The 46,393-nt window shown below is 61.1% G+C and carries 36 protein-coding genes, 1 rRNA gene and 1 pseudogene (1 of these 38 running past the window's edge); 28 read left to right on the top strand and 10 right to left on the bottom strand.

All coding sequences use genetic code 11. From position 1 onward, the window contains the following. The 7 genes from rrf to yfiB all read left to right on the top strand — a co-directional run. Window positions 1-98, top strand: a 5S ribosomal RNA gene (gene rrf / locus ACU680_RS10630); the annotation flags it as partial. 154 nt (window positions 99-252) lie between these two features. After that, entirely contained in the window at window positions 253-3,705 is a 3,453-nt protein-coding gene (recC, locus tag ACU680_RS10625; RefSeq protein ID WP_448179419.1) for an exodeoxyribonuclease V subunit gamma, read from the top strand. Further along, window positions 3,702-7,391 carry an exodeoxyribonuclease V subunit beta gene (gene recB, locus ACU680_RS10620; protein WP_448179413.1) on the top strand — a complete coding sequence of 1,230 codons (3,690 nt, stop codon included), beginning with the start codon at window positions 3,702-3,704 and terminating at the stop codon, window positions 7,389-7,391. The genes recC and recB overlap by 4 nt, the downstream gene beginning before the upstream one ends. Continuing rightward, the gene (gene recD, locus ACU680_RS10615) at window positions 7,388-9,496 is read left to right on the top strand and encodes an exodeoxyribonuclease V subunit alpha (protein WP_448179412.1); all 2,109 of its coding nucleotides are present in this window, start codon (window positions 7,388-7,390) and stop codon (window positions 9,494-9,496) included. Before recB ends, recD begins: the two co-directional genes overlap by 4 nt. A gap of 119 nt (window positions 9,497-9,615) precedes the next feature. Further along, a complete protein-coding gene (gene yfiR, locus ACU680_RS10610) occupies window positions 9,616-10,191 on the top strand; it encodes a regulatory sequestration protein YfiR (protein WP_367082974.1) in 576 nt (191 codons plus the stop codon). Then, window positions 10,188-11,456 carry a diguanylate cyclase DgcN/YfiN gene (gene dgcN / locus ACU680_RS10605; RefSeq protein WP_448179411.1) on the top strand — a complete coding sequence of 423 codons (1,269 nt, stop codon included), beginning with the start codon at window positions 10,188-10,190 and terminating at the stop codon, window positions 11,454-11,456. The genes yfiR and dgcN overlap by 4 nt, the downstream gene beginning before the upstream one ends. A gap of 4 nt (window positions 11,457-11,460) precedes the next feature. Continuing rightward, complete coding sequence (gene yfiB / locus ACU680_RS10600) at window positions 11,461-11,955, top strand: outer membrane lipoprotein YfiB (RefSeq protein ID WP_007962103.1); 495 nt, start codon at window positions 11,461-11,463, stop codon at window positions 11,953-11,955. On the opposite strand, the gene ACU680_RS10595 is transcribed toward yfiB, so the two are convergent. Then, window positions 11,952-12,899: a LysR family transcriptional regulator gene (locus ACU680_RS10595; protein WP_448179410.1), complete on the bottom strand. Its 948-nt coding sequence runs from the start codon at window positions 12,897-12,899 to the stop codon at window positions 11,952-11,954. The genes yfiB and ACU680_RS10595 overlap by 4 nt on opposite strands. A 150-nt stretch (window positions 12,900-13,049) precedes the next feature. On the opposite strand from ACU680_RS10595, the gene ACU680_RS10590 reads away from it, so the two are divergent. Then, entirely contained in the window at window positions 13,050-14,576 is a 1,527-nt protein-coding gene (locus ACU680_RS10590; RefSeq protein WP_448179409.1) for a CoA-acylating methylmalonate-semialdehyde dehydrogenase, read from the top strand. Between the two features lie 9 nt (window positions 14,577-14,585). Further along, window positions 14,586-15,473: a 3-hydroxyisobutyrate dehydrogenase gene (mmsB, locus tag ACU680_RS10585; RefSeq protein WP_448179408.1), complete on the top strand. Its 888-nt coding sequence runs from the start codon at window positions 14,586-14,588 to the stop codon at window positions 15,471-15,473. 254 nt (window positions 15,474-15,727) lie between these two features. On the opposite strand, the gene ACU680_RS10580 is transcribed toward mmsB, so the two are convergent. Both ACU680_RS10580 and ACU680_RS10575 read right to left on the bottom strand, forming a co-directional pair. Next, window positions 15,728-16,078 (bottom strand): cupin domain-containing protein, encoded by a 351-nt coding sequence (locus tag ACU680_RS10580; protein WP_016770579.1) that lies wholly within the window; start codon window positions 16,076-16,078, stop codon window positions 15,728-15,730. 34 nt (window positions 16,079-16,112) lie between these two features. Further along, window positions 16,113-17,051: a LysR family transcriptional regulator gene (locus tag ACU680_RS10575; protein WP_448179407.1), complete on the bottom strand. Its 939-nt coding sequence runs from the start codon at window positions 17,049-17,051 to the stop codon at window positions 16,113-16,115. Between the two features lie 233 nt (window positions 17,052-17,284). On the opposite strand from ACU680_RS10575, the gene ACU680_RS10570 reads away from it, so the two are divergent. Continuing rightward, entirely contained in the window at window positions 17,285-18,049 is a 765-nt protein-coding gene (locus tag ACU680_RS10570) for a sulfite exporter TauE/SafE family protein (protein WP_448179406.1), read from the top strand. Here the strand turns inward: ACU680_RS10570 and ACU680_RS10565 are convergent. Then, a complete protein-coding gene (locus ACU680_RS10565) occupies window positions 18,039-18,353 on the bottom strand; it encodes a putative quinol monooxygenase (protein WP_448179405.1) in 315 nt (104 codons plus the stop codon). The genes ACU680_RS10570 and ACU680_RS10565 overlap by 11 nt on opposite strands. Before the next feature lie 182 nt (window positions 18,354-18,535). On the opposite strand from ACU680_RS10565, the gene mdaB reads away from it, so the two are divergent. The 9 genes from mdaB to ACU680_RS10520 all read left to right on the top strand — a co-directional run bounded on the left by mdaB (window position 18,536) and on the right by ACU680_RS10520 (window position 28,124). Next, window positions 18,536-19,126 carry an NADPH:quinone oxidoreductase MdaB gene (gene mdaB / locus ACU680_RS10560; RefSeq protein ID WP_367082982.1) on the top strand — a complete coding sequence of 197 codons (591 nt, stop codon included), beginning with the start codon at window positions 18,536-18,538 and terminating at the stop codon, window positions 19,124-19,126. 173 nt (window positions 19,127-19,299) lie between these two features. Continuing rightward, window positions 19,300-20,211: a LysR family transcriptional regulator gene (locus ACU680_RS10555; protein WP_096795294.1), complete on the top strand. Its 912-nt coding sequence runs from the start codon at window positions 19,300-19,302 to the stop codon at window positions 20,209-20,211. A gap of 103 nt (window positions 20,212-20,314) precedes the next feature. After that, window positions 20,315-21,208, top strand: coding sequence for an NAD-dependent epimerase/dehydratase family protein (locus ACU680_RS10550; RefSeq protein ID WP_448179404.1), 894 nt, complete (start codon window positions 20,315-20,317; stop codon window positions 21,206-21,208). A 640-nt stretch (window positions 21,209-21,848) separates the two neighbouring features. Beyond that, window positions 21,849-23,570, top strand: a complete 1,722-nt coding sequence (locus ACU680_RS10545; protein WP_448179403.1) for a carbamoyltransferase family protein — start codon at window positions 21,849-21,851, stop codon at window positions 23,568-23,570. A 64-nt stretch (window positions 23,571-23,634) separates the two neighbouring features. Beyond that, window positions 23,635-24,810: an MFS transporter gene (locus tag ACU680_RS10540; protein WP_448179402.1), complete on the top strand. Its 1,176-nt coding sequence runs from the start codon at window positions 23,635-23,637 to the stop codon at window positions 24,808-24,810. Continuing rightward, window positions 24,776-25,486 (top strand): HAD family hydrolase, encoded by a 711-nt coding sequence (locus ACU680_RS10535; RefSeq protein ID WP_448179401.1) that lies wholly within the window; start codon window positions 24,776-24,778, stop codon window positions 25,484-25,486. The genes ACU680_RS10540 and ACU680_RS10535 overlap by 35 nt, the downstream gene beginning before the upstream one ends. Then, window positions 25,483-26,121: a YdcF family protein gene (locus ACU680_RS10530; protein ID WP_448179400.1), complete on the top strand. Its 639-nt coding sequence runs from the start codon at window positions 25,483-25,485 to the stop codon at window positions 26,119-26,121. The genes ACU680_RS10535 and ACU680_RS10530 overlap by 4 nt, the downstream gene beginning before the upstream one ends. 25 nt (window positions 26,122-26,146) lie before the next feature. Then, window positions 26,147-27,604, top strand: coding sequence for an N-acyl-D-amino-acid deacylase family protein (locus ACU680_RS10525; protein WP_448179399.1), 1,458 nt, complete (start codon window positions 26,147-26,149; stop codon window positions 27,602-27,604). A 151-nt stretch (window positions 27,605-27,755) separates the two neighbouring features. Continuing rightward, window positions 27,756-28,124, top strand: a complete 369-nt coding sequence (locus tag ACU680_RS10520) for a glyoxalase superfamily protein (RefSeq protein WP_367082995.1) — start codon at window positions 27,756-27,758, stop codon at window positions 28,122-28,124. Between the two features lie 256 nt (window positions 28,125-28,380). Here ACU680_RS10520 and ACU680_RS10515 read toward each other — a convergent pair whose 3' ends face one another. Continuing rightward, a complete protein-coding gene (locus ACU680_RS10515) occupies window positions 28,381-28,746 on the bottom strand; it encodes a DUF6124 family protein (protein WP_095139853.1) in 366 nt (121 codons plus the stop codon). Window positions 28,747-29,260: 514 nt separating this feature from the next. Continuing rightward, window positions 29,261-30,277 (bottom strand): AraC family transcriptional regulator GliR, encoded by a 1,017-nt coding sequence (gene gliR, locus ACU680_RS10510; protein ID WP_448179398.1) that lies wholly within the window; start codon window positions 30,275-30,277, stop codon window positions 29,261-29,263. 211 nt (window positions 30,278-30,488) lie between these two features. On the opposite strand from gliR, the gene ACU680_RS10505 reads away from it, so the two are divergent. The 8 genes from ACU680_RS10505 to ACU680_RS10470 all read left to right on the top strand — a co-directional run bounded on the left by ACU680_RS10505 (window position 30,489) and on the right by ACU680_RS10470 (window position 41,368). Continuing rightward, a complete protein-coding gene (locus ACU680_RS10505; protein ID WP_448179397.1) occupies window positions 30,489-32,084 on the top strand; it encodes an FAD-binding oxidoreductase in 1,596 nt (531 codons plus the stop codon). A 5-nt stretch (window positions 32,085-32,089) separates the two neighbouring features. Beyond that, window positions 32,090-33,685 (top strand): glycerol-3-phosphate dehydrogenase/oxidase, encoded by a 1,596-nt coding sequence (locus ACU680_RS10500; protein WP_448179396.1) that lies wholly within the window; start codon window positions 32,090-32,092, stop codon window positions 33,683-33,685. A gap of 20 nt (window positions 33,686-33,705) precedes the next feature. Further along, the gene (locus tag ACU680_RS10495) at window positions 33,706-35,274 is read left to right on the top strand and encodes an FGGY-family carbohydrate kinase (protein WP_448179395.1); all 1,569 of its coding nucleotides are present in this window, start codon (window positions 33,706-33,708) and stop codon (window positions 35,272-35,274) included. A 228-nt stretch (window positions 35,275-35,502) separates the two neighbouring features. Continuing rightward, complete coding sequence (locus tag ACU680_RS10490; RefSeq protein WP_448179394.1) at window positions 35,503-36,792, top strand: phospholipase C/P1 nuclease family protein; 1,290 nt, start codon at window positions 35,503-35,505, stop codon at window positions 36,790-36,792. A gap of 43 nt (window positions 36,793-36,835) precedes the next feature. Beyond that, a complete protein-coding gene (locus ACU680_RS10485; protein ID WP_448179393.1) occupies window positions 36,836-38,794 on the top strand; it encodes a DUF1302 domain-containing protein in 1,959 nt (652 codons plus the stop codon). A 148-nt stretch (window positions 38,795-38,942) separates the two neighbouring features. Then, on the top strand, window positions 38,943-40,316 hold the full coding sequence (locus tag ACU680_RS10480; protein ID WP_448179392.1) for a DUF1329 domain-containing protein: 1,374 nt from the start codon (window positions 38,943-38,945) through the stop codon (window positions 40,314-40,316). 390 nt (window positions 40,317-40,706) lie between these two features. Next, window positions 40,707-40,952, top strand: a complete 246-nt coding sequence (locus ACU680_RS10475; protein WP_027614126.1) for a FitA-like ribbon-helix-helix domain-containing protein — start codon at window positions 40,707-40,709, stop codon at window positions 40,950-40,952. Beyond that, entirely contained in the window at window positions 40,949-41,368 is a 420-nt protein-coding gene (locus tag ACU680_RS10470) for a type II toxin-antitoxin system VapC family toxin (protein ID WP_448179391.1), read from the top strand. The genes ACU680_RS10475 and ACU680_RS10470 overlap by 4 nt, the downstream gene beginning before the upstream one ends. A gap of 158 nt (window positions 41,369-41,526) precedes the next feature. Here ACU680_RS10470 and ACU680_RS10465 read toward each other — a convergent pair whose 3' ends face one another. Continuing rightward, window positions 41,527-42,231, bottom strand: coding sequence for a methyl-accepting chemotaxis protein (locus ACU680_RS10465; RefSeq protein WP_409347920.1), 705 nt, complete (start codon window positions 42,229-42,231; stop codon window positions 41,527-41,529). Window positions 42,232-42,432: 201 nt separating this feature from the next. Then, window positions 42,433-43,311 (bottom strand): annotated as a pseudogene (locus ACU680_RS10460) (methyl-accepting chemotaxis protein); the annotation flags it as partial. Between the two features lie 390 nt (window positions 43,312-43,701). Here ACU680_RS10460 and pmrG point away from each other — a divergent pair. Then, window positions 43,702-44,373: a lipopolysaccharide core heptose(II)-phosphate phosphatase PmrG gene (gene pmrG / locus ACU680_RS10455; protein WP_448179390.1), complete on the top strand. Its 672-nt coding sequence runs from the start codon at window positions 43,702-43,704 to the stop codon at window positions 44,371-44,373. A gap of 77 nt (window positions 44,374-44,450) precedes the next feature. On the opposite strand, the gene ACU680_RS10450 is transcribed toward pmrG, so the two are convergent. Both ACU680_RS10450 and rimJ read right to left on the bottom strand, forming a co-directional pair. Then, window positions 44,451-45,890, bottom strand: a complete 1,440-nt coding sequence (locus tag ACU680_RS10450; protein WP_448179389.1) for an ArnT family glycosyltransferase — start codon at window positions 45,888-45,890, stop codon at window positions 44,451-44,453. A gap of 69 nt (window positions 45,891-45,959) precedes the next feature. Beyond that, window positions 45,960-46,393, bottom strand: the 3' portion of a protein-coding gene (gene rimJ / locus ACU680_RS10445; protein WP_448179388.1) for a ribosomal protein S5-alanine N-acetyltransferase. The gene runs 154 nt beyond the window's last position; 434 of the gene's 588 nt are visible here — the last part of the coding sequence; its start codon lies off the right edge, out of view — the gene reads right to left on this strand; the stop codon is at window positions 45,960-45,962.

Here is a 46,393-nt window from a genome sequence, read left to right as displayed (position 1 = left end):
TTGGAACCACCTGATCCCATCCCGAACTCAGAAGTGAAACGATGCATCGCCGATGGTAGTGTGGGGTTTCCCCATGTGAGAGTAGGTCATCGTCAAGATTAAATTCCGAAACCCCAATTGCGAAAGCGGTTGGGGTTTTGTTTTGCCCGCAGGAAAGTTCCTACGACATGCAGGTGCCCCTTCCGGCTGTCACAGCCCGCCGACAGTGCTAAGGTTCTGCCCTGGCTTTTGTACTTTTCCAAGGAAGCTTTTATGCCGGACGCCTCGTCCCTCAATGCTGCATTCATGGTGGTCCAGAGCAATAGCCTGGACGAGCTGCGCAGCCTGGTGGTCAGCATTATGCGGCGCTATCCATTGGCGCCCTTGGAGAATGAAATCGCTCTCGTGCAGAGCAACGGTATTGCCCAATGGCTCAAGTTGGCATTGGCTGAGGATCCCCAGGACGATGATCTCGGTGGTTGCGGAATTGCTGCAGCCATCGACGTGCAATTACCCGGCAGCTTTATGTGGCAGCTCTACCGCATGGTCCTGGGCCGAGATGAAATCCCTGCCAAATCCCTGCTCGACAAGGCACCCTTGACCTGGCGATTGATGCGTCTGTTACCTCAGTTGATCGACCGTCCGCATTTCGAGCCGCTCCAGCGCTTCCTCACCCACGACACCGACTTGCGCAAGCGCTATCAATTGTCTGAACGCCTGGCGGATCTTTTCGACCAATATCAGGTGTATCGCGCGGATTGGCTTGAAGACTGGGCGCAAGGTTTCCACCAATTACGTAATGTCAGGGGCGAAATCAAACCCCTGCCGCCGACCAGTTGCTGGCAGGCCGAACTGTGGCGTGCGCTATTGCAGGATGTTGGCGAACAAGGCATGGCCCAGAGTCGTGCGGGTGTCCATCAGCGGTTTATCGAGAGAATAAACACCCTCGAAGTCGCCCCCGCAGGCCTGCCCTCGCGGGTGATCGTTTTTGGTATTTCTTCTCTGCCGGCTCAAGTGCTTGAGGCTCTGGCCGGACTTGCACGTTTCAGTCAGGTCCTACTTTGTGTGCACAACCCCTGCCGTCACCATTGGGCCGATATCGTTGCCGACAAAGATCTGCTGCGCCATCAGTACAAGCGCCAGAGCCGCAAGACCGGCATGCCGTTCGTACTTGATCCTGACACCTTGCATCAACATGCCCACCCGCTGCTCGCCGCGTGGGGCAAACAAGGTCGCGACTACATCAGCCTGCTCGACAGCTATGATGATCCAAATAGTTATCGCGCGGCATTTCGTGACGGGCGCATCGACCTGTTCAGCGAAACGCGGCCGCAGAACCTGCTCAATCAGCTCCAGGACGACATCCTGGAGTTGCGACCACTTGATGAAACGCGCGAGCATTGGCCCGCTGTCGATCTGATGCAGGATGAGTCGATCCGCTTTCACATCGCCCACAGCGCGCAGCGTGAGGTCGAGATTCTTCATGATCAGTTGTTGGCCCGCTTCAGCGCCAACCCTCAACTGCGTCCCCGCGATGTGATCGTCATGGTGCCGGACATCGACAGCTATGCCCCGCACATCCGCGCGGTGTTTGGCCAGCTCGAGCGACACGATCCGCGCTTCATCCCGTTTACTCTGGCCGATCAGGGGCAGCGCGGCCGCGATCCCTTGCTGATTGCCGTCGAGCACCTGCTCAAGTTGCCGGACAGTCGTTTTCCGGTCAGTGAAATCCTCGATTTGCTCGACGTTCCCGCATTGCGTGCCCGATTCGGTGTTGAGGAACGTGATTTGCCGACCCTGCATCGCTGGATTGAAGGCGCTGGTGTGCGCTGGGGCATGAATGCCGAGCAACGGGCCGGTCTCGGACTGCCATGTGAACTCGAACAAAACAGCTGGCATTTTGGCTTGCGCCGGATGTTGCTCGGTTACGCTGTCGGCAGTTCCAATGCCTGTGCGGGTATCGAGCCCTATGATGAAATCGGTGGGTTGGATGCCGCGCTGATCGGGCCTCTGGTCGCGTTGCTCGATGCGCTGGAACTGGCGCATCAGGAACTCACGCAACCGGCACAACCCCATGAGTGGGGCCTACGTCTCCAGGCGCTGATGCAATTGTTCTTCAAGGCCTGCAATGAACATGACGACTTCTTGCTGACCCAGTTGGAGGAGCTTCGCGAGACATGGCTGGAAACCTGCGAATCGGTAGGCCTGACAGATGAACTGCCGCTGACAGTGGTGCGTGAGGCCTGGCTTGCCGGTCTGGATCAGGGCCGCCTGTCCCAGCGCTTTCTCGCCGGTGCCGTGAATTTCTGCACTTTGATGCCGATGCGTGCGATTCCTTTCAAACTCGTCTGTTTGCTGGGAATGAATGATGGTGACTATCCACGCGCGCAGCCGCCCCTGGATTTCGACCTGATGGGCAGCGATTACCGTCCGGGAGATCGTTCCCGACGGGAGGACGACCGTTATCTATTGCTGGAAGCGTTGCTGTCTGCGCGCAATCAGCTCTATATCAGTTGGGTCGGCCGCAGTATTCGCGACAACAGCGAGCGCCCGGCGTCGGTGCTGATCGGGCAACTGCGAGACCATCTCGCCGGTGGCTGGCGATTGGCCGACGAGAGCAGGAATCTGCTGGATGCGTTAACCGAGGAGCACCCGTTGCAACCGTTCAGCGCGCGTTACTTCCATGAGGGCAATCAGCTATTCAGCTATGCCAGAGAATGGCAGGTCTTGCATCAACCCGTTCAGAGCCAAACTGCGGAGCAGTTGCTCGATCCCTATGTCCAGGAAGAACCTCTGACTCTGGTCCTGCTGCAGGACTTCCTGCGCAACCCGGTTCGCCACTTTTTCACCCAGCGACTCAAGGTGTATTTCGAGGCCGCCGAAGCTCCACTGGCGGACGAGGAGCCTTTCGTACTCGATGCATTGCAACGCTATACCCTCAGTGACAGCCTGCTCGACGCGGCACTCCGGCAACCGGACAATGTCGATCAGGCGCTCGAGGCGCAGGCCCGCCGCCTGCAAAACAGTGGTCTGCTGCCCATGGCCGGATTCGGTGAGTGCCTGCAGCGCGAGTTGATCGAACCGCTGCCGGATTTGCTTCAGCGCTTTCAGCAACTGCTCACTTTATGGCCAACACCGCTGACCAGCGCAGTTCCGATCAGTCTCCAATTGCACGGACTGCGCCTTGAAGGTTGGCTCGCCAGCCTGCATCAGCGTGCCGATGGTGGATTGCTGTCAGTCACGACCATTCCCAACAGCATCGGCTCGATCAAGAGTCGAAAATGGCACCGGTTGATCAAACCGTGGGTCAATCATCTTGTTGCCTGTGCCAGCGGACTATCGATGACCACTGCGTTGGTAGCCAGTGATGACACGCTGTTGCTCGAGCCCATGGAGCAGGATCGGGCGCTACGTTTCCTCGGTGATCTGCTGCTTGCCTGGCAGGCCGGAATGCGTCAGCCGTTGCCGATCGCAGTAAAAACCGCATTTGCCTGGTTGTCCCAATCCGATCCGCTCAAGGCGCAAGCTGCGGCCCGCAAAGCCTATGAAGGTGATGGCCAGACCAACGAAGGCGAGCGTCGTGAGAGCCCGGCGCTGTCCAGGCAATTCGCCGACTTTGATTCGCTACTCAGCGATGAGACATTTTCAGGGTGGTGCGACGCCTTGTATCGCCCTCTATTCGAAGCACCCTGGCGCTCACTCGCAAGCGAAGGGGGGCGCTCATGAGTTCGAAGATCCCGCTGGCACTGGCTTTCCCGCTGCACGGCAGCCAATTGATCGAAGCCAGTGCCGGTACCGGTAAAACCTTCACCATTTCCGCTCTGTATCTGCGGCTGATCCTCGGCCATGGCGGCGACCTGAATGGCTTCGGTCGTGAGTTGTTGCCTCCGCAAATCCTCGTGGTGACCTTTACCGATGCGGCAACCAAGGAGCTGCGCGAGCGGATTCGTACTCGATTGGCCGAGGCTGCCCGATTTTTCCGTGATGAGATACCGGCGCCTGATGCCCTGATTGCTGATCTGCGCGAGCAATATGCGCCGCAACAATGGTCCGGTTGCGCCAATCGGCTGGATATCGCCGCGCAATGGATGGACGAGGCCGCCGTTTCCACCATTCACAGTTGGTGTCAGCGCATGTTGCGTGAACACGCCTTTGATAGCGGCAGCCTGTTTACTCAATCCCTCGAGACCGATCACAGCGATTTGCTTGGCGAGGTGCTGCGCGACTACTGGCGTCTGTTCTGCTACCCGATGCAGGGCGATGTCCTCAATTGGGTGCGCAACAACTGGGGCGGACCCGCGGCGCTGCTGCCTCGAGTGCGTGGCCTGTTTGCCAGCGAGCGCGACAGCGACGAAGGCAAGCCCCCGGCAGAGCTGATCGACGAGTGTCTGCAGGAGCGTCGTGCTGCCTTGCTTGAACTGAAGATGCCCTGGCGCCAATGGGCCGATGAGCTGCTCGCCATTTGTCATGAAGGCGTTACGAACAAAGCTGTCGACGGTCGCAAGATGCAGGCCCGTTACTTTGAACCCTGGTTTGAAAAGCTCAAGGCTTGGGCTGAAGACGAGTCGCTGGAGCAATTGGACATCGGCACCGGCTTCACCCGGCTGACGCCCGACGGCATGGCCGAAGCCTGGAAAGGCCAGACGCCGAACCATCCGGGACTCGATGCAATGGCCGGTCTCAAGTCGAGTCTCGATGCATTGCCGACCCCTGATGCAGCAGTCCTGCAACACGCGGCCAAATGGGTAGGCGCGCGTTTTGAAGAGGAGAAACGTCGTCGTGCCGAGATGGGGTTCGATGACATGTTGCTGCGTCTTGACGCGGCACTGCAGTCCGATGGCGCGGAGCGGCTTGCCACACTGATCCGCGAGCAGTTTCCGGTCGCGCTGATCGACGAGTTTCAGGACACCGATCCGGTGCAGTACCGGATCTTCGAAAGTATCTATCGCATCGAAGACAACAGCCCGGACACTGGTCTGTTTCTGATCGGCGATCCCAAACAGGCGATCTACGCGTTCCGTGGCGCCGATATCTACACTTATCTGCGTGCACGTGAGGCTACCGCCGGCCGACTGCATACGCTGGGTACCAACTTCCGCTCCAGCCACGGCATGGTGAAAGCGGTCAACCATGTGTTTGAACGCGCCGAGTCCCGAGAGCTGGGGCGCGGCGCGTTTCTGTTTCGGCAGAAAACCGGCAAGAACCCGGTACCGTTTCAACCCGTCGAGTCTCAGGGTCGCAAAGAATGGCTACAGATTGCCGGACAGGACGTTGCGGCGCTGAACGTCTGGCACCTGCCTACCGACCAGCCGCTGTCGGGTGCCGTCTATCGCCAGCAACTGGCGGCGGCCTGTGCCAGTCAAATCACCGCGTTGCTCAACGGCGGGCAAGCCGGCAGCGCTGGATTTGTGCAGAGTGGCAAGGAATTCAGAGGCCTGCGTCCTTCGGACATAGCGATTCTGGTACGCGATGGCAAGGAGGCGCAGGCCGTTCGTGGCGAACTGGCTGCGCGTGGCGTGCGCAGCGTCTACCTTTCGGACAAGGACTCGGTTTTCGCCGCCCAGGAAGCCCATGACTTGCTGTCGTGGCTCAAGGCCTGCGCGGAGCCGGACGTCGAGCGCTCGCTGAAAGCCGCGCTGGCCTGCATCACTCTCAACCTGCCACTGGTCGAGCTGGAACGTCTGAACCAGGACGAGTTGGTCTGGGAAACCCGCGTCATGCAGTTCCGCGGTTATCGCGAATTGTGGCGCAAGCAAGGTGTGCTGCCGATGCTGCGTCGCCTGCTGCACGACTTCCAGTTGCCGCAGATCCTCATGGCACGCAGCGACGGCGAACGCGTGCTGACCAACCTGCTGCACTTGTCGGAATTGCTGCAGCAGGCTGCTGCTGAGCTCGACGGCGAGCAGGCGTTGATCCGGCATCTGGCCGAACACCTGGCATTGTCCGGCCAGGCCGGTGAAGAGCAGATTCTGCGTCTCGAAAGCGACGAACAACTGGTCAAGGTCGTGACCATCCACAAGTCGAAAGGCCTTGAGTATCCCCTGGTGTTTTTGCCGTTCATCTGCTCGGCAAAACCGGTGGACGGCAGCCGCTTGCCACTCAATTACCACGACGCGTCGGGCAAGGCGCAGGTAAGCCTGAAGCCGACTGCCGAATTGATTGCCTTGGCCGATGATGAGCGTCTCGCTGAAGACTTGCGACTGCTCTACGTGGCATTGACCCGCGCGCAGCATGCCTGCTGGCTGGGCGTGACCGATCTCAAGCGCGGTAATAACAACGGTTCAGTGCTGCATCTTTCTGCCCTTGGATACCTGCTGGGTGGTGGCGAGATGCTGGGCGAGTCCACCGGATTGAATCGCTGGCTGCAGGACCTGCAACAGGATTGCCCGGCCATCGCCATCGCTGACATGCCTCAACCCACGGACGAGCATTATCAGCCACCGCGCACTGCAGCGACGCTCAGCGCGACGCTGTTGCCCAAGCGCAAGGCCAGTGAAAACTGGTGGATTGCTTCCTACAGTGCCTTGCGCATCAGTGATGTATTGAGTGTCGGCAGTGATGAAGCGCCGGACAGTCCGCAAGCGCAAAAACTGTTTGATGATGAGCGCCTTGATCCCGAGGCACCGAGAGAAATCATCGCCGGTGGCGCCGATATCCATCGCTTTCCACGCGGGCCCAATCCAGGGACATTCCTCCACGGTTTGCTGGAATGGGCGGGTGACGAAGGTTTCGCCGTTCCGCGCGATGCGCTGGAGGACGCGATTGCCCGGCGCTGCAACCTGCGTGGCTGGAAAGGCTGGATCACCACATTGAGTGATTGGCTGGAGCATCTGCTGAAGACACCGTTGCCGGCAGGTACCGGGCGATCACCAGTGGTACTGGAGCAATTGACACAGTACCGGGTCGAGATGGAGTTCTGGTTCGCCAGCCATCAGGTCGACGTGCTCAAACTCGATGAGCTGGTGCGCCAGCACACCCACGGTGGCGTGGCGCGGGTGGCGGCCGAGCCGGTGCAGCTCAACGGGATGTTCAAGGGATTCATCGATCTGACCTTTGAACACGATGGCCGCTACTACGTGGCCGACTACAAATCCAACTGGTTGGGTGCTGACGACATGGCTTATACCGAGCAGGCCATGGAACGCTCGATTCTCGACAGCCGCTATGACCTGCAATACGTGCTGTATCTTTTGGCACTGCACCGCCAACTCAAGGCGCGGCTGCCTGACTACGATTACGACCGGCATGTGGGGGGCGCGCTGTATCTGTTCCTGCGCGGCACACGGTCGGACAGTCGCGGCGTGTATTTTGCCCGTCCGCCACGAGAGCTCATCGAAAGCCTGGACCGCTTGTTCCAGGGCAAGCCTGCACCCAAAGCCGAGCCTGCATGGGAACAGGGAGTCCTGTTATGAACCGTACCTTCGCCGATCTGCTGCCGACACCGTTGGCCGACGACAGTCTGTCGACCTTGTCACCGCTGACCCGTGCCGACGATCTGCTGCTGTTACTGACCCGCTGGGTCGAACGGGGCTGGCTGCGTTCACTGGACAAGGCGTTTGTCGCGTTCCTTCATGAGTTGTCGCCCGAGGCTGACCCGTTGGTGCTGCTCGCCGCCGCGTTGACCAGTCATCAGCTCGGTCACGGGCATGTGTGTCTGGATTTGTTCGAAACCCTCAAGGCGCCGGATTTCGCCTTGTCACTCCCTCCCGAAGGGGATGTGCAAGGGGGTGTTCTGCTACTGCCGTCGCAATTGCTCGAAACCCTCGACGGCGCTCATTGGTGCAAGGTGCTGGCGGGCAGTCCGCTGGTCGCGCTGGCGGCTGACACAAGTGCAGTGGCGCAGGAACGCCCCTTGGTGTTGTCCGGAAAGCGCCTGTATCTGCGCCGCTACTGGGCTTATGAACGACGGATCGACAGCGCCTTGCGTCTGCGTCTGGCGCAGAGCGAAATGCCGCCGGCGGACTTGCCGCAGCGCTTGAATGAGCTGTTCGGGGCGAGAAAACCAGGTGCAGTGGTCGACTGGCAGAAACTCGCTTGCGCCATTGCCACGCGCGGCGCATTCAGTATCGTCACCGGCGGTCCAGGCACCGGCAAGACCACCACGGTGGTGCGTCTGCTGGCGTTGCTCCAGGCACCCGCCGTGGAGGCCGGGCAGCCGCTGCGGATTCGTCTGGCGGCGCCCACCGGCAAAGCGGCTGCACGCTTGACCGAGTCCATCAGTCAGCAAGTGCAGTCGCTGAAAGTCGCCGACGCCGTGCGCGAGAAAATCCCCTGCGACGTGACCACCGTACACCGTCTGCTCGGCAGTCGGCCCGGTACCCGTCACTTCCGCCACCATGCGGGCAACCGCTTGCCGCTGGACGTGCTGGTGGTCGACGAAGCGTCGATGATCGACCTGGAAATGATGGCCAATCTGCTCGATGCCTTGCCGCCACATGCGCGTCTGGTGCTGCTCGGGGACAAGGACCAACTCGCCTCTGTGGAGGCCGGTGCGGTGTTAGGCGATCTGTGCCGCGATGCCGAGGCTGGCTGGTATAACCCGCAAACCCGGCAATGGCTGGAGTCTGTCAGCGGTGAATCGCTGCAGGACAGCGGTTTGCACGAAGACAATGACGGCTCGCATCCACTGGCGCAGCAACTGGTGATGTTGCGCCACTCCCGGCGATTCGGCGAGGGCAGCGGTATCGGGCAACTCGCGCGGCGGGTCAATCAACAGTTGCCTGAGGAGGCGCGGCAACTACTGAGCGCTGGTCATTACGCCGATGTGTTCTCGCTGCCGCTCAATGGCGAACACAACCACAAGTTCGAGCGTCTGGTGCTCGATGGCCATGGCGACGGGCCGCAGGGCTATCGCCATTACCTGAGCGTGTTGCGAAATCAACGACCACCCCAAGGCCGACCGCTGGAACACCCGGACTGGATTCACTGGGCGCGTGAAGTGCTGCAGGCATTCGATACGTTCCAGTTGCTGTGCGCGGTGCGCAAAGGCCCTTGGGGTGTAGAAGGCTTGAACCAGCGCATCACCGACGCCTTGCTCAAGGCGCGGCTGATCGACAGTGACCAGCAATGGTACGAAGGCCGGCCGGTATTGATGACCCGCAACGACTATGGCCTGGGCCTGATGAACGGTGACATCGGCATTGCGCTCAAGCTGCCCGAGCGTGAAGGCCCCGACGTGGGCAAACCGGTATTGCGCGTGGCCTTTCCGCGGAACGATGGTCAGGGCGGCGTGCGCTTCGTGCTGCCGAGTCGGCTCAACGACGTGGAAACGGTGTACGCCATGACCGTGCACAAATCCCAGGGTTCGGAGTTCGCGCACACTGCGCTGATCCTGCCGGATGCCTTGAATCCGGTGCTGACCAAAGAGCTGATCTACACCGGGATCACTCGCGCGAAAAACTGGTTCACCCTGGTCGAAACTCGCGCAGGCGTGTTCGAAGAGGCCGTGCAGCGCAAGGTCAAGCGCCTCAGCGGACTGATGCTGGAACTGGAGGAGGGTGGCGAGGCTCGGGGATGAAAGATCTGGCGATTGGCGGCGGTTACTGACCAGCCGGTCAGGAGGCACTGTTTCGCGGGTGTTACTCCGCTGTGCTATCGTTGCGGCATCATTTCGGTACGATGCAAGAGAATCCCTGCATGAAGGTGGCAGTCTGGGCGACAGAGCGCGTGGTTCGCTGCAAGCACGTATTGCTTGTCGGTCTGCTCTGTTTGCTGACGGGCATTGCCATGGCACAGCCACAAACGCCCACGGGCATGGCCGAACAGCGCGCCCAGGCAGTGACGCAAGTCGTGCTGGGCATCCTCAGCTACGCACGCTGGCCGGTCGAGCCTGCGCAGTTGCGCCTGTGTATCGTCGGCCCCACCGAGTACACCGACGATCTGGTCAAAGGCACCACGCAAGCCACTGGTCGTCCGGTCACTGTGCGCCGACTGCTGGCCGACAATCCGGCCATCGTCAGCGAGTGTGATGCGGTGTACATCGGCAAACTCACCGCAGATGAACGCAGTCGGCTCTTCTCTTCATTGATCGGCCATCCGGTGCTGAGCATCAGCGAAGGTGGCGATCAATGCACGGTCGGCAGCCTGTTCTGCCTGCGCGTCAGCGATGAGCAGGTGTCCTTCGAGGTCAATCTCGACTCCGTCGCCCGTAGCGGCGTACGCATCCACCCGAGCGTGCTGCAGTTGTCGCGCCGCAAACCGGCGGCACCATGAAACTGTTCGGCTCCAGAACCCGCCCGACACTGGGCTCGGTCATCGGTCGTGGACATTTGATTGTCGCGCTGGTGGCCGTGACGATGGCCAGTGTATCGCTGACCCTGTTGGGGGTTCTCGCGCTGCGGGTCTACGCCGATCACAACCTGCACCTGATTGCGCGCTCGATCAGCTACACCGTGGAAGCGGCGGTAGTGTTCAACGACAAGGCTGCCGCGACGGAAGCGCTGGCGTTGATCGCGTCCACCGAAGAAGTGGCGGACGCTCAGGTTTTCGATGCCCAGGGTACGTTGCTCGCGCGTTGGCAGCGTCCCGAAAACGGCCTGTTCTCCGAGCTGGAAATGCAGGCCGCCCGGACCATTCTGGAAAAGCCGATCAGCCTGCCGATCGTGCATCAGGATCGTGAAATCGGACGCATCCTGCTGGTCGGTCACGGCGGCAGCCTGATGCGCTTCTTGCTCAGCGGTCTGGCGGGGATCATTCTCTGCACCGCCATCAGTGCCTGGGTCGCGCTGTATCTGGCGCGCCGACAGCTGCGCAGCATTACCGGCCCACTTCGCAGCCTCGCGGCGGTGGCCCACGCTGCCCGCAGCGAGCGAGCACTGGATCGCCGGGTACCGCCGGCGCAGATCGCCGAGCTCGACAACCTCGGCAACGACTTCAATGCCCTGCTCGACGAACTCGAATCGTGGCAAACCCACCTGCAAAGCGAGAACGAAACCCTAGCCCATCAGGCCAGCCACGACAGCCTCACCGGCCTGCCGAACCGGGCGTTTTTCGAAGGTCGGTTGATTCGCGCCTTGCGCAATGCCGGCAAGCTCAACGAGCGGGTGGCGGTGCTGTTTCTCGACAGTGACCGATTCAAAGGCATCAACGACAACTTTGGTCACGCCGCCGGCGACGCGGTACTGGTGGCAGTTGCCAATCGGATCCGCGCGCAGCTGCGTGAAGAGGATCTGGTGGCGCGGCTCGGCGGCGACGAGTTCGCCGTACTGCTCGCGCCGCTGCACAGGATCGAAGACGCCGAGCGCATTGCCGACAAGATTCTTGCCAGCATGGACGTGCCCATCGCGCTGCCGGGGGATACCAGTGTGGTGACGTCGCTCAGTATCGGCATTGCCGTTTTCCCCGATCATGGTGTCACGCCAGGCGCCTTGCTCAATGCGGCCGACGCGGCGATGTATCAGGCCAAGCGCCTGTCGCGTGGCGCTCAATTCACGGCCGGGTCGGAGAGCCCGGTCGTCAATCTTCAAACCAGGAGCTGATTCCGTGTTCACATTTCCCGCTCGACTGTTTTCCGCCTTGCTGATGATCGCCGTACTGGCGCTGACCGGGTGCCAGACCGCACCGCAGAAAGGCCTGACCCCGGCGCAGATCGCCGTCCTCAAGCAACAAGGATTCGAGGCGACCGACGAGGGCTGGGAGTTTGGCCTGTCCGGCAAAGTGCTGTTTGGCAGCGATATCGAAAGCCTGAACAACCAGAGCACCGAAATCGTCGAACGCATCGGCAAGGCGCTACACGGCGTCGGTATCGAGCGGGTGCGGGTCGACGGTCATACCGACGCGTCGGGCAAAGAGACCTATAACCAGCAACTGTCGCTGCGTCGGGCCAAAAGTGTGGCCAAAGTGCTGACCACCGTCGGTATGAAAGAAGAGAACATCCAGTTGCGCGGCCTGGGCAGCAGCGAGCCGGTGGCGTCCAATGACACTGCCGCCGGACGCACCGAGAATCGCCGGGTGTCGATTGTGGTCAGTGCCGATTAATCGGCAAACCGCATCTCGCGGGTTTGCCCCATCAGCAGACCCTGATTGCGCTCGGTCACCTCACGGATGTAATCCCACAACAAAGTGATCCGCTTCAACTTCCTGAGATCCTCCCGGCAGTACATCCAGAACTGCCGGGTGATGTCGATTTCCTCGTGTAGCACCGGCAGCAGGCGCGGATCCTGCGCGGCGAGGAAGCACGGCAGAATTGCCAGTGAACGCCCTTGCTGCGCCGCGACGAACTGCGCGATGACGCTGGTGCTGCGCAGGTTTGCGCTGGCGCCGGGCAGCACATTTGCCAGGTACAGCAGCTCCGAGCTGAACGCCAGGTCATCCACGTAACTGATGAATTGATGCTTGCCCAAATCCGCAGGGCGGCGGATCGGTGGGTGCTGGTCGAGGTAGTCCTGGGTCGCGTACAGCTGCAAGCGGTAGTCGCAGAGTTTGCAGCACACGTACGGGCCGTGCTCCGGGCGCTCCAGGGCAATGACGATGTCGGCTTCGCGTTTGGACAGGCTGATGAAGTGCGGCAGCGGCAGGATGTCCACCGAGATCGCCGGATAGGCGTCGACGAAGTGGCTCAGTTGCGGGGTGATGAAAAAGCTGCCGAAACCTTCGGTGCAACCCATGCGCACGTGCCCGGACAGTGCCACACCAGAGCCCGAGACTTGCTCGCATGCCATGTGCAACGTGCTTTCAATCGACTCTGCATACCCCAGCAGACGCTGGCCTTCGGTGGTCAGCACGAAACCGCTGGTGCGTGATTTTTCGAACAGCAATGTGCCCAACGCCGCTTCCAGCGAACTGATGCGCCGCGACACGGTGGTGTAGTCGACGGCGAGCCGTTTGGCCGCGGTGCTGGCCTTGCGGGTGCGGGCGACTTCGAGGAAAAACTTCAGGTCGTCCCAGTTCAGCGACCCGAGGGAGGTGATGTTTTTTTGCATGATGGACGGGCTTATATGTGCGTTCTTATTAGAAGTTTGCACATCTATACTCCAAAAACAGTCCGACAACCAATTCGTGACACACGCCTCATCTCAAGGCGAACCCCTTCGCCTTGGCTCCTACGATAAAAACAAGTTTCGGAGACCAGCATGAACGCATCGCTTACGCCCAACGAAACCACGGTCCAGAAGGTCAAGCTGCTGATCGACGGCGAGTGGATCGAATCGCAGACCACCGAGTGGCACGACATCGTCAACCCGGCGACTCAGCAAGTGCTGGCCAAAGTACCGTTCGCCACCGCCGCTGAAGTCGATGCCGCCATCAGTGCCGCGCACCGCGCGTTCCAGACCTGGAAACTGACCCCGATCGGCGCGCGCATGCGCATCATGCTCAAGCTGCAGGCGCTGATTCGCGAGCACTCCAAACGCATCGCCGTGGTGCTGAGCGCCGAGCAGGGCAAGACCATTGCCGACGCCGAGGGCGACATTTTCCGTGGCCTGGAAGTGGTCGAACACGCCTGCTCCATCGGCACCCTGCAAATGGGCGAATTCGCCGAAAACGTGGCCGGTGGCGTCGATACCTACACCCTGCGCCAGCCGATCGGCGTGTGCGCCGGCATCACCCCGTTCAACTTCCCGGCGATGATTCCGCTGTGGATGTTCCCGATGGCGATCGCCTGCGGCAACACCTTCGTCTTGAAACCTTCGGAACAGGATCCGCTGTCGACCATGCTGCTGGTGGAGCTGGCGATTGAGGCTGGCGTTCCGGCGGGCGTGCTCAACGTGGTGCACGGTGGCAAGGACGTGGTTGATGGCCTGTGCACCCACAAGGACATCAAAGCCGTATCGTTCGTTGGTTCGACGGCGGTCGGTACTCACGTTTACGACCTGGCTGGCAAGCACGGCAAACGCGTGCAATCGATGATGGGCGCGAAGAACCATGCCGTGGTGCTGCCGGACGCCAATCGCGAGCAAGCGCTGAATGCCTTGGTCGGTGCCGGTTTCGGTGCGGCCGGTCAGCGTTGCATGGCCACCTCGGTGGTGGTGCTGGTCGGTGCGGCGAAACAATGGCTGCCGGATCTGAAAGCGCTGGCGCAGAAACTCAAGGTCAACGCCGGCAGCGAGGCGGGTACCGATGTGGGTCCGGTGATCTCGAAGAAAGCCAAGGCGCGGATTCTCGACCTGATCGAAAGCGGCATCAAGGAAGGCGCCAAGCTTGAACTCGATGGTCGCGACATCAAGGTGCCGGGCTACGAGCAAGGCAACTTCGTCGGCCCGACCCTGTTCTCGGGCGTGACCACCGACATGCAGATCTACACCCAGGAAATCTTCGGTCCGGTGCTGGTGGTGCTGGAAGTCGACACCCTCGATCAAGCCATCGCGCTGGTCAACGCCAACCCGTTCGGCAACGGCACCGGCCTGTTCACCCAGAGCGGTGCGGCGGCGCGCAAATTTCAGACGGAAATCGACGTCGGCCAGGTCGGTATCAACATCCCGATTCCAGTGCCGGTGCCGTTCTTCAGTTTCACCGGTTCCCGTGGTTCGAAACTCGGCGACCTCGGCCCGTACGGCAAGCAAGTGGTGCAGTTCTACACCCAGACCAAAACGGTCACGGCGCGCTGGTTCGATGACGACAGCGTCAACGACGGCGTGAACACCACCATCAACCTGCGCTGAGGAATCGCCATGAAAATCGCATTTATCGGTCTGGGCAACATGGGCGCGCCGATGGCGCGCAACCTGATCAAGGCCGGCCACGCGCTGAATCTGGTGGACCTGAACAAAACCGTGCTGGCGGAGCTTGAACAACTGGGCGGCACCATCCGCGCCTCGGCCCGTGAAGCCGCCGAAGACGCCGAACTGGTGATCACCATGCTCCCGGCGGCGGTACATGTGCGCAGCGTCTGGCTGAGTGAGGACGGTGTGCTGGCCGGCATTGGCAAAGGTGTGCCGGCGGTGGATTGCAGCACCATCGATCCGCAGACCGCCCGCGATGTCGCCGCTGCGGCTGCCAAACAAGGCGTGGCCATGGCTGATGCACCGGTCTCCGGTGGTACCGGCGGCGCAACCGCTGGCACGCTGACCTTCATGGTCGGCGCCACCCCGGAACTGTTCGCCACCCTGCAGCCGGTGCTGGCGCAGATGGGGCGCAACATCGTGCATTGCGGTGAAGTCGGCACCGGGCAGATCGCCAAGATTTGCAACAACCTGCTGCTGGCGATCTCGATGGTCGGCGTCAGCGAAGCGATGGCGCTGGGCGATGCGTTGGGGATCGACACCACGGTGCTGGCCGGGATCATCAACAGTTCGACCGGGCGTTGCTGGAGTTCGGAAATGTACAACCCGTGGCCGGGCATCGTCGAAACGGCGCCGGCCTCGCGCGGTTACACCGGTGGTTTCGGCGCCGAACTGATGCTCAAGGATCTGGGCCTGGCGACCGAGGCGGCGCGTCAGGCGCATCAACCGGTGGTGCTCGGCGCTGTGGCGCAGCAGTTGTATCAGGCGATGAGCCAGCGCGGGGAGGGGGGCAAGGATTTCTCGGCGATTATCAACAGCTATCGCAAGCCGCAGTAATGCCGCGGGGTGCGATTCTTTGTGGCGAGGGAGCTTGCTCCCGCTGGTCTGCGTAGCAGACCCAAACCCGGTCAATGCGGTTCTTCAGAAAAACCGCATTGACTGAATTTACGACTGCTGCGCAGCCGAGCGGGAGCAAGCTCCCTCGCCACAGGTTTTTTTGTGAGGCAAAAAAGATCGCAGCCTTCGGCAGCTCCTGCATGGGCAAGATGAACACCCTGTAGGAGCTGCCGAAGGCTGCGATCTTTTGCGTGTCAGGCGAAGACGAAATATTTGCGCACGGTCTCGACCACTTCCCAGGTGCCTTTCATCCCCGGTTCAACCACGAAGATGTCGCCGGCTCGCAGGTGAATCGGCGCCATGCCGTCCGGGGTGATGACGCAGTAGCCTTCCTGGAAATGGCAGTACTCCCACTTCACATAATCGACGCGCCATTTGCCCGGTGTGCAGATCCAGGTGCCCATGATCTTGCTGCCGTCTTCGCTGGTGTAGGCGTTGAGGTTGACGGTGTGCGGGTCGCCTTCGAGTTTTTCCCATTTGCAGGCATCGAGTACCGGCAGTGGATGGGTGTCGCGCAGAACGGTGATGGGGGCGGTCGCGGTCATGTGGACTCCGGGCAGAAGGATTTGAAGTCGAACCCTATAGCCCCTGCTTGTCGGTCAGTTGTCTGGGGTCGACATCGGGCTGCTCAGAAACGCGCGGATCGGTGAGCGCGTGTAACAACGCCCGGGCGTAATTGGGCAACGCGGTGAAGTCCCTGGCGCACAGCATGAGCGTGCGGCGTGCCCACGTTTCATTGAGCGCAACCCATTTGAACGACCGCAACGCGGCCCGCTCGACAGCGGCCAGCGGCATAATTGCCAGCCCGGCACCTCGGGCGACCATGCGCATGACCCCGTCGAAACCGTCGGCGCGGATGCGGATCTGCATCCGCGAACCGCTGTGCAGTGCTTGTTCTTCCAGGTACACCGCCAGTGCACTGTCGGCGCGCAGCCCTACAAAGTCATGTTGCAGGGCGTCGCTGAAACTGACCTCGGCGCCGTCAGACAACGGATGCCCGAAGGGCAGGATCAGTGCCAACGGATCATGCCGAAACGGCAGCGTCTGCAGGTCTGAGCTGTCCACCGCGTCGGACACGATCCCCAGATCCGCCGCCCCTTGGCGTAACGCATGGGTGATGCGCGCGCTGGGCAACTCCTGCAGATCGATGTCGAGGTTGGGATGGTCGCGCAAAAAGTCCGCCAGTGCCTCCGGCAGGTATTCGGTGATCGCGGTGGTGTTGCACAGCAGCCGCACCTGACCTTTCACCCCCTGAGCGTAATCCGCCAGATCCTGCTGCATGCGCTCGGACTGCTGCAGCAGCACGCGCGCATGTTGCGCCAGTGCCTTGCCCGCGGGTGTCGGGGTCACACCACGGCGGCCGCGGTGCAGAAACTCGGTGCCCAGCGAGGCTTCCATCGCGCGAATCCGCGCACTGGCGGCGGCCAGTGACAAATGACTGCGCGCGGCGCCGGCGGTGATGTTGCCGCTGTCGAGGATGTGCAGGTAGAGGCGCAGGTCGGTGAGGTCGAAGTGCATGGGGCAGCCTGTGGTTTTTGTGGTGTCCGGGCGAGCCCTATCGCTGGCAAGCCAGCTCCCACAGGATTGTGTGTTGTGCACAAATCCTGTAGTCCACACTGAAACCTGTGGGAGCTGGCTTGCCAGCGATGAGGCCAGAAGCCCTAATCAAATACCAAGCCTCTTGTATTGGAAGAGGCAGCCTCAGTATATGGCAGATTTTCAGTACACCCGCAAAGGCGCACAGTAGCGCCATGAACGCACTCGCCGATTTCTATCAAAACCTGGGTCTGGCCTTGTCCTTACTGGTCATCGCCACCTTCATAATGGCCGGCCTGGTCAAAGGCGTGATCGGCCTCGGCCTGCCCACTGTTGCCATGGGCCTGCTCGGTCTGGCTATGGCGCCATCACAGGCAGCGGCGCTGCTGATCATTCCGGCGACACTGACCAACCTCTGGCAACTCGCGTTCGGCGGGCATCTGCAGGCGCTGATCAAACGCCTGTGGCCGCTGCTGCTGATGATCTTCCTCGGCACCGCCGTCGGCACGCTGTCGATCGGCATGGCGGGTGGACATTGGGTGGTGCGTGGGCTGGGCGCGGCGTTGCTGCTGTATGCGTTGAGCGGGTTGCTGCTGCCGACGCTGCGGGTCAATCCTCGGCATGAGCCGTGGCTCGGTCCGCTGTGCGGGCTGATCACCGGCGTCATCACCTCGACTACCGGTGTGTTCGTGATTCCGGCGGTGCCGTACCTGCAAGCGTTGGGTTTGCAGCGCGATGAACTGGTGCAGGCGCTGGGCCTGTCGTTCACCGTTTCGACCCTGGCGCTGGCCGCAGGCTTGTTCTGGCGCGGCGCACTGGGCAGTGGCGAATTGAGCGCCTCGCTGCTGGTGCTGATCCCGGCGATGCTGGGCATGTGGTTCGGGCAGTGGTTGCGTCAGCGCATCAGTGCCGTGCTGTTCAAGCGGGTGTTCTTTATCGGACTGGGCGCACTCGGCGCCCATTTGCTGATCAGCGGCTAGCCGAAGAAGTGCTGAGCATGTCGATCCGACGGATATCGAAATCGCGCTCCAGGTACGTCATGCGGTTGTCGAAAAACTCGCGCATGTGCGGCAGGTTCGAGTGCACGTCCAGATGCGCCTGGCTTTCCCAGATCTCGTAAAAGATGAACAGCGTCGGGTCTTCCTTGTCGCGCAGCATGTGGTACTCGATGCAGCCGGGCTCGGCGCGGCTCGGCTCGACATAGGCGCGAAACAGCGCTTCGAAGGCCTCGGCTTTTCCCGGGCGGGTCTTGGCGTGCAGGATGAAACCGTGGCGTTCACTCATCGAAACAACTCCTCAAATGCAGATGGCCGAGAATGCTATTGCAACAATCGGCATTCGATTCGTGCTTTTTGATCAAATGTATTTTGCGCCGACACGGCTTATTCCGCGCGAGAGGGATGGTTAACCTGCCGCCATTCGTTTTCCAATCTTTCTCCAGCCCACTGGCTGCGCGAGGCGTTCTCATGAAAAAAGTGCTGTTGCTCAATGGCGGCAAAAAATTCGCCCACTCCGACGGTCGATACAACGCCACCCTGCACGAAACTGCACTGAGCGTGCTGGATCGCGGTGGTCTGGATGTCAAAACCACTTTCATCGATGAGGGTTACGACGTCGCTGAAGAAGTGGCGAAATTCCTCTGGGCCGACGTGATCATTTATCAGATGCCGGGCTGGTGGATGGGCGCGCCGTGGACCGTGAAAAAGTACATCGACGAAGTCTTCACCGAAGGCCATGGCAGCCTCTATGCCAGCGATGGTCGCACCCGTTCCGACTCTTCGCAGAAGTACGGCAGCGGCGGCCTGATTCAGGGCAAGCAGTACATGCTGTCGCTGACTTGGAACGCACCGCAGCAGGCGTTTGATGACCCGACCGATTTCTTTGAAGCCAAGGGTGTGGATGCGGTGTATTTCCCGTTCCACAAGGCCAACGAGTTTTTGGGCATGAGCGGGTTGCCGACGTTTTTGTGTGTGGACGTGATGAAGCGGCCGAACATCGAGAATGATGTGGCGCGGTATGAGCAGCATCTGAAACAGGTGTTTGCTCTCAAGGCTTGAATGGTTTCGGGCTACTATCGAATAGCTTGGCCAAATCCTGTGGCGAGGGAGCTTGCTCCCGCTGGGCTGCGTAGCGGCCCTCGCTTCTACCTGAATCGCAGGGGAGCGCTGCGCACTCCAGCGGGAGCAAGCTCCCTCGCCACGATGAATACGCATTCGATTAGAGAGTTTCCGTGAAAGCCAGATCCGATGAATTGCAGATTTTCGTCTGCGTGATCGAGTGCGGTTCGATTTCCGCCGCCGCCGAGCAGGTCGGGCAGACGCCGTCGGCGGTCAGCCGCACCTTGTCGCGACTCGAAGCCAAGCTCGACACCACGCTGATCAACCGCACCACGCGGCGCATGGACCTGACCGAGGAGGGCAAGTATTTCTTCGAGCAGGCCAAGCTGATTCTCGACCAGATGGACGCCCTCGAAGAGCGTCTGTCGTCACGCCAGCAAACCCCGTCCGGGCGCCTGCGGATCAACGCCGCGTCGCCGTTCATGCTGCACGCCATCGTGCCGTACATCGACGAATTCCGTGGCCTGTACCCGGACATCCAGCTCGAACTCAACAGCAATGACCTGATCATTGACCTGCTGGAACAAAGCACCGACGTCGCCATCCGCATCGGCACTCTTGCCGACTCGACGTTGCATGCGCGCTCACTGGGTTGCAGCCCGCTGCTGATCGTCGCCAGCCCGGCGTATCTGGAAAAGCACGGCGCGCCGCAGCAGGTTGCCGACTTGAGCGAACACACCTTGCTCGGTTTCACTCACAACGAAGGCCTCAACCAGTGGCCGCTGCGCTACGTGCACGGTGACCGTTGGCCGATCACCCCGGCCATCAGCGCCTCCAGTGGCGAGACCGTGCGACATCTGGCGCTGGAGGGGCAGGGCATTGCCTGCCTGTCGCACTTCATGACCATCGACGACATCCGCGCCGGACGCCTCAAGGTGCTGCTGGCGGAATTCAACAGCGGTTATCGTCAGCCGATCAACGCGGTGTACTACCGTAACTCGCAACTGGCGCTGCGCATTCAGTGCTTTCTCGACTTCATCCAGAGCAAACTCGCGGCGTACGCCAACGCCGATTTCAAGGGCTGATTCGTGACCCCTGCGCAACAGTGATTTGGGCGAGGGCGGGTTTTTCCATCGAGGTGACCGGTCGATACTCGCTGCATCACTTATTCACGCAGGGAGTTTCTCCATGAACGTATTCATCACCGGCGCCGCCGGTTTTATCGGCGGTTCCATCGCCACCGGTCTGGCTCAGGCCGGGCACAGTGTTACGGGCCTGGTGCGCAGCGCCGAACAGGCCGATGAACTCAAGGCATTGGGCATCACACCGGTGATCGGCACCCTCGAAGACAGCACATTGCTGGCCGATCAGGCCCGCGCCGCCGATGCGGTGATCAACGCCGCCAGCAGTGACCATCGCGGTGCAGTCGAAGCGTTGCTCGATGCCATGCGCGGTTCTAACAAAGTGTTCCTGCACACCAGCGGTTCGAGCATCGTCGGCGATGCCTCGGGCGGCAAGTCCAGCGACGTCATCTACTACGAAGACAACCTGCCGGAGCCGACCGTCGACAAGGCGGCGCGCGTGGCCATCGACAACCTGATCCTCGCCGCCGCGCAGGATGGCGTGAACTCGGCAGTGATCTGCAACACCTTGATCTACGGCCACAGCCTGGGCGTCAATCGCGACAGCGTGCAGTTGCCGCGTCTGCTCAAACAAGCGCGCAAAAGCGGCGTGGTGCGGCATGTCGGCACGGGCCAGAACATCTGGTCCAACGTGCACATCGAAGACGTCGTCGCCCTGTACCTGCTGGCGCTGACCAAAAATGTACCGGGCACCTTCTACTTCGTCGAAAGCGGCGAAGCCTCGTTCATCGACATGACCACAGCCATGGCCGAAGCGCTGAATCTCGGCGAGCCACAGGACTGGCCACTGCAAGACGCCGAAGCCGAGTGGGGCTATGAAATGGCCAACTACGGCCTCGGCTCCAACAGCCGTGTACGTGGCAAACACGCCCGCGAACTGCTGGGCTGGGCGCCGAAGCGAACGTCGGTGGTGGACTGGATTCGTAACGAGATGGTGTGAGCCCTACACAAACCATCCAAACACCACCGAATCTGTGGGAGCTGGCTTGCCAGCGATAGCGGTCGACCAGTCAGCATCTGTGTTGGATGTTACGCCGCCATCGCCAGCAGGCTGGCTCCCACAAGTGAACCGCATTCTGACTGACGGAATGCAATCAACCTGTAGGAGCGAGCCTGCTCGCGAAAGCGCTGGCTCAAACGACAGAATAGTCGGCTGGCACGCCGTCATCGCCCGTTTTTTTTGTCCCGGTAAACCCCCGCAAATACGCCGCATGCCAGTGGGATTTAATTTTTAGCGGGGACTTGTCCGGGCGCTCGGGAAATTACCGGCTAGGCTGCTACCGCGGTGAAACGAGGGCGGCTGCGATGCATGTCGCGCTCTATGTGTTGCAGGCATGAGGCCCGTTCAGCACGGCACCACCCATGGAGTTTTTCTGGCAAAAGGAATTTGCGATGGCGACACCCATTGATGCCTTCTCGTAAAGGCGTATCCCCCCGGCGGACACACATGAATCCGCGATCTCCCGATGAGTAATGGTCGGCCATGACGGCCGGCATCTGTCATTGACTCTGGTTATTGCATTGCACGCTACGCGCGTGGGCGAAGCCGTCACCTCAATTGGCGAAAACAAGGAATAGTTATGATCATTTTGGGTATTACGAATAATGATTTGGCGGGTGCTTGCCTGGTACGTGACGGTCAGATTCTTTCGGCGGTCAGCGAAGAGCGTTTCACCCGGATCAAGGACCATAAAATCTGGCCGGCCAAGTCCATCGAGTTTGTGTTGAGCCAGGCCGGCGTGTCGCTGGAAGACGTCGATCATGTCGCCTATGGATGGAACGCCGGGTTCAGTGCCGACAAACACCTGGAGCTGTACTTTGATCGCATTGTCGAGGAGGTCAGGAACAACCCCCAGGGGCTGGCGCAGTTCCGCCAGCGGGTGACCGATGAAATCAACAACGACAAGGAAAAACGCGGCGAATTCGACCAGTTCATTGTCGACAACGGTTTGCAGGGCAAGGCGTATTACATCGATCACCACGAGTGCCATGCGCTCGGCGCCTATGTCTGCTCGCCGTTCGACGACGCGTTGACCCTGACCTGCGACGGACGCGGCGATTTCCAGTCGCTGACCGTCACCTGGTACAGCTCGACAGAAACCACGGTGCTGCAACGCGAAACCAGCATCGACAGCCTCGGTTATTTCTATGGCCGGATCACCCACCTGCTCGGTTACAAGCCCAACCGCCACGAAGGCAAGGTCACCGGTCTGGCTGCATTCGGTGATCCGCAGAAACTGCTGGGCGTGATGCAGCAGATGATCCGTTTCGAAGACGGCCGTATCAAAGCGCGCTGCGGCGATATGTTCCTGCCGTCCTACAACACCTACAGCGAGCCGCTGGAAACCTTGTTTGCCCGGGAAACCCCCGAAGACATCGCCGCCGCCGTGCAGCGTCACAGCGAAGACCTGCTGGTGGCCACCGTCAGCCATCATCTGGCGCAGCGCGGCACTGCCAACCTGTGCCTGGCCGGCGGCGTGTTTGGCAACGTCAAACTCAACCAGCGCCTGCGCGAGATTCCGGGCGTCAAAGACGTCTACGTGCTGCCGTGCATGGGCGATGGCGGCTTGGCACTGGCGGCGGCAGTCGGCGTCGCGTACCTGGAAAACGGCACCCGTTTCAAGAATCCGTCGATGATGCTTGGCCCGCAATCGCGCAGCGTTTCGCAGAACATCAACCTGATCATTCGTGACTACCCTGAACTCGGTTATCACACGCCGTCGAACATCATCGAGGTACTGACCGAGGCCCTGACGGAAAATCAGGTGTTGGGCATGTTCAAGGGCAAGATGGAGTTCGGCCCACGCTCGCTGTGCAACCGCAGCATCGTCTATCACGCGCAGGATGCCGAGGTGAACGACTGGCTGAACAAACGCATGCACCGCACCGAGTTCATGCCCTTCGGCCCGGTCACCGCCATCGAGCAGGCGCCGGCCTGCTACGTCGGTTGGGACGAGCAGCAGGTGGCCGCCGACACCATGACCATGACCTACGACTGCCATCCGCAATTTCGCGAGGCGAGTCCGGCCGTGGTGCACATCGACGGCACCGCGCGCCCGCAGATCATTCGCCCGCAAAGTGACCCGTTCATGCATCGCCTGCTGACGGCCTGGCACCAGAAAACCGGTCAGGCAGCCTTGATCAACACCTCGTTCAACCGCCATGAAGAACCGATCGTTTGCTCATCCCAGGACGCACTGGATGCGCTGAAAGAAGGCATGGTCGATCTGGTGGTCATGAGTGAATCGCTGATTGTCTGGCGCAAGGGCAGAAACAGCTTTACTCAACAACGCTTCGAATAAATGGATGGTATTCAGGGCTCCCCGGGGAGCCCTGTTTCAGGAGTACCGGGCGTATGGTTGACGCATGTATTTAATCTTTTTCGGGTTCTTTGCGGCGGAAGGGATCATCTATCCGTTCTGGCCGACCTGGCTCGATTCGCTGGGTTTCAGTGCCAGTGAAATCGGCTTGCTGATCGCTGCGGCGTATTGGCCGCAGGTGGTGACCGGGGTGCTGATCACCTACGTGGCCGACTGGCGCGTGGATCAGTTGCGGCTCGCCGCTGTTCTGAGCGTTACCGCCGCGCTGTGTACGTTGCTGTTCTACTTCATCCCGGCGCATTTGTGGATGTTCGTGTGCCTGAGTGTGCTGTTTGGCGGGGTGTGGATGGTGGTGCTGCCGCTGTCCGAATCCTATCTGCTCAAGCGCGACAAACTGGCCCTGCAGAATTACGGCTGGGTGCGGGCGGTGGGCTCTTCGGCTTTTATCCTGACCTCGACCCTCGGCGGCTTTCTGTTTGCGCAGTACAGCCAGTCGTGGGTGCCGCTGGTGATCGCGGCGAGCATGTTACTCACCGCCGTGGCCTGTCTGCGCCTGAAGCGCCAAGTGTCGCGGGCGCATCTGGCGCCGCCCGGCCCGGCGCGCAAACGGCCGGACTGGCGGGCGCTATTGGCACACAAGAGTTTGCTGATCGCGATTGCCGCCGCCAGCTTCATTCAACTGAGTCACACCCTGTACTTTTCCACGGCTTCGATCGGTTGGGGGGTGAAGGGCTTTTCTTCCTCGGCGATCGGCATGTTCTGGGCGGTGGCGGTGATTGCGGAAATCACCTGGTTCGCGCTGTCCAACAAGGTCCTGGCGTTTTGCGCGCCGTTGTCGTTGGTGATGTTTTCCAGCGTCTGTGCGGCACTGCGCTGGGCGCTGTTTTCCAACAGCGACGCGGTGTCGCTGATCCTCTTGGGTCAGTGCCTGCACGCGCTGAGTTTTGCCGCCTACCACGCAGCGATCATGCGCTTTATTCGCGACCAGGCACCGCCGGATATTCAGGTCTTTACTCAAGGGGTTTATTACTCCCTGGCAGTGGCCTTGCCCATGGGCCTGGCCACACCTTTCGCCGGCTACCTGTACCAGACCCAACCGCAGTGGTCTTACTACGTGATGGCGCTGTTCGCTTTGGTCGGAACGGTGCTGGCGTTCATTGCTCATCAGAAAATGCGAAGTGCAACTTATGGCTCAACAAACGTTTACAGCCGTCTGCTTTGATATGGACGGCGTGCTCATCCAGTCGCGCGAGGTGATTGAACACGCCTGGACCACCGTGGCGCGCGAGTACGGGATCAACGTCGATCAGGCGTTCATCGACCAGCACATCCACGGCCGTCCCGGCGGTTACACCCTCAAGACCTTGTTCGCCGAGTTCGATGAAGCGCAGCAGGTGGCGATCAAGCGTGAAGTCGACGCCATCGAGCAGGTGACGAACTGTGCGCTGGTGCCGGGCGTCGCGACGTTGATCGCCCGACTCCGCGAGCACGCCGTACCCCTGGCGCTGGTCACCAGCAGTTGGCGGGCGCGGGTCGAGCACGTGTTGCAGCAACACGACCTGACTTCGGCGTTCGACAGCATCATCTGCCGCGACGACGTGCGCAGCGGTAAACCGGCACCCGATCCCTATCGACTGGCCGCAGCACAACTGGGCCGGCAAAGTGATGAATGCCTGGTCTTCGAAGACTCGGTCAGCGGTGTGCAGTCTGCGATCAGCAGCGGTGCGCTGTGTATCGGCATTGGCGACGACCCGACGCTGACCGCGCATGGCGCCGCAGGCCTGTATGCCGATTTCACTCGACTTGCGCTTAGGCTCGACGGCAGGGGCGCGCACGGTTATGCCGATGGAGCGCTGTTCATCAACGCGCACCCGACCCAGAGGTTTGCCCGGTCATGACATTGACGTTGCAGCACGCCAGCGTGCTCTGGAAATTCCTCGGTGCGGGGCGCCAACACAGCGCTTGTGAACTGATCGTGGTCTGCGGCTCCTACGACTTGCGGGTCTGCGATTACGCCTGCCAACTGTTGAAAGACGGCGTGGCACCGCACCTGTTGTTCACCGGCAGCACCGGCAACTGGACCCGGCATTTGTGGGAACGCACCGAAGCCGATATTTTTGCCCAACGTGCCCTGGCGCAAGGGGTGACGGCGCAGCAGTTCACCCTGGAAACCCGCGCGACCAATTTTGCTGAAAACATCGCGTTCGCCCGAGCGATGTTTCCCGACGTGCGCCGCGCGACGTTTCTGACCAAGCCCAATTCGATCCGGCGCGTGGCGTTGACCCTGCCCGTGCAGTGGCCCGGACTGGAAGCCTTTGTTGATGCGCCGTCGTTCGGTTTTCCTGATGACGTCAGCAACCTGATCGGGGTCTTGGGCCTGATCGACGAAATGGTCGGCGATGTACACCGCATCATGGTTTACCCTTCGCTGGGATTTCAGGTCGAGCAGGCCATCCCCGAAGAGGTTCAGGTAGCCTGGCGGTATCTGGTGGAGCAGGGCTTCGATCACCATTTGATCAAGGGCAGGAGTTGACGCTGACTCCCGCCGGGAGACAGACATGCAGTACGACACGCTGATCCGCAACGCCACCGTCATCGATGGCAGCAACACGCCCGGCTACCGCGCCGATGTGGCGATTCTCGACGGGCGCATCGAACGCATCGGCGACTTGCACGATGCCCGCGCCACGGAAGAAATTGACGCCGCCGGCCGCGTGCTCGCCCCGGGTTTCATCGACGTGCACACCCACGACGACACCGTGGTCATCCGCCAGCCGCAGATGCTGTCCAAGCTCAGCCAGGGCGTGACCACGGTGATCGTCGGCAACTGCGGGATCAGCGCCTCGCCGGTCAGCTTGAAAGGCAATCCGCCGGACCCGATGAACCTGCTCGGCAGCGCTGCCGCATTCGTTTACCCACGTTTCAGCGATTACCGCGCCGCCGTCGAAGCGGCGAATACCACGCTGAACGTCGCCGCACTGGTCGGCCACACCGCGCTGCGCAGCAATCACCTCGACGACCTGTTCCGCACCGCCACGCCAGACGAAATCGTCGCGATGCGCGAGCAATTGCGTGAAAGCCTTGAAGCCGGCGCGCTCGGTTTATCCACAGGCCTGGCCTACGCTAGCGCCTACAACGCCTCCACCGACGAAGTGAAGCAACTGACCGAAGAACTGACCGCGTTCGGCGCGGTGTACACCACCCACTTGCGCAGTGAGTTCGAACCGGTGCTGGAGGCGATGGACGAAGCGTTCGGCATTGGCCGTCACTCGCGGTCACCGGTGATCATTTCCCACCTCAAATGTGCCGGTGTCGGTAATTGGGGGCGCAGTCCGCAGTTGCTCGCGGCGTTGGAGCAAGCAGCGAAAACCCAGCACGTAGGATGCGATTGCTATCCCTACGCGGCGAGTTCTTCGACGCTGGATCTGAAGCAAGTCACCGATGCTCACCGCATCACCATCACCTGGTCGACGCCGCATCCTGAAGTCAGCGGACGCGACCTGATCGACATCGCCGCCGAATGGAACGTGCCACTGCTCGAAGCCGCCAAGCGCCTGCAACCGGCGGGCGCGGTGTACTACGGCATGGACGAGGCGGATGTACGAAAAATCCTCGCGCATCCATTGTCGATGGTTGGTTCTGACGGACTGCCGGAAGATCCGTTCCCGCATCCGCGCCTGTGGGGCGCTTTCCCACGAGTGCTTGGACATTTCAGTCGTGATGTCGGGCTGTTTCCGCTGCACACCGCCGTGCACAAGATGACCGGCCTGTCGGCGGCGCGGTTTGGCTTGAAAGAGCGCGGCGAGATTCGCGAGGGAAACTGGGCGGATCTGGTGTTGTTCGATCCTTTGACGGTGCGAGATGTGGCGGATTTCCATGATCCGCAGCGGGCGGCGCAGGGGATTGACGGGGTGTGGGTCAATGGCGTGTTGAGTTATCGCGACGGACAGGCGAACGGTCGTCGGGAAGGACGATTTCTGGCGCGGAACGGGGATTTACGTGAAGGTTTTCAATGATTGAAAAACCCCTGTAGGAGCTGCCGAAGGCTGCGATCTTTTGATCTACGTCTCATAGTGGCACTCTGAGATTAAAGAATGTCGAAACCAAGCCGAATTGCTGACATCCAGCCCGGCTACACTCTTGGGCCAACCAGTCAGGGAGCACCCCATGAGCTTCGGCAAAACCACCCCGATCCTGCGGATCTTCGATGAAGCCAAGGCGTTGGAATTTTACGTCGATTTCCTCGGCTTCAAGATCGACTGGCAGCATCGTTTCGAAGCGAACTTCCCGCTGTATCTGCAGGTGTCGCGTGGCGAGTGCGTGCTGCACCTGTCCGAGCATCATGGCGATGCGACCCCGGGTTCGGCGCTGCGCATCGAGACCGATGAGCTGGAGGTGTTTCAGCAGCAATTGGTGGCCAAGGACTACAAGTTCTCGCACCCACAGATTCAGGCGATGCCGTGGGGCAGTCAGGACATGACGATTGCTGATCCGTTTGGTAATCGGTTGGTGTTTACCAACGCGATCAGTGTCTGAGCTGAGAAGAGCCCCTCACCCTAACCCTCTCCCAGAGGGAGAGGGGACTGACCGAGGTGTCTTGCGCTGTATATCGACCTGAATGATCCGCTGCGATTGTGCATTCACAGCAGCATTTTCAGGTCGGTGTGTCTCGCGAGCATCCCTCGATCGGCCCCCTCTCCCTCCGGGAGAGGGTTGGGGTGAGGGAAAAAGATTCACGCCATACAAAAAAGCCCGCTGCCAAACCACTAAGGTTTTGCCGCGGGCTTTTTCGTTACTCGGTTGGCACTAACTGATCCAGCACCCGATTGACGGCGATTTCCGCCACCATCACCACCTGCGCGATGCCTTGCAGGGTCTTGCGGTGCGAGCCTTCCAGCAGCCCGGCGAAGTCGTTGAGCATCACGGTGGCCGAGCCAAGGGATTCGCAGGCGTCGGCCAGCAACGGTTCGGTGCCGCTGGCCGGGTTGGCCATGTAGAGGCGATTGGGCTGGTACGGGGTGGCCATGATCGCGGGTCTCGGTGGGCCGAGGTAGTGGTCGAGGGCGCGCTCGGCGGCTTCGTGGAATTTCCTTGATTCGGGGGATTCGTAGGGGGAGGCCGGACCAGTGTCCGGTGGGTTTGGCGTAACTTTGAACATAGGCTGTGTTCCCGTCATTGAGCGCCAACCCTTTTGCTACTAAACGAAAGGGTGGCAGCTGTACGCAGGTTAGTAGACCGGGGAACTCAGCTTAAGCCGGCGCGCCGAAGCGCCCTACATACAGCCACCATCAAGCTCAGGTACGAGAGCACCTGTGATGAGTGTACGACCAGCAGAATTACCACGGGCTACTAAACCCGATCACTGGAAATCAGTGACGGATTCAAGTTACCGACGGCCTCCGGGACGCACAAGCCGGCGGATTCTGGCGTAGCCGTAGGCAGCGGCGCAAGGATTTGTAGGCAGTAGGGCGTAACACTGAGTGTCTTTAAACACTGGGGCTGCAGCGGGTTTATCGGCCGCTGAAATTGAGGAATTGTCTGTCGGGTTTTTGGTGTGGCCACTGGCGCCATCGCTGGCAAGCCAGCTCCCACAGGGTTATGTGCGAGCCGCAGATTTTGTGTACGACCCGGTCACTGTGGGAGCTGGCTTGCCAGCGATGAGGCCAGTCCAGTCACCCACGATGCATCTGCCGAAACTCCCCCGGCGGCATCCCGCGCCGGCTCTTGAACGTGCGATGGAACGACCGCGGCTCGGTAAACCCCAGATACTGCGCAATGTCCTGAATCGGCAACGTGCTGTTGAGCAAATAATGCTCAGCCAGCTCCTGACGCAAGTCATCGAGAATCTGCTGATACGACGTCCCCGCCTGATGCAACTGGCGTTGCAACGTGCGCACCGACACCGCGAGCTGCTCGGCCACCTGTTCCTTGCGCGGCAAGCCTTCCTTGAGCAACTGGCGCAGGATGCTTTTGACCCGCTGCTCCAGCGACGCATCCTCCAGCGTCGCCATCAAGCCCATCGCGTGTTCTTCCAGGGTACGCAGCAATTGCGCATCGGCCTGACGCAGCGGTAATTGCAGATACGCCAGTGGCACGATCAGCGCCGAATAGGCCTGATCGAACAGCACCGGGCAATCGAAAAACGCTTCGTACTGCGCCTGCGTAGCGTCTGCCGGGCATGGATGTTCCAGCCACACGGCGGCGGGCGACATTTGCGTGTCGGCGATCCAGCGCGCGTATTGCAGCCATGAGCCAAGAACGTTTTCCACCAGATGCCGGCGAATTCGCGGACGCTCGTAGCGGCAAGTCCAGATCAGATGCACATGGCCGTCCTGCACTTCGGCGCGGCTGACGCCCATGTCGCCCACCAGTTTTTCGAACGGCATGATCCGGCTCATCGCATCGCCCAGGGTCGCGCAGTTCATGGTGATGTAACCGAGCACGCTCCAGGAATTGGGCAGGACGAAATTGGCCGCGTTGAGACCAAACAGCGGATCGCCCGAGTGCTCGCAGAAGTAATCGAGCAGGCGCTCATGGGTTTCGCCCGGCAGGCGCAGGCTGTTGTCGCTCAGTTGCTGCGCCTGCAGTCCGGCAGCGGCCAACGCCGGCTCGATGGCCATGCCCAGTTGCTCGGCATGGCGCACGTATTTGAGCAGCGGCGGAACCGAGGTGAAGCCGAGCGATTGCATGATCCGAATCCCTTGATCAAGGCCTGCGTGAGCGAATGAATGGCTGAAAGGTAATTTGAAACCCCGACTAAAGTAAATGGCTGGCACTTGCGCGACGTTTGACTCAATTGGCTACTCGAACTGGCCGGATGCGACCGTGACACTTTGCGGCCGCTGACTAGTATGGAGGCCTGCCACATCACTGATCAGACTGCATAAGAAGGACACACGCATGCGACGCTGGAACGGCTGGGGGGATGCAACCACGGTGGTCGAACTGCCGGCCCAGGGCGCGAGTTTTCTCCATGAACGGTTGGGGGCCGGGCGCGCGCTACCCGATGCCACGCTGGAGTCGGCTTTGGCGCGGGTGCCGCTCTCGCGATTGGCGGCGCACACCTTGTACAGCGTCGATGCCCATGACCGCCTGCTGCACGCCCGGGGCCAGAGCCTGCCGGATTGGCTGGCGTTGCGCGAAGGTGCGCTGGGCATCTATCCGGATGCGGTGGCGTTCCCGGAAACCGCCGAGCAGATCCGCCAATTGCTGGCGCTCGCCCATGAACAGGACCTGTGCCTGATTCCTTATGGCGGTGGCACCTCGGTGGCCGGGCACATCAACCCGCCGGATTCGACGCGACCGGTGGTGACTGTGTCGCTGGCGCGGATGAATCGCTTGATCGACCTCGACGAGGCCAGCCAATTGGCAACGTTCGGCCCCGGTGCCAGTGGCCCGCAGGTGGAAAGTCAGCTGCGCGCTCGCGGCTACACGCTGGGGCATTTCCCGCAGTCGTGGGAGTTGTCGACGCTGGGTGGTTGGGTTGCCAGTCGCTCCAGCGGTCAGCAGTCGTTGCGCTACGGGCGCATCGAGCAATTGTTCGCTGGCGGCACCCTGGAAACTTTCGCCGGGCCATTGGGAATTCCGACCTTCCCAGCCTCGGCGGCGGGGCCTGATCTGCGCGAAGTGGTGCTCGGATGCGAAGGCCGTTTCGGGATCATTTCTGAGGTCAAGGTACGGGTCAGTCCGCTGCCGGCCGATGAGCGTTTTTACGGGGTGTTTCTGCCCAACTGGAGCAAGGCGCTGCAAGCGATCCGCCAATTGGCCCAGGCACGCGTGCCGCTGTCGATGCTGCGTTTGTCGAACGCGGTGGAGACCGAAACCCAACTGGCGCTGGCCGGGCATCCGCAGCAGATCGCCTGGCTGGAAAAATATCTGAACCTGCGCGGCGCCGGTGAAGGCAAGTGCCTGCTGACCTTCGGCGTGACCGGCAACCGTCGGCAAAACGCGCTGTCGCTGAGCCAGGCGCGCCAGCATCTGAAAGCCTTCGGCGGTGTTTTCACCGGTACTTTGCTCGGCAAGAAATGGGCGCAGAACCGCTTTCGTTTCCCCTATCTGCGCGAGAACCTGTGGAACGCCGGTTATGTGGTCGACACTCTGGAAACCGCCACCGACTGGAGCAACGTCGACAATCTGCTCAACCTGATCGAAAACAGCCTGCGTGACGCTTTGGCGGCAGAGGGCGAACGGGTGCATGTGTTCACTCATCTTTCCCACGTCTATGGCGAAGGCTCGAGTATCTACACCACGTATGTATTTCGCCCGGCGGCGGATTATCCGGCGACGCTGGCGCGCTGGCAGGCACTCAAGCACGCGGCCAGCCAGACCATCGTCGACAACCACGGCACCATCAGCCACCAGCACGGCGTCGGTAAGGATCACGCGCCGTACCTGCCGCGCGAGAAAGGCGCGCTGGCGATGGACACCTTGCAGGCGCTGAGCAGGCACTTCGATCCGGCCGGGCGCCTCAACCCCGGCACGCTGTTGCAGGAGTGACGGCCATGCACCCGGACTGGAACGCCGCGTGGCGCCAGCAAGCCTTGCCGACATTGGCCGACGAAACGTGGGACCTGATCGTCATCGGCGGTGGCATCAGCGGTGCCGGCATTCTGCGCGAAGCGGCGCGGCGCGGTTGGCGTTGTCTGCTGCTGGAGCAACGGGATTTCGCCTGGGGCACCTCCAGCCGATCATCGAAAATGGTTCATGGCGGTTTGCGTTACATCGCCAAGGGCCAGTGGCGGCTGACCCGTGATTCAGTGCGCGAGCGTCAGCGCCTGCTCGACGAAGCGCCGGGGCTGGTTGAACCGATGAGTTTCATGATGCCGCACTATCGCGGCGGCTTTCCCGGGCCGCGTGTGCTTGGTGGCCTGTTGTCGGTTTATGACGCATTGGCGGGGCGGCGCAGCCATCGATTTCATGACGCGCAGCAAATGCGTTTTCTCGCGCCGGGGGTGAAGGAAACCCAGCTGCTGGGTGGCACCTGTTTTATTGATGCACTGACCGATGACGCACGGCTGGTGATGCGCGTGTTGCACGAAGCGCGGGCCGATGGCGCGGCGGTGCTCAACGGGGTGTGCGTCGAACATCTGCTTCGCGAAAACGGTCGGGTGTGCGGGGTGCAGGTCGAAGATTGCGAAGCGGGTGGGTCGCTGCAATTGCGTTGCGGCGTACTGGCGGTGGCGACCGGGGCATGGGCTGAGCGCTTGCGGTTGCCCGAGGCACCACGACAACTGCGGCCTTTGCGCGGCAGTCATCTGCTGCTGCCGGGCTGGCGTTTGCCGGTGGCGCAGGCGTTCACGTTTCTGCATGAGCGCGACCGTCGGCCGGTGTTCGTTTTTCCGTGGGAAGGGGCGACGGTGGTCGGCACTACGGATCTCGATCATCGCGAGAATCTGGACCAGAGCGCGAGCATCAGCGCCGAAGAACTCGACTATCTGCTGGCGGCTTGCACGCAACAATTTCCCGGTGCCGAAGTGACGGCGAGCGATGTGCTGTCGACCTGGTCCGGCGTGCGTCCGGTGGTGGGCAGCGCGACGGGTGAACAGCAAGGCAAGCCGTCGAATGAAACCCGTGAACATGTGCTGTGGCAGGAACCGGGGTGCGTCACGTTGGCCGGCGGCAAGCTGACGACGTTTCGCCCGCAAGCCATCGAAGTGCTCAAGGCCTGTGCCGATATGCTTGGCCGCGATTTCGAAGATGATGGCGCCGCCGTTTTTGCCGCCGTAGCGCCACGGCCGATCCCCGGACTCAGCCCGCAACAGTGGCGACGGCTGGCCGGCAGACACGGCCGCGATCTGCCGCGACTGGCGCAGTTGATCGCCGAGTTGGGTCACGAAACGGTCGGTAACACCGACACCTTGTGGGCAGAACTGGCCTTCGCCTGTGAGGCGGAAATGGTGCTGCACCTCGATGATCTATTGCTGCGTCGTACCCGTCTGGGACTGTTGCTGGCGCGCGGTGGCGAAGCGCATTTCGCGGCCATCCGCCAACTCTGTCAGCCCCGCCTGGGCTGGGACGATGCACACTGGCAACAAGAGCTGCAGCGTTACCGGGCGTTGTGGCAACGCCATCACGGTCTGCCGGATGCCACGCCTTGATGCCCCTTGAAGAGAGCGCCATGGATAACCACTCGAACAAGCGCTACCTGCTGGCGATCGACAACGGCACCCAGAGCGTGCGCGCATTGCTTTTCGATTTGCAGGGCAATTTGCTCGGCAAAGGCAAGGTCGAATTGCAGGCGTACTACTCGACGCAACCGGGCTGGGCCGAGCAGGACCCGGAATATTACTGGGCGAAACTCGGCGAGGCCTGCCAGCAGGTGTGGACGCAAACCGGGATTGATCGCTCGCAGATTGCCGGGGTGTCGCTGACCACCCAGCGCGGCACGGTGATCAACGTCGATGCTCAGGGCAAGCCGCTGCGCCCGGCGATTCTGTGGCTCGATCAGCGCCAGAGTGAAGTCGAGGGCGGGATCAAGGGACCGTGGGGCTGGCTGTTCAAACTGGTCGGCGCGCAGGCCACGGTGGATTATTTTCGCGCGCAGGCCGAGGCCAACTGGATCGCCAGACACCAGCCTGAAGTCTGGGCGGCGACCGACAAGTTTCTGCTGCTCTCGGGCTTTCTCACTCATCGCTTGTGTGGGCGCTTTGTCGACTCGGTCGGCTGCTGCGTCGGCTACCTGCCGTTCGACTTCAAACGCCTGAAATGGGCCGCGCCCAGTGACTGGAAATGGCAGGCGTTGGCGGTGCGTGCGGAGCAATTGCCGACCTTGCACAAACCCGGTGAAACCCTCGGCTACATCAGCGCTGAAGCGAGCCGCCACACGGGGATTCCCGAGGGTCTGCCGCTGATTGCCGCGGGCGCTGACAAGGCCTGCGAAGTGGTCGGCTCCGGCGTGGTCGATGCGAGCACGGTGTGCCTGTCCTACGGCACCACGGCGACGATCACCAGCACTCGCTCGCGCTACCTGGAAATCGTCCCGCTGATCCCGCCGTACCCCTCGGCGGTGCCGGATCAGTACAACTGCGAGGTGATGATTTATCGCGGTTACTGGATGGTCAGCTGGTTCAAGAACGAGTTCGGCCTGCGCGAAATGCAGCAGGCCAAGGAGCAGGGCATTGAACCCGAGCAACTGTTCGATGCGCTGGTGAATGCGGTGCCGCCGGGGTCGATGGGGCTGATGCTGCAACCGTACTGGTCGCCGGGGATTCGTGAGCCGGGTGTGGAAGCCAAAGGCGCGATGATCGGCTTCGGCGACGTGCACACCCGCGCGCATATTTACCGGGCGATTCTGGAAGGGCTGGCGTATGCGTTGCGCCAGGGCCTGGAGAACATCGAGAGGCGTTCGAAGGTGTCGGTCAAGCGTCTGCGGGTGGCCGGTGGCGGTTCGCAGAGTGATGCGGCGATGCAGCTAACGGCGAATATTTTCGGCCTGCCGGCAGAGCGTCCGCATGTGTACGAAGCGTCGGGGCTGGGCGCGGCGATCTGCTGTGCGGTGGGGTTGGGCTTGTATGCGGACTTCCCCACGGCGATCGCTGCGATGACGCGAGTGGGCACGGTGTTCACGCCGCAGCCCGAGGCGCAGCAGGTCTATGAGCGTCTGTACAAAGAGGTGTACCTGCGCATGTATCGCCAGCTCAAACCGTTGTATCAGAGCATCCGCAAAATCACCGGTTACCCCGCCTGAAACAACACCACCAATCCCCTGTAGGAGCTGCCGAAGGCTGCGATCTTTTGACTTGGATTTTTAAAAACAAGATCAAAAGATCGCAGCCTTCGGCAGCTCCTACACAGGTGAGCGGTGAGCTTCATATGGCGCTATCGGAGACTTTTTCTGGTGAGATCGGACAGTGTCAGCGCCGGGGGCGGTTGTTAGGCTCAACCCCCACAGCACCTCCAATAAGAATTAAAAGCAATGAAGCTGACATTTCTCCTGTTGCTGCTTTGTGCAACGGCCCCAACGGCGTGGGGCTGGTCGAACCACACGGTGGGCAGCTATCTGGCGTTGCAGGAACTGCCGGCGCTGCGCGATGCGCCGCCGGTCGAGGTCGAGCCGCTGGAGCGTTTTCTCGCCGAGCAGTATCCGGCCGTGGTCGCGCTGCTGGAGCAACAGGAAAACTTCGCCCGTGAACACTTCACCCAATACCTGCCGCGCCCCGACAATCTGAAGCTGCCCGCCGTACCGAGCGACAATCTGCGCCACGATTTTCTCACCGCGCTGCGGCTCAATCCGCGCATTCATCTGGCGATGGTCATTCAGCCGCTGCCGGGTCATGACCTGCCTGAGCGCGAACACCTCAGCGCCGATCAGGTGATGGTCGAGCAGACGCTGTCACCGTGGAATCGCCAGCGTTTCATTCGCGTGGCGGACGGCGAAAAAGTCGCGACGCTGGCGGTGCTGGCCAGTGCTGCCGACGAGCCGGATTACGGTCACGACATCAACCTGTTCAGCGACAACCCTGGTGAGGTCGGCGCGCTGTATGGCTTCGGCCCGCAGCCGTTCGGTGATGCGCGTTTTCAGTACAGCTCGCAGGCGCCGTTCCACATGGGCTTCTTCCATGAAAGCCCGGTGGTGTATGCCGCTGCCGGATTTCTTCAGCGCAGTTGGCCGGACTGGCGCGCCTATCAGTACCTGGGGCTGGCGCGTTTGGCATTCGCCTCTGGTCATCCTTACTGGGGCTATCGGTTTCTCGGTTGGGGCGTGCACCACGTGCAGGACCTGACCCAGCCGTATCACGCCAAGCCGCTGCCCGGGGTCGAGCTGCCGAGTCTGTTGTTGCTGGAAGGCAAGGCGCTGGCCGGTTTTGCCGAGGACAAACAGGCGTCCATCGAGCGCGTCGCCACCCGCCATATGGAAATCGAGAAGTATCAATCGACCTGGCTGCGCCGCGTGCTGCGTGCCGGTCAGGCGCATCCGATGCTCGCGGCCTATGGCGATGTGGCCGAGGACAAACAGTATCCGCCGTACTCGGTGGACTACTTGCGCGACGTGGTCAGCGCCGAGTCGGTTGAGGACTCGGCGGCGTTCGATGACGCCATCGGCCAGTGGCTGGAGACGGCCCCGGTGACCAGTGATTTCAGCAGCGGCAATCAGTTGCAGCGCGAGACGTTCGAGCATCCGGCACTCAATCAGCAGCTGTTCAGACTGCTCGGCCATTTCGGCGCGCACAGCCGGATTTATGTCCGTGCGGGACTGGCACCGTAGCCATCGCGGCCACGCATAAAACAATAAGAACAAGGAGGAACCCATGATCAACACTCGATTGCGCCTCACCGGCGTAGCACTTCCCGGTGTCGGCCTGGCAGGGCTGCTGCAACTCTGTGCGGTGGATGCGCTGCAGGCTGCCGAGTTCAGCGTGCTGGGCAATCAGGTCACCGGCTCGATCGACACGACCCTGTCCTATGGTCGCTTGTGGCGGGTGCAGGGCCGCGACAAGAACAACGATGACGTCAACACCAACGACGGCAATCGCAACTTCGACACCGGGCTGGTTTCCGAGGTGTACAAGATCACTTCCGAGCTTGAGGCCAACTACCAGAACTACGGGATGTTCCTGCGCGGCACGGCGTTCTACGACACCCAGTTGATGGACAAACGCAACGATTACTACCGCAACAACAACCCGGCGCAGCCGAGCCAGAGCTATCCGCAGGACGACCGTTTCACCAGCCAGACCCGCGACATCGCCGGCAGCCGGATCGAGATGCTCGACGCCTATGTCTACGGCAATTGGGACGTGGCGCAGATGCCGGTGACCGCGCGGGTCGGGCGTCAGGTGTTCAACTGGGGCGAGGGGATTTTCTATCGCGGCGGGATCAACACCACCAACCCCGTCGACGCGGCGAAATACCGTTTGCCGGGGGCCGAGGTCAAGGAAGTGCTGATGCCGGTGGAGGCCGTGAGCTTCAACATTGGCCTCAGCGATTCGCTGACCCTGGAGAGCTTCTACCAGACCAACTGGAAGGAAACCCGCATCGACCCGGTTGGCACGTTCTACTCGCAGACCGACCTGTTCGCCGATGGCGGCAACACCGGTTACAACAACTTCAGCGGCACCGCGCTTGATACCCCGGTGCCGGGTTTCGGCAACGTTATCGGGCTGTACAGCGCACTGGGCAACAACCCGTTGCTCAGCCCGGCGCTGAAAAGCACCGGCCTGTACGCCAACGGTGTGACGCCGGCCTACGGCAATACGCTGAAAGTGGCGTCGATCGGCAAGGACTACAACGCGCGCAACGATGGTCAGTTTGGCTTTGCGTTTCGCTACATCGCCGAGGAGCTCAACAGCACCGAGTTCGGCCTGTATCTGGTCAACTACCACGCCAAGGAGCCGACCATCGCCGCTGACCTCGGTGGCTACAAAGGCATCGACATGAATGCCCTGACCAACATGCTCTCCAGCGTCGCTGGCAGTCAGGGCGGGGCGCTGGCGAATGGTCTGGCGACAGCCGACGTGATGGGCAACATTCAGGCGCATCGGCGTTACGCCGAAGACATTCGCATGTACGGGTTCAGCTTCAACACCACTTTGGGCCAGGCTTCGGTGTTCGGCGAGATCGCCTATCGGCCGAACCTGCCAATCGGCATTGCAGCCACCAACGATTTGATCGGCGACCTGGCCAACGGTGCCGCTGTGGCAGTGACCGGCAAGCCCGTCAACGTTGGCGGGCAGATGGTCACCCTCGACAGCGAGATCAACAACGCCGAGCGTGTCGAGGCTTTCAACACTTCGCTGGGCAGCATCTACAACTTCGGCCCGACGCTGTCGTTCGACTCGATGTTCGGCATTTTCGAACTGGCCTCCGAACACCTGCGCGGCAGCAGCCTGCAATACACCGCCTACGACGGCAGCACGCGCTATTACGCCGGTACCGGCAACACCTCTTATGTGTCCGGCGGTGATCGTGACGATCAGGTCAACCGCAACTCCTACAGCTACACGGTGATGTTCAACGGCACCTGGAACGACGTGTACGCCGGGGTCAACGTCTCGCCGTACGTCGTCTACAAGGATGACTTCAAGGGCAACAGCTATCAGGCCGGCAACACCATCGACGGGCGCAAGGCCTACACCCTGGGGATCAAGGCCAACTACCAGAACAAGCTCGAAGCCGAGGTGCAATACACCAACTTCTGGGGCGGCGGGCAGAACAACGGGATTCGCGACCGCGACAACGTTGGGTTCAATCTCAAGTATTTCTTGTGAGTTTCAGACGCAGATCCCGGGACAACTCATCCCCCTGTGGGAGCGGGCTTGCCCGCGAAGACGGCAGCACATTCGACATCAATGGTGGCTGACCCACCGCTATCGCTGGCAAGCCAGCTCCCACAGGGTACGCATTCTGGAGAAGAACATGTTTCATATTTCAAGATTGACGAAGACAACGCTGGCGCTTGTGCTGGGTCTCGCTGCGAGCAGCGCTTTCGCCGCCATCACCCCCCAACAAGCCGAACAACTGAAAACCACCCTCACACCCATGGGCGCCGAGCGCGCGGGTAACGCCGCCGGCACCATCCCGGCCTGGACCGGCGGCATCACCCAGGCGCCCGCCGGCTACAAACCGGGCCAGCATCACCCGGATCCATACGCCGCGGACAAGCCGCTGTTCACCATCACCAAGGCCAATCTGGATCAGTACAAGGCCCACCTCAGCCCCGGTCAGATCGCGCTGTTCAACAGCTACCCCGACACGTTCCAGATGCCGGTCTATCCATCGCGTCGTTCCGGTTCGGCGCCTCAGTGGCTGTATGACAACACCCTGAAGAATGCCACCTCGGCCAAGCTGCTGGAGGGCGGCAGCGGGTTCGCCGATGCCTACGGCGGCGTGCCATTCCCGGTGCCCATGGACGGCATCGAAGTGCTGTGGAACCACATCACCCGTTATCGCGGGATCTACGTGGTGCGCCGCGCATCCGAAGCGCCGGTGCAGCGCAACGGCAGCTTTGCGCTGGTGACTTCGCAGCAAGAAGCGCTGTTCAACTTCTACCGCCCGGGCGGGCAGTACGCCGACCTGAAAAACATCCTGTTCTATTACCTCGCCTTCGTGAAAAGTCCGGCGCGACTGGCCGGTGGCGCAGCGCTGGTGCACGAGATGCTCGATCAGCTCAAGGACCCGCGCCAGGCCTGGGTCTACGACGCCGGCCAGCGTCGCGTGCGCCGTGCGCCGAACCTGGCGTATGACACGCCGATCGCCTCATCCGATGGCCTGCGCACGGCAGACGATACCGACCTGTTCAACGGCGCGCCGGATCGCTACGACTGGAAGCTCAAGGGCAAGCAGGAAATCTACATTCCCTACAACAACTACAAGGTCGGCAGTCCCGACGTGAAGTACGCGCAACTGCTGACCCCGGGCCACCTCAACCCGCAATTCACCCGTTACGAGCTGCACCGCGTGTGGGTGGTCGAGGGCAACCTCAAACCGGGTGCGCGACATGTCTATTCCAAGCGCGTGCTGTTCCTCGACGAGGACAGCTGGGGCGCGGCGCTGGTTGATCAATACGATGGGCGAGGGGAGTTGTGGCGAGTGTCGATGGCCTACCTGAAAAACTTCTACGACCTGCCGACCACCTGGAGCGCACTGGACGTGTTCCACGACCTGCAGGCCCGGCGTTACTACGTGCAGAACCTCGACAACGAAGAAGCCTCCACCGTCGACTTCTCGCAACCGGTGCCGGAAGACGCGTATTTCATGCCATCGGCGTTGCGCCAGCGCGGGACACGATAGAGGCGTATCACAACCCCTGTAGGAGCTGCCGAAGGCTGCGATCTTCTGACCTTGATTTAAAAACCAGGATCAAAAGATCGCAGCCTGCGGCAGCTCCTACACGAAGGCGTGTTGTCTGGGAGATCAGGGTGGTCGGGCTGACGCCATCGCGAGCAGGCTCGCTCCTACAAGGGATTGGCGTTGTTCACATGATTCTGTGTTCAACGCATTACCTGTGGGAGCGGGCTTGCCCGCGATTGGATTTACGCTTTGGCTGCTGACTGAAGGTCAGACGCGGATATGGCTGACCATCTGCTGCAATGAGAATGGCCGTTCGGAAGATTGCCCGGTGTGAGCCAGAACGGATGTGTTAGTCTGCAATCAATGATTTCATTGATTGCAGGAGGCGTCATGGCCAGCATCACCATTCGAAACCTTGACGAGAAGCTCAAGGAACAGTTGCGTATCACCGCTGCACACAACGGACACTCCATGGAAGAAGAGGCGCGCCTGATTCTCGGTCGAGCCTTGGCAACGGTGGATCGTGCCGGCGGACTTGGAAGCCGGATACGCAACAGATTCAGTGCTCTCGGCGGAGCAGAACTTGATCTGCCAGAGCGCTCAGAGAAAGCCACCGGGGTGGATTTTTCTGAATGATAGTGCTCGATACCAACGTGCTTTCAGAGTTCATGCGTATTGAACCTGAAGCCAGGGTGCTGGCCTGGGTTGATGCGCAGCCCGCTATGGATCTGGTCATCAGTGCGATAACGGTGGCAGAGATACTCCACGGCATCGCCCGACTTCCCTCAGGCAAGCGCAAACAGAATCTTCAAGCCCATGCGATGGCAATGTTCGAAGAGGATTTCGCCGGACGCATTTTGCCGTTCGATGCGCATGCGGCTGTCGAGTACGCGTCACTCGTCGCAGATTGCGAGGCAAAGGGAAGGGCGGTGTCGATGGCTGATGCTCAGATAGCCGCAATCTGTCGGGCTCATGGTGCGGCAATCGCCACGCGTAACGTGAAGGACTTTCAGTTCTCGGGAGTGGAAGTGATTAATCCGTGGGAAGCGTGAGCGTTGAGGCAGTGAGTATGGGCTGACTGGACTGACGCAATCGCGGGCAAGCCCGCTCCAACAGGTTTTTCGGTCGTTCACATATTTTGTGTTCGACTCGTTTCCTGTGGGAGCGGGCTTGCCCGCGATTCGATTTACGCTTTGGCGCTGACTGAAGGTCAGACGCGGAAGTGGCTGACCATCTGCTGCAACTGCCCACCCAGGCGCGCCAGTTCAACGCTGGACGCTGCGGTTTCGTCGCTGGCCGCGGCGGTCTGTTCCGACACGTCGCGCACGTTGATGATGCTGCGACTGATCTCTTCGGCCACGGCGCTTTGCTGTTCGGCAGCGGCGGCGATCTGCTGGTTCATCGACTGGATGTTCGACACCGTGCGGGTGATGTTTTCCAGGGAGTCGCCAGCCTTGCGGGTCAGGGCCACGCTGCTGTCGGTCAGGGCGCGGCTGTTGTTCATCACGGCAGCCACTTGCTGGGTGCCGTTCTGCAGACCGGCGACCAGGCCTTCGATTTCTTCGGTGGATTTCTGCGTACGCTGAGCCAGGCCACGGACTTCGTCGGCAACCACGGCAAACCCACGACCGGCTTCACCGGCACGCGCCGCCTCAATCGCGGCGTTGAGTGCCAGCAAGTTGGTCTGTTCGGCCACGGCCTTGATCACGTCCATGACGCTGCCGATCTTGTCGCTTTCCTGTTGCAGCACGCTCATGGCTTCGGTGGAACGCACCACTTCGCTGGCCAGACGCTCGATCTGCGCGATGGCTTCGTTGACCACCTTGTCGCCTTCACGGGCTTCGCCATCAGCGGCGGCAGCGGCTTGCGAGGCTTCTTCGGCGTTGCGCGCGACTTCCTGCACGGTGGCGGTCATCTCATGCATGGCGGTGGCCACCTGATCGGTCTCGACCTTCTGGCTGTTCACGCCAGCGCTGGTCTGCTCGGTCACGGCGGAGAGTTCTTCGGCGGCGCTGGCGATCTGGGTGACGCCGTCGCGGATACCGCTGATCAGGTCGCGCAGGGTCACGCCCATGCGCGCGATGCCTTGTTGCAGCACGCCGAGTTCGTCGCGGCGGGTAACGGTGACGTTCTGGGTCAGGTCGCCGCTGGCAATGCGCTCGACCACGGCCAGGGTGTCTTGCAGCGGACGGGTGATCTGACGGGTGATGATCACCGCGGCAATCACACCGACCAACAGCGCCAGCAGGGTGCTGATCAGCTGGAAAGTACGGGCCTGGGCGCTTTCGATGTCGCGACGGTCGAGTTGAATCTGGTACAGCTGCTCGCTGGTGGTGACGATCGCGGTGCCCTGATCGGTCATCTCTTTACGCGCCTGCACCGCTTCGCTGTTGGCGTTCTTGTACGCCTGCAACGCGCTGCGGTAGTTGGTCAGGGCGGTTTCCAACTGACGAAGCGTGTCTTGCTGAGTCGCCGAGAAGTGCGTGTTCAACTGCTTGAGGCTGTCGATGGCCACGTTCAGCTGGCCGACGGCTTTCTGCTCGGTTTCGTTATTGGTGGTGGCGGTGTAGCCGCGCACTTCATAGCGCGCGAGGATGAACGCTTCCTTGGCTTCGGTGATCGCCTGGAACTGTTCGAAGCGCTGCTCGCTCATGTCCATTTGCTGCACGCGCTTGCTGATCGCTTCGATCAGGTTGTAAGCGGTGTCTGCGTTAGTGCCCATCACGTCGCGGGCACTGTTGCCGGTGCGGTAGGCGTTGCGCATCTTGTTCAGCGAGGCTTGGTATTCAGCGATGGTCGCCGCCTGCTCTTTCAGCAGTTTGACGTTTTCCGGGCTCTTGAACTTGTTGATCAGCGCCTGTTGTTGCGCGGCGAAGCTTTCGAGAGTGGTCTGTACATTCTGCGCGGCGGTTTCGTCGCCGTTGGTCAGCATGTATTGCAGGCGCACCACGCGCAGCTTGGTCAGACCGGCATTGAGCTGGGTGATGTCGCTCATCCAGTTGCTGCGGTCAATCAGGCCGCCGAGGCTGGTCCAGCCAGTCAGGGCGAGGACGCAGGTCAGGGCCAGGACCAGGCCGAAGCCCAGGCCCAATTTCATGTTCACGCTGATGTTGCCGAACCAGCTATTCATCACAATTCCTCCAGGAACGTTGTGCTTCTTGATCGTCGGTCAGGCTGGAAGATTGTTGTTTTTTTGAGCCAGCAAGGGTGTTAGCAGGACTGTATCGGCCGCAAACACGAGAGCTGAAAGGATTTTGTCCGGCGGAATTTGTAACAAGGGCACTTCAAGACTTTTTTCACATACGTTTCACCGACCGCTTACGCCGGCTTCACTAACCTCGCCGCATCGAATTGACTGTTATGGATGCCGACGAGGTGGCCCGATGTGGAATTGAGACTGAGTCTGTTCGGCGTCAAACGCTCGATATCCCTGAGCGGATTGGCCCGCTATCGCAATACCTGGGCCGTGCTTGGCGCATCGCTGCTGGTGATCCCGTTGACCCTGTGGCTGCTCGCCCCGGCGGCGGTGCCGGACCTGGCCCATGGCAATGTGTCCGGTGCCAAGGCGCTGGCGGCCGGGTGGGCCAAGGGCGATATGATTGTGCTGGTGCGTCACGTCGAGCGCTGCGATCACTCCCCGGCGCCGTGCCTGAGTGGCGATGATGGCATCACCGACCGCTCGCGCAGTGTTGCGGTTGGTGTCGGCGCACAGTTCGAGCATCTGGGCCTGAATAACGCCGACATCTACAACAGCCCGATGCTGCGCACCGTGCAGACCGCCGGTTACATGTTCAACCGCGCGGCCAGTGGCGAAGACTGGCTGATCAGCTGCAAGGGCCACATCCTGCAGGAAGCGCTGGCGCACAAGCTTCCGGGACGTAACCTGATCCTGGTGACCCACAGCGAATGCATGGCGGAGTTGGAGAAGGACTTGAATTCACCGGTTTCTGATCCTGGCTACGGTTCCTCACTGTTTGTGTCTGCCGCAAACAAAGCGGACCCGCGCGTGCTTGGCTTCATCGAAGCCTCCGACTGGCACTCAGTGAGCACTCGATGAACTGACGTTTGCCAAGCGTCAGCGCAAACAAAACCCGCCGGTGACGGCGGGTTTTTTATTGTCTGGCACGAAAGATGTCAGTAGCCGACGAAGTAATACGCCTGGCGCCCGACCATCATGGTCTTCAGCACTTTGAGCGGTGCGACGGGTTCGCTGTCTGCCGAGATCACCGCGACATTGGAGGGCGAGGCACTGAGGAAATCGTGCAGCTGCGCGTCGGTGTCCAGCCCCTTGAGCACGCTTTGCGTGTAGAACACGCTGGCGCCGCCGACCCGTTCATTGGCCTGGAACAGTGCGACCTGCTGACCATTGGCCTGCAAGCTCTGAATGTGTTCGGTCAAAGGCAGGAACGACAACTCCTTGTCGGCGTTGGGCAGTGCCCACTGCGCGGCGCCGAGGTAGCTGGCGATCACCACCGTGAGCAATCCTGCGGCAATCGCCTGACGATGGCGGGCGACTTTTCCGATGAAGCGGTCTGCGTTTTCACGCGCCTGCAAGCGATCGAACAACACCCGTGCGTACTCAGCGGCGATCACCGCCGCCGCCGGGGTCATCGACATCAGGTAGACCGTGCGCTTGCTTGAGGCCAGGGTCAGCATGATGAACTGCGCGACGATCCACAGGCTGAAAAACAGCAGGTAACGGTTGGCCTTCAGTTCTTTGCGGAAATGCCACAGCCCCAGGTACACCAGAATGTTCCACGGCAGGAACGCTTCCGGCAGTTTGGCCAGATAGTAATAGAACGGCTCGTAATGCCCGGCCTCAACGAACGAGCCGCTGAAGCGACCGACGCTGTTGGTCAGCAGCACTTCAGCGACAGCGTGCGAACCACCGCGCTGATAGAGCACGGCGAGCCAGATCAGCAATGGGATCAGGCCCGCTACCGTGAGCAGGCCGGGACGCAGCCAGGCGCCGATCTTCAAGCGCCTGTCGATCAGGTTGTCGGCCAGCAGGTAGGCGAAAATCACCACCCCCGGCATCGCCAATCCCAGTACGCCCTTGCTCAACGTGGCGATGGCGATCCCGACGATAAACAGCAGCGAGTTAGCCGCGTTCGGTGCGCGTTGCGCCTGAAAGAATGCCAGCAACGCGGTGGTCACGCCGAGCGCCAGCAACGCATCCTCGCCGACCCCGCGCACGTTGCTCCAGTAACTGGCCATGGTCGCCAGCAGAATCCCCGCCGTCCAGGCGACGGCTTTCGGCCGACCGAAGCGGCGCAGCATGCCATACAGCACCATTACACTGAGCAACCCGGCCACCGCCGACGCCAGCCGCACCGCCCACGGCGAAACCCCGAACACGCGCATGGCGCCGGCGTCCAGCCACAGGCTCAGCGGCGGTTTTTCCAGAAACGGTTCGCCGAACAGGCGCGGCGTCACCCAGTCGTCGTCCAGATGCATCTCCATGGCGATCCCGGCGACCCGGGCCTCGGTGGAGCCTTGCAACTGGTGGTTACCCAAAGCGAAAAAAAACAGCAGGGCGGCGAGTAGAAACAGCGAAGTGGCGGCACGCGGCATGGGTTTCAGGCAACCGGAAAGGGCAGGAGCCTTGAGCATACTTCGCCAATGCTTAACAAATTGTGAAACTCACGCCAGTTGACGCGACCAACGCTTCTCCGGCGTTTCGAACAACGGATTGACCAGCGCCGTCAGCACATGGTCCTGCCAGCGCCCGGCGATATTCAGATAGGCCTTGGCGTAGCCCTCGCGCTCGAAACCGAGACGCTCCAGCAAGCGCGCACTGCGCTCGTTGCCGGGCATGTAATTGGCCATGATCCGATGCAGGTTCTGCGTATCGAACATATAGCCGATGCCAGCCTCCAGGCCTTCCTGCATCAAACCCTGACCCTGATGCGCGTGGTCAATGTGATAACCCAGATAACACGCCTGAAACGCGCCGCGAATGATCCCGCTGAAATTGCACGCGCCGATCATCTGTTGGCCGTCCGCCGTCAGCAGAGCGAAATGCATCGCCAGCCCGGCCTCGTAGGCACTGGCCTGGACTTCAAGGCGTCGGCGAA

The sequence above is a fragment of the Pseudomonas sp. LF020 genome, from assembly GCF_053456425.1.
This window is presented reverse-complemented; position numbering and strand designations above follow the sequence as displayed.

Excerpts from the sequence above, each read along its gene's own strand:
- recC (WP_448179419.1), top strand. The coding sequence starts at position 253 with ATGCCGGACGCCTCGTCCCTCAATGCTGCATTCATGGTGGTCCAGAGC.
- recB (WP_448179413.1), top strand. The coding sequence starts at position 3,702 with ATGAGTTCGAAGATCCCGCTGGCACTGGCTTTCCCGCTGCACGGCAGC.
- recD (WP_448179412.1), top strand. The coding sequence starts at position 7,388 with ATGAACCGTACCTTCGCCGATCTGCTGCCGACACCGTTGGCCGACGAC.
- yfiR (WP_367082974.1), top strand. The coding sequence starts at position 9,616 with ATGAAGGTGGCAGTCTGGGCGACAGAGCGCGTGGTTCGCTGCAAGCAC.
- dgcN (WP_448179411.1), top strand. The coding sequence starts at position 10,188 with ATGAAACTGTTCGGCTCCAGAACCCGCCCGACACTGGGCTCGGTCATC.
- ACU680_RS10595 (WP_448179410.1), bottom strand. The coding sequence starts at position 12,899 with ATGCAAAAAAACATCACCTCCCTCGGGTCGCTGAACTGGGACGACCTG.
- ACU680_RS10590 (WP_448179409.1), top strand. The coding sequence starts at position 13,050 with ATGAACGCATCGCTTACGCCCAACGAAACCACGGTCCAGAAGGTCAAG.
- mmsB (WP_448179408.1), top strand. The coding sequence starts at position 14,586 with ATGAAAATCGCATTTATCGGTCTGGGCAACATGGGCGCGCCGATGGCG.
- ACU680_RS10580 (WP_016770579.1), bottom strand. The coding sequence starts at position 16,078 with ATGACCGCGACCGCCCCCATCACCGTTCTGCGCGACACCCATCCACTG.
- ACU680_RS10575 (WP_448179407.1), bottom strand. The coding sequence starts at position 17,051 with ATGCACTTCGACCTCACCGACCTGCGCCTCTACCTGCACATCCTCGAC.
- ACU680_RS10570 (WP_448179406.1), top strand. The coding sequence starts at position 17,285 with ATGAACGCACTCGCCGATTTCTATCAAAACCTGGGTCTGGCCTTGTCC.
- ACU680_RS10565 (WP_448179405.1), bottom strand. The coding sequence starts at position 18,353 with ATGAGTGAACGCCACGGTTTCATCCTGCACGCCAAGACCCGCCCGGGA.
- mdaB (WP_367082982.1), top strand. The coding sequence starts at position 18,536 with ATGAAAAAAGTGCTGTTGCTCAATGGCGGCAAAAAATTCGCCCACTCC.
- ACU680_RS10550 (WP_448179404.1), top strand. The coding sequence starts at position 20,315 with ATGAACGTATTCATCACCGGCGCCGCCGGTTTTATCGGCGGTTCCATC.
- ACU680_RS10545 (WP_448179403.1), top strand. The coding sequence starts at position 21,849 with ATGATCATTTTGGGTATTACGAATAATGATTTGGCGGGTGCTTGCCTG.
- ACU680_RS10540 (WP_448179402.1), top strand. The coding sequence starts at position 23,635 with ATGTATTTAATCTTTTTCGGGTTCTTTGCGGCGGAAGGGATCATCTAT.
- ACU680_RS10535 (WP_448179401.1), top strand. The coding sequence starts at position 24,776 with ATGGCTCAACAAACGTTTACAGCCGTCTGCTTTGATATGGACGGCGTG.
- ACU680_RS10530 (WP_448179400.1), top strand. The coding sequence starts at position 25,483 with ATGACATTGACGTTGCAGCACGCCAGCGTGCTCTGGAAATTCCTCGGT.
- ACU680_RS10525 (WP_448179399.1), top strand. The coding sequence starts at position 26,147 with ATGCAGTACGACACGCTGATCCGCAACGCCACCGTCATCGATGGCAGC.
- ACU680_RS10520 (WP_367082995.1), top strand. The coding sequence starts at position 27,756 with ATGAGCTTCGGCAAAACCACCCCGATCCTGCGGATCTTCGATGAAGCC.
- ACU680_RS10515 (WP_095139853.1), bottom strand. The coding sequence starts at position 28,746 with ATGTTCAAAGTTACGCCAAACCCACCGGACACTGGTCCGGCCTCCCCC.
- gliR (WP_448179398.1), bottom strand. The coding sequence starts at position 30,277 with ATGCAATCGCTCGGCTTCACCTCGGTTCCGCCGCTGCTCAAATACGTG.
- ACU680_RS10505 (WP_448179397.1), top strand. The coding sequence starts at position 30,489 with ATGCGACGCTGGAACGGCTGGGGGGATGCAACCACGGTGGTCGAACTG.
- ACU680_RS10500 (WP_448179396.1), top strand. The coding sequence starts at position 32,090 with ATGCACCCGGACTGGAACGCCGCGTGGCGCCAGCAAGCCTTGCCGACA.
- ACU680_RS10495 (WP_448179395.1), top strand. The coding sequence starts at position 33,706 with ATGGATAACCACTCGAACAAGCGCTACCTGCTGGCGATCGACAACGGC.
- ACU680_RS10490 (WP_448179394.1), top strand. The coding sequence starts at position 35,503 with ATGAAGCTGACATTTCTCCTGTTGCTGCTTTGTGCAACGGCCCCAACG.
- ACU680_RS10485 (WP_448179393.1), top strand. The coding sequence starts at position 36,836 with ATGATCAACACTCGATTGCGCCTCACCGGCGTAGCACTTCCCGGTGTC.
- ACU680_RS10480 (WP_448179392.1), top strand. The coding sequence starts at position 38,943 with ATGTTTCATATTTCAAGATTGACGAAGACAACGCTGGCGCTTGTGCTG.
- ACU680_RS10475 (WP_027614126.1), top strand. The coding sequence starts at position 40,707 with ATGGCCAGCATCACCATTCGAAACCTTGACGAGAAGCTCAAGGAACAG.
- ACU680_RS10470 (WP_448179391.1), top strand. The coding sequence starts at position 40,949 with ATGATAGTGCTCGATACCAACGTGCTTTCAGAGTTCATGCGTATTGAA.
- ACU680_RS10465 (WP_409347920.1), bottom strand. The coding sequence starts at position 42,231 with ATGACCGCCACCGTGCAGGAAGTCGCGCGCAACGCCGAAGAAGCCTCG.
- ACU680_RS10450 (WP_448179389.1), bottom strand. The coding sequence starts at position 45,890 with ATGCCGCGTGCCGCCACTTCGCTGTTTCTACTCGCCGCCCTGCTGTTT.